Source organism: Bacillus cereus group sp. MYBK101-2 (genome assembly GCF_051918845.1).
GTDB lineage: Bacteria > Bacillota > Bacilli > Bacillales > Bacillaceae_G > Bacillus_A > Bacillus_A paranthracis.
Window position 1 is genome coordinate 1 of record NZ_JBQAIE010000020.1, and the last position, 57671, is coordinate 57671.

The window sequence follows — 57671 nt, forward strand, 5'->3', positions numbered from 1 at the left end:
TCAGTGGACATTAAAAAAGATGGCTCCGATCGAATATCGGAACCATCTTTTAAGTGCTTGATTTTTCAGGGCTTTTTTATTAAACTGTCCATTTTATAGGGTACAGTTCAAGGATCCAGGTTTTTTTTTACATAAATGTAATCGTTACTAAAGAATATCCTTCTTTCGCATTGTACGGCTCCGCTTTATAAGAAACACGGTTTGCCCCTTGCGGATAACCGATTTCTCCAATTACTTTTTTCACATCTTGCAATGCATCATCCATTGATTGTTTATAAAGGATTTCAATCTTTGGTAGCTTTTCGTTATAACGCTGCTGCATTTTATTTTTGAATTCATTATAGTTATTTGCGATGTATTCATTTCCTAAATAGTTTAACTTTGTATCTTTTAATATTTGCTGATAGGCAGGAGTTTTCGTACCACCTGCCGCAATTTTATTTGTTAATGTACTATAATAATTTGTTGTAGCTTGCGGATATTCCCCTCGGTTCCACTCATGATTTCTTGCGATTTGCTCATCTGATAAGTTGAAATAGGAATATGTTACGCGGCCTTGTTCATCTGGAACCGGATCATCAAATGTTGTATCAAGATGATACCATTTGTTTTCGATTTTCACTAAGTTCCAAGCATGAGGCTGACCGTCTCCAGTTCCTACTACAAAATGATTCTCAATTCCCGCTTCTTTTAATAATTGATAAGTTAATAGTGCGTAACCTTGGCAAACCGCAGAACGATTTACGAGTGCTTCATATGCTGTGTAAGCTTTATAAGACGTATCATAAGAAACATGTTTTACGACATAATCATGAATCGCTTTCACTTTTTCGTGATCATCCATCCCAACTTGTGTAATAGAAGAAACAATTGCCTTCGCTTGCTTCATTACATATTCTGTTTGTTCTTTCGTTTCACGATATGTAATTTTTAGTGTAAACGTATAATTTCCAGGTGACCCATTAAGACCATATGAAACATTCGATCTATTATAATTCGTATACTCATTTTTACTTGCCACTTCTTTATAGGCGTTAAAAAGTGTATTCATCACTTCTTTTGTATTACTATTTGTCGTTTTATACGGCAGTGTAATATTCGTTTCATACGCATTAATACGCTTCTGTACTTCCTCTTTAAATGCTGCTAATAATGCCGCATCTCCTGTATCTTGCACCGCAACCGCAGGCTTTTTATATTGCAAAGCATTATATAAAAACTGTGCATACTGTTCACGCGTTACCGTTTTAGCAGGTTCAAATTTCCCGTCGCCGGTCCCAGATGCAATCCCGTTTGACTGCACCGCACTAATCGCACCTTCTGCCCAAAAACCATTCGGAACATCATTAAATGTATGCTTTTGCTTAGCTGAAACTTGAAAAGCGTTTTTAATAATTTGCGCCATTTCTGCACGGCTAACAGAATCTTTCGGTCTAAAACCTCCATTTCCATCCCCGTTAAAAATCCCTAATTTCGTTAACGTTAAAACCTCTTCTGGAAACAATGTGGATCCTGAGCGAATATCTCGATACGGATTGTTTAAAGTAGATCCATCTTTTAATACATAACGAGCACCGTCATTACTGAACGTACCACCTTGCTTATTCGGTAACAGCGCACGATAAATTAAAGCAGCAACTTGCTCTCTCGTCGCAACATCACCGAAACCAAACTTTCCATTTCCATAACCTGAAATAATATTTTTACTCGCTAAATCTTTAATCGCCGGATACGACCAATGCGACGTAGGCACATCAGAAAAAATACCCACCTCAGCTGCTCTCACATCACTGCCGTTTGTATACAGTAAAGCACCACCAATAAGTGTTAATGATGTAATTGATTTTAATAGTTTTGTGTACATAATTCCTTCTCCCAATTCGTTCTCTATTTATGTTATTTTTTGTCGAAAAATCTAAAAGAATATGACAAAACATATTATACAATTAAAATTTTTTGAAGGGTACACTAATTTTGGAAATATGCAAAAACTCATATTTTTATATTTTTTCGTATTAATATTATGTTGTTTTATTTATGAATATCTATAGGTAGTAACTCGTTATAACTCCCTCATGGTAATCTCTAATTTAGTATTGAAATTCTCTAAATCTCGATGTATTATATTTTTGTATTTTCTCAGTTTCCTAAGCCGAGAAAACATCATCACTTCTACAAGGACCCGAACTCCAGCGGGTCCTTTCTTATATTCCTTATTTTTATAAACGTATTTATCGTTTTATCCAGTACGATAATAAGAGACTCTCGCGTTTGCTTACTTTCCATATCATCACTTATTTCATTATACAAGCTATAGCCTTTTCTAATTTCTGTAGAGCAATGTATTTCCTTACTAATCCTAAACCAATAGTATGATTTTTTAAATCGTCTATAATAGCTGTTTGTTCTTGGTTTCCACTTGGAGATGAGCAGTTAGTTTTTGCTAACTGCTCCTTTATTTATAACAATGATCAAATTATTTAAAATAATTCTTCTTTATTTCTCAATATAAGAAACCTTGGATTTTCATTAACACTCCTGTAGTATATAAACAAAGAGTAAGGTAAGAGTTACTCTTTGCCATTTTAGAAAAGGTTCTGCTGGAGACAGCAGAATCTTTTTTCATATAGAGATAGTTTTACTAAATTTTTCACTACTAACCACAAAAATATCCTATAATCTTCATATAACAAATAAACATATTAGGAGCGGATCAAATGCCAGTTACACTAGAACTTATTCTTTTCATTCTTATAGCAATTAGTGCTATTGGCTATTTAATAAAAGAATTTCAAAAAACTAGGAAAAGAACACTTGGAATTTCAATAGAATTCTTGGTTCTTTTCTGGTCAATATGGAGAATATCGACTATCGTAATCTAATTTATAAAATATGAATTCCTTCGAATAAAACTCAATATTATGTCCATAATGTTGATAGGCTGTATGCCAAAACTCATTTAGTTTTCTCTGTATCTCCTTGTATTGAGCAGTTAGCACTTGCTAGCTGCTCTTTTATTTGTAACCTTGTTAGACAAGCTTTCATATAATGTAGTCATTCCTTTCTTATAAATTAAGCTCGTCACTTGAATTATAAAAATGGAATTATATCCTATAACATTTTCAGGAATTATCCATATTTTATTTCTGAAAAAGTGCTTTATTTTGCTGAAAGGTGGTTGCGGAAACAACCGCCTTTTTATTTATGAAAAATGAGATTTCTATTAAGATTCATTACAAAGTATGTTATTACTGGTACAATCCGGTATAATAAATACAGATCAAACATTGAAAGGAAATATGACAATGAAAAGATATTTTAACTTCATTTCACTTTTCTTAACTGTACTTGTAATAATTAATCTTGCAAATATACATACGAAGTACCAATTCTTTATAGGTGCATCTATATCACTATGTTTAACTATTATTTCTACACATGAAATTATAAAATTCCTTGCTACTAGTAGCTTATTAGTTTACGGATTTACCGTTTTTACTTTTTTAAGTATTGCTTGCTAACTTTCAATTCTAATATAGAGGCACATACGACTTTTTTCTTTGTTTATAGAGTTCTTACATAATAGTAAGGACCTTTTTTATTTCAAACACAATTTGTTCATTTTTTTGATACATTTATGAAACATTCATGTGTTATCTTCAGTACGTTCTATTCTTTTTATAATGTCGTGTGAGATATACCAAAACGTGAAACCCTAGACTCCTTAAACCTAGGGCGATTTTATTTAATTACTAGTTTTCATCAACCCGAGAGCTTAGTAATTACCTCTTCAGGCTCAACTCTCTCCCTTTTGAGAATTGAGCCCTTTATTTATAATATTATCCCCATACTTCCTACTTATTTGTACAAAATTCTACTTCAACCTCTCCCAAAACCTTTAATATCACATAAAACTTACGTAAAGATTGCTATAATTCAATTAATCCCTCAATAAACGTTATATAATAAAATTGAAAATATCCAGTTTGCATACAATTGTCTTTCTGTATGACATATAACTCTTTTGCTAAGAGAAATCCTAGCTTTTTTATAGAGAATCAGTTTAAAAATCAAAAATAAAAGAACCTCAATACATGAGGTTCAAAAAATCTACTATTTTAAATTGCCTTCATAAAAAGCAACTCCATTTTGAACATGTTTTAAATACCATGTAATCGTCCCGCCACAAACATTTTCAGTAAAACTATTAGCATATACTCCATTTGAGTAATAAAGAGTTCTTTTGAATTTACCATTAGAATACTCATAAGGAATTGAGCATGTTGCTTGCTTCGGAGAGCTCACAGCTTTTTGCGTATCAGCTGAAGCTGCCCCAATTCCTCCTGTTAATGCAATACCAGTTGCCAATACTCCTACTACTAATTTCTTAAACATAATAAATCCCCCTTTAATAGTTTTTATAGCTTACAACTTAAATGTATCACTTTTGTAATTTATGTAAATATCTTGAATTTTTATAAATATTTATTTAAATTTTATCCATATTGGAATTTTATTTTATCAAATGGAAAATAGAGGGAGATAAAAGTATGCAACAATGCATAATAAATCAATCAGATATTATGATATACTCACAAAGAGCTGATACAAAATTTCTTTAGATTGGAAAACTAAAGTCTTATCTACCTAAAAGGAAGGCGCCTAATGGCGTCTTTTCTTTATTTTCAAAAGGACCTGCTCAATTCATTCTTTCATACATAAGGTAAAGTGAACCCATTAAAATCCATGGAATGAACCCTAGTTTTACCCTTTTATCTAAAGGAGGCACTATTGTTATGGGATATGGTGGTAGTTGCGGCGAAGGCTGCGGTTTCGCTGGAGGATTTGCTTTATTAGTTGTATTATTTATTCTCTTAATCATTATCGGATGCAGTTGTTTCTGCTAAAAAACTATTAGAAAGAGGTTGTCCCAAAAGCAGCTGAATAGCTACTTTTGGGACAACCTCTTTTTTATTGTTTCTTATAAGTGAGTTATTTGTATTCCTGTCTATATAATTTAAACGAATAAATAGCCCCAATGAAAAATACAAAGGCTTCAAATATTATAAAGATTTGACGGAAATTCTCGATATCTTTACCAACTAAAGAAATAAATATAGCATTCATTAGAATTTGAGTAGTAAACATACGAGAAGTAATTTTTAAATAAATAGCATTTGTTCTTTCATCTGGTTTACCAATTTTTTTGTAAATAATAATAAGTACAATTACTGAACCTAAAAATAGAAGTGCTGTAAGTCCTACAACGATATTGAAATTGCCTGTACTTTCTAACATCCATTTATTTAATAGATCAATCATTATTATCTTCCTTTCCTACATAAGAGAATATTTCGTTCTTCTTTTTCACTATAATAAAAAAAGAAAAAGGAAAACATCGAACTTTCTTACAAACATTCGTGTATTCTTACAGTTTTGTCATTTTGTAAATGTATTCATCGCCTTTCCTTTCATTATTTTCTTTGGAAAACATAGTGAATTACGAGAAAGAGCGCTACAAGATCAACTTCCAAGAAGTAGTGCACGAAACCTCTTAATTCATGCAATTAGTATGTAGAATACTAATGAGTTATTGATTAAGAAGATAAAGGAATAAGAAATACGATAAAGAATTAGAATAGATAATGTAAAAAATGGAAAGAGGGGAAAAGATGAATCTAAAATTAATAGATGTAACAGAAGAAAATTTCTTTGAAATTATTAATTTAAAATCAGATAAACTTCAAGAAAAACACATTCAAATATATGAAAGATGGGTTGGTTCAAATGCTTTCTTTCTTGCAGCTTGCCAAACGTTTGGGTTTACTCCGAAAGCTATATATGATAATGATGTTTTAATAGGTTTTGCTTCGTATGGGTTTAGAAATGAAACGAAGCAATATGAGTTAATTAGTATGATGCTTGGCCATCAATATCAAGGGTTAGGGTATGGGATTCCTGTTTTAAAAGCAGTAATAGATAGTATGGTTCAGACGTACAAATGTGAAGAAATATTCTTATCGGTTATTCACGATAATGAACGCGCAAAGCGGATTTATGAAAAAGTGGGTTTTAGGCCAACAGGAGAGATTGAAGAAGGACACCATCCAGAATTAGTTTACTGTTTAAAATTAAAAAACTATGTAAATGTATAAAATTATATATACCTCTAGTTCTGTATGAATCATTTCATTTTCTGGTTTTTACTCCATATTCTTTAACATATGAAGCAAAAAAATTAATTTTGTGTAGTTTATTTTTGTTAGCATGATAGCGATGTGGTGCTCCCCCTATTAGTAGTAATTTTAATATCACTATGGATAAATTACTTTTAGAACTTTACTTCCAAGAATGAATTTTATGTGAACAATTAGTTGAAAATTCCCTTTATTAATTAACTAAGTAATATTTTGAAAGAACATATAGATATAATAGAAAGAATACTCGGTGCATCATCTCAACGCGCTGAATAGGTACATTATTGCATGTTAAAAATTTAACTTAAGGTGGAATTGTATATGACTGAAGATAAAAGACTGAAAAAGCCGGTGGTAAGTTTTATATTACTAACCAACATTATTTTTTGGCCACTTTTTCTGCTTGTAGGAATTACAAAGTTATTACATTTTCCAACTTGGATTTTTGATGTAATGCTCTGCATATCAGCTTGGTCTTCCACTTTTGCTTTTATGTTTCTATTTAAAAGAATTTATCCTGGACAAAGTTTTATTCAATTCGTAAAAGATAGATTTAAAAATAAACTTAACTACTCTATCGTTCTTACTGTCAGTATGATTCAAATAATTATATTTTTGACGATGTTGTTTCTCATTTCGACTAATAGTGAAGCAGACTCTATTTTTAATAGAACTACATGGGGCGTGTTAATTTATTATGTTGTTAAAACTATTGTATCTGGACCACTAGGAGAAGAATTAGGGTGGAGGGGTTTTGCATTAATGGAGCTCCTGAAAAAATACTCGCCATTAAAATCTTCAATCATTATTGGTTTTTGGTGGGGAATGTGGCATCTGCCTATATGGTTTACTACAGGTTTTACAGGCAGTAATTTAATCAAATATATTTTATTTTTTATGATTGCAATTATATCTACTACAATTATCATGGCAACATTTTATAATTTAAATCAAAATTTAATTGTTCCCATTATCATCCACTTTTTCTTTAATTTATTTATTGGCATAATAAATGGACCATTAATTGAATTAATTATGTATACTGCAATTTTTTATTTAATAGTTGCCATTTTACTTATAGTTATAAATCCAAAGAAAGTTTTATATGGAAATAAAATTAAAAACTTTGTTAATAAAGAACATGATTCAATTTAGTAATAGTTTTTACAGATTTTTCATGTTTGTTCTATACAAAATTAGTAGACATAGCGTCTCATTGCCAATAGTCAACGATGCATAAAATTTTCGTTATGAGGGAGTTGTATTTTTTTAGCTTGATGGTGATGTGACGCAACCTCAACTTAGTAAAATATCATTAAAACTATTAATCCAATAGATTCTTGAAAAAAACTAGTTATCTATACACTACTTTTGTTAAATATGGATATTTTTTTAAGAGGTAAAGTTAATATAGATCAACTAAATAACGCAAAGAAAATGTTTTATTTCATAAAAAAAGGCTCCATTGCTGGAGCGCTCAAAAATAAAATAAGTAAATGAATTAAAACAAATAACAGACAATTTAACTATATAGATTAAACATATATAAATCTATATATATGCAATATTGCATATTAAAACCAGTTTATTGATGCTATAATAGGTTTACTCGATGATTGTTATATTTTTTTATGGTTTTTAAGCAATATGATACCTTCTTAACACCAAGTGTACAAGTAAGAGAAGACATCTTAATCGATGTCTTCTTTTCTTATATAATAACAACACCATAAAATTATGATGATTCAAGCTGCAGGATGGCACCTTGATATGATAATAAAGAATACATCATCACGTTGTCAGCAAGCAAAAGTGTATTCTGCATTTCTAAAAACAGTAGATGGCAGATTGTGACCTACTGAATCTGCTAAGAAAGAGTATACAAGAACATCCTTAACATCAGCTTTATTTCCACTAATAATAACATCAAGAAAATCTTCTATTTGGAATTCTGGAGTAAACAACACAATCTTAGTTGTTCTGTTCGGTTCTAAAGAAACAAAAGTACGAGAGATTTCAACTAATTCATTTTGAGTTGGGAAAGAAGTGTTTGGACTTCTCTTAACAGTTACCGTTACATTACTAGTATGGCAGCGTGAATCATTGTTTAACATAATGTTGAGAGCATTTGGAATAATCCCATTTTCGGAAACTGGAACTCGAAACACTCCAGTAGATTTATGAGCCATATCATCACATCCTTTCAAAATAAAATATATTTACAATATATTAGATGCAAAAAATGTTCATTTTGATAGGGACAAATTATGTAATTAATATATTTATAATCCTCCCCCCCGGTATTACTAAGCCAATGATGAGAAAGATTAATAAGTACCGTAAAAAATAAGGACTCATATTACTTCTTTTAAAATTTTCATCTCAGTATTTATAAAATACATATCTTTGTGGAGAGAACATCTAATGAAATTATACATTTCAACTAAAAAGATCCCCTCCACCATAAGGCAGAGAGGATCTTTTAATTTCTACTTCAAACTACCCGCAATCTCCGTAAAGATAACTCCAAGCGCATGCGCACCTGCATCAGGATAGCCTAAGCTTCTTTCGCCAACTGTACCAGCGCGGCCCATGCGAGCTACGATTTCTTTCGTATACTCTGCGCCTTTAACTGCTGCTTCTGCACCTTTTTCAAAGGCAATTTTCATATCTTCTTCGTTTGAAGCGCTAGCTAACCAAGAGTCTACACATGGAGCAAGTGCGTCAACAAGTGTTTTATCACCAACTACCGCTCCTCTGCCGAATGATCTTTCACCGATCGATTGTATGCCTTGTAGTGCTGCTTGCAACATTTCAGCGAATTCTTTCACTGTTAGCTCACGTTTTTCGCCTGCTGCTTTACTAGCTGCGCGGAATGCACCGCCCCAAATTGGGCCAGACGCGCCGCCGCAATGTTCCATAATAATCATGGAGCAACTATCAAGGAATGATCCGATCGTTACGTTTTCTTGTTCTACAATCAAATGCCATTCACGTTTTAATTGCTTAAATCCTTTTGCCACACTCATTCCGAAGTCGCCGTCACCAGCGTGCGTGTCTAACTCACAGAACGGTACTTCATTTTTAATAATAATATCGCTCATTTTATCAACGAGATAAATCATGTTGTTTAATGTAATAACATTATTTTTAATAACAGCGTGCTCTTCCGCCGTTTCTAGTTCAAAGGAAACTTCCTTCTCTTCTGCCTCTTCAAGTACATTTACATACTCAACACTTTCAACTGGCCCGTCTACTTTAAACGCTGGTGTACTACATTCTTTCGATAGTAATGTTTTTAGCTCATCATCTAACTTCATTACCGTTAAAGACATACCTGCCATATCAATACTCGTCATATAGTTACCGACGAATACTCTATTGATTTTAATGTTTCTAGCAGCTAGTTCTCTCGTCACTGCGTTGTTAAATAAGTAAAGTTCTTGCAGTGGTGTTCCGCCAAAACCGTTAACTAGAAGCGCAATTTCTTCGCCGTCTTTTACTCCTAAATCTTTTATTAAATCATTTGTCATACGGTTCGCTAATCCATCTGCTGACAACATTTTTTCACGTTTAATTCCTGGTTCGCCGTGAATACCTACACCGTATTCCATTTCATCTTCCGCAAGTGTGAAAGTAGGTGATCCACTTGCTGGAACTGTACAAGACGTTAACGCTAAACCGATTGTGCGCACGTTAGCAGCTGCTTTTTCCGCTACAGCTTTCACCGCTCCTAAATCCATACCTGCTTCCGCTGCTGCGCCGGCAATTTTATGAACGAGAATAACACCCGCAACGCCGCGGCGTCCTACTGTGTACAGGCTATCTTCTACCGCAATATCATCGTCCACTTTTACGTAGTCGACTTCAATTCCATCTTCAGTCGCTAAATGCGCACCGTTTTTGAAATTCATAATATCGCCGCTATAATTTTTAATAATTAATAACGTACCTTTTTTACTAGCTGTTTCTTTAATTGCTTGATATACCTGAATTTGTGAAGGTGACGCAAACACATCTCCGCACACTGCCGCATCTAACATTCCTTTTCCGACTAATCCCGCATGTGCCGGCTCATGTCCACTACCGCCGCCACTAATTAACGTTACTTTGTTTTCGTTCATTTCTTTCTTCTTGATGACTTTATATTTTTTCAAAAGCTCAAGCTCTGGATGAGCCATAACCATTCCGTTGCACATTTCCATTACTAATGTTTCTGGTTTGTTTATAATCTTTTTCATTGTGATTCTCCCTCAATTCCTTTAATATATTGTGATATATTTGAAATCTTCTTCTTACTATCCATGTTAAAATGAAAGCGTTTTATAGTAAACGGACAAAATGGACAATCTGTCTAAAGACACCGCTCTCATTTGTAGGTAGGATTTTCATATTACTAACATTCTAGGGATGATTGAGATGACCTCTTCTATAATTTCTAAAAAGATAATCGCGAACTCATTGAAGTATTTAATGGAAACAGAGTCGTTTCATAAAATATCAGTAAGCGATATTATGTTACACTGTCAAATGCGTAGGCAAACTTTTTATTACCATTTTAAAGATAAATTTGAACTATTAAGCTGGATTTATAGAGAAGAAACGAAAGAGAACATTATCGACTTTCTCGACTATGAAACATGGGAAAACATTTTTGATTTATTATTTGATTACTTTTATGAAAATCAAAAATTTTACCGAAATGCTTTTAAAGTCATTGAACAAAACTCGTTTAATCACTATTTATTTGAGCATACAAAAAACTTATATATGAAGATTATTGATGAACTATCTGTGAGCTGTGGATTCAGCCTTTCTGATGAGACAAAAAATACGATTGCCTCCTTTTATAGTCACGGCTTCGTTGGAACGATAAAAGATTGGATTGAAAGTAAGTGCGAAGTAGATCCTTCCATTATGTCTTCTCTCATGAAAAATATGATAAACAATCAATTACTACTATTACTGGAGCAATCAGCAAAGTAATTAAAGGGTGGCAAAAGCAATGAAAAAGATTATGAATGATGTACAACATATCGTTCAAGATATGATGCATGGCTTTTATTTTGAACATAACGACAAAGTAAATTACGACGAAACTAATAACATCATTTATGTAAAAGATATTGAAAAACTAAAGCAAAACGTCGCTATTATAAGCGGTGGTGGTAGCGGACATGAACCTGCTGATATTGGTTATGTAGGGAAAGGTATGCTTACAGCGGCAGTAAACGGCAGTATTTTCACTCCGCCTACAGTGGAACAAATTATTACTGCAACTCGCCTCATACCAAAAGATAAAAGTATTCTATTCATCATTAAAAACTTTAAAGATGATGTAGCGAACTTTTTAGCGGCGAAGCAAATTGCCAAAGAAGAAGGAAGAAAAATTGACCATATCATCGTAAATGACGACGTTTCAATTGAAGATGATGCTTCTTTTAATAAAAGAAGACGCGGCGTCGCTGGCACTGTTTTCGTTCAAAAAATACTTGGTGCGGCTGCCCTTGAAGGACATTCTTTAGAAGAACTAACAGCACTCGGCCATTCTATCACTGAAAACTTACACACATTAGGAGTCGCTCTTTCACCTGCCAATGATCCAGTGAAAGGAAAAGCTTCTTTCACATTAAACGACGATGAAGTCTTTTATGGCGTCGGTATCCACGGCGAAAAAGGTTACCGTAAAGAAGCGCTATCCTCTTCTGAAATATTAGCGATTGAACTGATGAACAAATTAAAAAGCATTTACCGCTGGAGAAAAGGTGACAACTTCGCTATCCTTATTAACGGACTCGGTGCGACACCATTAATGGAACAATACATTTTCGCAAATGACATTCGCCGTTTATGTGAGCTGGAAGGATTACAGATTACATTCGTAAAAGTTGGTACACTACTAACTTCTTTAGATATGAAGGGTGTTTCTTTAAGTTTACTTAAGGTAGAGGACTTGAACTGGGTGAAGTGGTTGAAAGAAAATACGGAAACTGCTAGTTGGTAATACAAATAGGATGGCTTCAATTGGCCATCCTATTTTTGTACGTAATTCAGCTATGAGAAAAATTCAATTACTGAAGAATTCTGCACTCAATATTACAGCAAATTTACATCAAAAATGTAAATCCTCATTTCCTTCGTATTTTCCTTTATTAAGCCTTTTTCTTATGAATAATTCTGCGACAATTAAATTGGGTACCCATGCTAACCAAGCAATAATAGCGTAACTAAGTTCAAAATGTTCTATCCCAAATAGAACGATAAACAAAGGTAGCCAAATTCTTAATGTAACTGCCGCAAAGGTTAAAGCATAATTTCTAATCATCCAATTCCGATGCTCTTTAATTTTTTTATTCTTAACTCTATGTAATGCTTCATATGCTGATGTTAGCCAAAGTACGGATAACAAACCGAAACCTAGCTTCGCTACCAATCCTCCCGTAGCATAAAAGGATAGGTATAGTCCAGAAAGGCCTCCTAATAATATACCAACCATATAGATTCTCCCCATTATTCGATGACGATTGATATTCCTTTCTCTAAATTTAGTCGATAATGTAAACGGACCTATTACTAATGCTACTATACTCGTTGTAATATGTGTAAATAACATACTATACCAGAACTCACTTAATTTAGATCCAAACATAAGCTTCGCTTTTACAAGCCCTGTTTGAAATCCATCCATAATAAAATATTGGACAACAATATAACTAGATACTAAAAGAGCAAAACAAGTAAATACAAACCAAATTTTCCTGTTCAAATTTTACTGCCTCCCCATTACATTCATGGAATTTAGATTATATATTACTGTTCATTCTCGAGAAAAATAGAAAAGCCTTCTTTACTGATTTATTCAACACATTGTTTTTATAAACCGAATGACTTACATGCAGCGACGAATAAAATATATGATACAAGGCCCTTCTTCATACATAAAACCCCTCAAGTATGTCGTTCTATACTTGAGGGGTTTTTCATTTATTCTCTCTCGTCTCTCATTTTCTTAAATCAATAATTAGCTCATCTGTAATCTGCTCAAGATGGAAAAATCTCTTTATATAATCGATATGTGACCATTTTTCTTCTCCACCAATAATAAATAATTCTTGCGCATCATACATAAATGAAAAGCTTGGATAGAAACTGTCAACCTTTATTTCAATCTCACCAATACGATTACTGATAATCTTACAGTCTGCCGAATAGCTTAATAACGTATAGAGAGAATCTTATGCTGATTGGAAGAAATACTAGAATCATTTTATAAACGAGATCGCACATCTCATTGGAGAATTACAGGTCTTCCAAATAAAATTGGATAATAAATTAACATCGCACCTACAAATGAACACACTAAACAAAAAATAGCCTCGTATTTTATGACTAGCGAAGAGTTCGTATCAATCTTTTTTTCCTCTCTTTTCAATATCATTTTAAATAATGCTGTATATAATACTTTATATAATACATACCCAATAATTGACCCAAGGGTGTTCGTAAATAAATCATCAATATCTGTAATTCTATTATTTAGTAATTGATTTAACTCAATTGCCAATGAAAAAAAGAATCCTGCGCATACGGTGTTTTTCATTTTTCTAAACTGCGGCCAAATAGTCGGCAATAAAAAACCGAATGGCATAAACAGTACAATATTTAAAAGATACGTAGTACTACCTGCCGTATCAAATAGAGTCAAATTGATTTGATTTACACGAATCCACGTTTCATATCTACTTATATCCCATATAGTCGCGATCTGCGTCACCTTATACACTAACGAAAGGTAGAATAGAAAAACATATACCCATAAAAAATGCCGAATAGATATATTGTTTTTCGCTTTAAAATAAAATCCAATTTGAAATACAATACAAAACATAATTGTAAAAAAATAAGTATACAAATAACTCATTAAAACTCCTGTATGCATGTGGAATCCCCTAACTTTACATTTTCATCTATTATTTAGAACATAGTTTAAGAATCGGTACTTTGTTCATATATTTAATCTTCTACTTTGTCTTCGAATATAGGGAATATATGAAAAATAAAAAATCCCCACTTCTTCATTTTCAGTCTCCTCCTTGATGTAACTTGTTTATAGGATAGGAAAAACTTTTAAAATAAAAAGTGGGGTAAATATAAAATTTTTCTTAAATTTTCACCTTGTACCTAGGTAAAAGAGCCTAGCAATCACATAATACAATTCCACACAAAATAAAATTCTGATTATCTATTTTAAAGGGGATAAAGAAAATTGGAGCTGATTTTTATTCATGAATAGAAAAAATTCTTCTCATAACAAAGGCGATTCCTCAAATAAAATTGCTGCTTTTATTGCAACGCTAGGAGCTCTATTAGTAAGTGTAGAAGTTTTATCTAATTTTTTTATAATTTTTTGGTTAATGATAATAGCAATAACAAATTTAATAGTCATATTTTATCTTCAAATTAGTGTTTTTAGTTTAGTAACAACAATCCTTTTTGTAATCTTTTACTTTATATACAAAAAATTATTTGCACATTCTAAATTTGTAGAAATCTTTTCAAAATATAATATGATTATTACAATAATTTCTTTATTAATTTTAAATATGTTATACATATCAAAAAAAATGTTTAACGGTGCATTAATTACTCCTGTGGTAATAATTATTACATGGTTAATTTACAAATTTATGTTTAAAAAAATAAAAAATAAGAAGAGCTAGTTTTATAGTGCAGACTCAAAATGGAGTACTTGCTTTCACTGTTTTGTTTTCGGGGAATTGTATTGATTTTATTGTAAGTGTTAATAATCCGCCTCAAATATATCTTTCCATGCTTGAGGCGGATATTAATTTCTAATTAAAGTGTACTAATCTATTCCTTCTCATCCCTCATACTGTAATACCCCAAATTAATAATAACCAAGAAGTACCCACCCATAATTCCAGCTGCAAATGTCCACATGTACTCACGGTGTTCAATTTCATACATAATAATCGCACCGAGTATGGCGGCTGCAAATCGATTCATCATGCCAAGCATCGGTGCTTTTTCTTTTTTTACGATGCTATTTCCGAACTTTTCGATACGCCTTCCTAAAATCCAGGCGCAGTACATACTAACTAAAAGGCCGATGCTTATCCCTACAAACTGGGCTGAAAAAGGTGTCAGCAACCATCCTAATAACATCACGCCTAGCAAACAATATATTTGTATGTTGAATGATCTTAATGCCATACGAATCATGTTATGCTCCTTATCTTTCCTATTAATCCCATCTTTCGGACTTCAAGCTTTCCGATATCTCTTTTTTAAAATGGGGAAATTTGATTTTGCTCACCATTAAATAAGCGAGTACGCATGTGCCAAACGCTACGGAAACTGGATTATTTAGGAGGCATAAAATGAGGAGACACATTGACGCAAATGGAATGGGCATGCCGATAAAGGTTGGGAGTTTGCTTTGCTGCGTGTTAAATCTCGCAAGTCGAAGCATTCCGCAAATACTGTAAGCGAGCGCACATATCATCCCAATAGATTGCAAATCTTTTAAAGCGACACTATAGGCAAGAATAGATGGCGCTACGCCAAAAGTAACTAAATCTGCAAATGAGTCTAACTCTCCGCCAATTTCCGAAACAGCATCCATTTTCCGAGCAACCATGCCATCAAACAGATCAAATACCATACCTGTAATAATGAACATGACTGCACCATACATATCGTGAACGAAAACAGCGTGAATAGCCAAAAGTCCACACACAAAGTTTGCTATCGTCATCATATTTGGTATGTAACTCATCACACGCTTCGCCTCCTTTCTACTAATTGCTTCTTCCCGGGTTTTACTCATTAGACTCAAGATCCTTCTGCTTTTCTTCCAATATCACTTTATTTATTTTTGTTAACGTATCAGTCATTTGTTGCAAAGCTTCGATATCAATTTTTGAGAAATATTTCTCGATTAATACATCATCTAACTTCGACAATTGCTCCATATACTTACTACCGTTTGGACCAAGTGTAAGGAAATACTCCCTTTTATTATTCGGATTAACTTGCTTTGAAATCATCTTCTGCTTTTCCAATTTCGATAAAACTTGGCTCACAGCACTTTTCGATATATTAAAAGTAGTCGCAATGTGATTTGCTGTCGTGTTTTCATTTAAATGAATATGAAATAACATGCTCTCTTGCTGTCCTGTAAGACCGTACTCATCTTTCAACTCCTGAAATAGTAAAATGTAGAATTCATTATAGGCTCGATTCATTTCATTAATTATTTCTTTATAAGTTCTAGTCATAGCACTCTTCCTCCATGCTGTTATTTTGTTTCGTTTAATAGTTAAGTTCACTTAACTTAACTATATTATACCGTTATGTTTGTGTAAAGGGAAATCAATCTCTATCCATTCCTATAACACGGAATAAAGTATGCCATTTGCCTTTTCCACTGTTTTTCATTGATCAAATTCCGATCTCTCTGGCATGATACATCTATCATTTTGAATAAATAAACATAATCATTACAAAAATTCCATATAGACCCATTACTGGTTAAAATGTTATAATAAAATCACCCTACATAGTTACTCATATTCCGATTGAGGAACTAGCGTCTTATTAAGCAATGCGCATAACTCAAATAAAAAAGACACTTTTTACAGTGTCTTTTTTATTTATATTCTAAGGATTTATCTCTTTTAGACACAAAATCTATTACATGATAAAGGAGACTATCAAATGGAACATCCTGTTGCAAGAGAATTACGTAACATACGTATATGCCTTATCATCTTAATTATCGTCATCGCATTTTGGGACCGTGAGAAACCTGTAGAAATCACTGACCATAGTAGCGATCCTATGTTAAACACTAGTAATATGACCCAAATTGGCGATCATACATTTGCCTATAAAGACGAATCTAATCAAATTAAAATATTTAAGTTTGATCCGGATACAAACGAAATAAAGCTAATAAAAGAGTTTTATGCTAGCGAATATTGATTATATACAATAAATAATTCAAATTGATAAAAGGCACTTTAGGGTGTCTTTTCTTTATGGAGTAGGATTATGAAAAGACAGATTTACAATTCTAAGCGACTCGTTGGTACTACCCCATTGCTATCAAGCTAATATTTTCATATCCCCCTAAATTAAAACTTTCTTTCTCTACAGATAGTTATTCTGAGAAGCCGGGCATTATTTTCTTAAGTTGATGGACATGCATGGTGACCCCTATTGGACGATAGTAAATGAACAATTTCGGGGTTCAGTTCAACTTTATTCAAAATAAGATTTTTTTGCAGTAAAATCAATGTTGGTGGAAGTTTTTTAATCAAAATTTTTTTAAAATTAACATAAATACTTGCAATATTTAAATTAGTACTATATAGTTCTAATTATGACAAAGGTAAAATTAATGAATCAAAAACGTGTGATTGAAGTAGCTGCAACATTATTTTTAGAAAAAGGGTTTGCTTATACAAGTATGGATGAATTAGTACGTGTAAGCAAAGTTTCAAAGTCGAATGTGTATTATCACTTTTCTAATAAGGAACAATTATTAGAAGGAGTCGTTGATTATTGGATTGAAATGTATCAATCTGCAATTGATGACGTACTTTCTCAGAACCAATTTTTAGTTGAAGATCGTATTCAACTGTTTTTAAAGCAATTATCACAAGGAGTTCAGTCGAGAGAGTATAAAGGGAGCTGTCCATTTATTACTCTTTATATTCAAAGTCCTACACAGGCCACGCAAATAAAAGAAAAAATAGGTCTTTTTTTTACAGGATTACAAGAGAAAGTTTCTCTATTACTTAAACAAGGGGTAGAGAATGGAGAATTCAGAAATACGATTCATATTGATGAGGTTGCATCACTTTTTATTACAAATCTTGAAGGAGCGTTATTTATTTCAGAAACATTGAAGGATGCAACTGTAATCACGAAAACAGCAGATCATTTTTTAAAATTGCTTCGATAAAAGAAGCATTTTTTTTACATCAAATTAGTACTAAGTAGTACTAAAAGGGGGATTTTATATGAGAACAGTATTTTTAACTGGTGGAACAGGCTTTATTGGAAAGCAATTAGTGAAAGAATTAGCTAGAGAGGATGTTAAAATTCTTCTTTTAGTGAGGTCGAAAAGTAAAGCAACAAGCATTTTTCAAGAAAGAGGCATCTTAAAAAAGGAAGTTATGCACTTTATTGAAGGTGATTTGACGAAAATAGATTTAGGTCTAAGTGCTGAAGATAAGGAGAGGGTATTGAAAACGGATGTGATTATTCACGCAGGAGGCCCCATGGATATTCAAGCGACAAGTAATGAGGCAGCTTCCGTATTTTTAAATGGCGCGAAACATATTAGTGAATTAGCTAAAAGTATTCATCAATTGAAGGGCTTGCAACAATTTATTCATGTTGTAGGTTATATGAGCCCCTTTGATGATAAAAATAGCAACATTGCAATTGATGTGTTTCAAGAAGGAAACAGTTATTTGAAAATAAAAAATCCATATGAGAGAACAAAATTTTTAGCAGATCTTTATATCCGTCAGCAGGCATCAGCAATAGGTTATCCGCTTTCTATAATTAATCCGCCAACTGTAGTCGGTAGTAGTAAAACAGGGAGTACAGAGCAGATAGCAGGATTAGGTTTGCTTGTGATGAGTATGCGAAGAGGGCTCATGCCAGTGATTCCTGGAGGTAAGGGATATAGGTTACCACTTATTTCAAACGATGAGTTTGCGAAGTTTATTGTGCAGGTTTTCAGGTTGGAGCAACCGACTATCCAAACATATACACTTGTTGAAGACAAACAGCACGATCAGAACATTGCTGAATTATTAAGTATTATGTCGGAAAGTATGAATATGAGGGCACCAAAAGTCTCGGTTCCAATGCCGCTTATGAAAACAATTATGAATAGTGGAGTAAGTAAAATAACAAAAATTCCTTCTGATGGACTGAATTTTATTACAAAACGAAAATTTTCAAATGTTTCAGCGAAAAAAATTATGGGAGAGGATTGGTTTAAGAAGACGAGTGTAATGAAATTTCTCCCTGCTGTAGTAGCAGATCTGGACTATCGAATGATATATCAAAATGGCCAGCATAATCATTTATTTAAACGAACATTATGCGATAACACTACCCTTTACCAATTACAAGGAGAGGGTAAACCGTTTATTTTATTACATGGTTTATTGAGTGATGGAGAGGATTTATTTCCTTTAGCACAAGAGCTTCATGAAAAAACTGGTCAACCTGTATGGATCTTGGATCTTCCAGGTTTGGGGCGTTCTCCTTTTAAACGAGATAAAAATCTTCTAGATATCTATTTGAATGTTGTGAAAAAGTTATTGGAGAAAGCTACTAATGGTGCACATCTAATTGGTCATTCATTCGGTGCATTTATTCTTCTGGAAGCATTGGTACAACAGTACATAGATAAGAAGTATTCAATCACTTTACTTCAGCCACCTGTTGTTAAAAAAAATGCTAAATCGCTAAATGTTCCTCAATTTATGAACAAATGGACATTAAAACTGGCAACTACTAATTTCATAGAGCGATATTTATTAAGTAATGGTTTGTTTGAAAGTATAGAGAGCATCCCTGAACATTATATTGAAAAGATAAGTAAAAGTTTTACTTCTCCTAGAATTTTAAATACTACGGTTCAGCTTAACAGTTTACTACTGAAAAACGATCAAGGTGATTTCAATGAAGTAACAAAGTATAATCTTCACATTATCTGGGGGGGTTATGACAGAGCATATTCTGCTCCATCGCATGTTGGTAAGATTGATTTTGTTCCATATGGCCATCATTTTCCTCTTAGCCATCCGAGTGAAACGGCAACATTAGTAATAAAAAATAGTAATACTAGCAGATGAGAGTGTGGGATAAATAAAAGTTTGTAGTAAGATCATTGTGTCTTTGAAATAAAATTGTACTGTTTTGGGTCCACCCTATGCCCATCAACTTCAAGATTTTATAACACCCCAAAACGAAAAAATGAGATTTTTATTACAAGTAAGCACAATTTTTCGTTCTGGGGGTAAAATAATCTTCGGATGGGAGTCCATATTATTGAAATTAAGATGGTTCAAGTCGGAGGAAAGCGCCTTAAGGTGTCTTTTCTCTTTAAATTAAAAAGGAGCTGACTGTATGGAACATAATAAAAACGGAATCCTTGCTTTAATTGTTTTGTTTGTGGGACTCGCATTTTTTGTTATCGGTATGGTTTATCATTTATGGGGCACCTTTTAAATTGAAGAAATTTTATTTACTGGATACGAAAATGAAGAAGAACTTTCCTTACGAAAAGAACTCATATGAATTTTTAAAGAGGATGCAAAGATGCATCCTCTTTAATTTATCTTCCGTCCGAAAAATGTAAAAACAAAAACATCTTTTGTCCATTTTCCTTTCCCATACATATAAAATACGAATCCACTAATACTAGTTAGTATAATAAGTACAGCGAAATATATCCAATTTTTTTCATTACCATTCTTTAAGCTATCTATAATTTGCTCCTTCGTATGTCCAATATGAACAAATTTCCCGTACCTACTAGGTAATTCTTTTATTACTTTTCCATCTGCTAACTTGGTAGTATTCGCCTGAATATCATTTATTCTTGTTGAAATTACCTTCTGATCATTTAATTCCATAAAGGGAGTTTCCAAAGACACATTTTCTTTATTTATTAATTTTAATTCTTTATTTCCGATATGTATTGGTTCATTATAAAAAGCTGTTACTTGACCGTTACTCCATAACGAACGATTTGGTGCAGAAGTCTGTGTATAGTATGTTGTTTTTTTCTTTTGAATTCGATTCACTACCGCATACCCATCAGCAAGTAGCGTTTCATCTCCTGTTACACGTTCAGAATATATCTCTCCCCTTACAAAATATATACCATTTGCAACCTCTTTTTCACTTGAAATCATCTGTATATCACCGAGTTCATTCCAGACTAAAAAACTATTTAAACTCCTATATCCATAAAACAAACATGCCATTAATAAAATGGTAAACATTGCCCCTATTTTAAATGTTGCCTTTTTATTCATTACTTGTTATTCCCCCATATATTATGAATGCTTTCATCTTAATTATAATTAGCAATATTATTGATGTACATATATTGATCTTTTTCCCTAAGCTAGCTTTATTACCGACTGAAAAAATTATTATCTAAACGGAAGAGCACACTACAAATACGCGAGTCAATTTGACGTTTACTTAAATAGGGGATACATACTGTTTCGACAACAGACAACTAAAATATATATGACTAAATATTATATAATCCGTATATATGCAACATTACATAAAATTATTTATTATTACATGCTATACTAAAAAAGGAGTCGACAATCGTTATTTTCTTCTTAGTTTTAAAGCAATATGGATATATACCTTCTTATCGCATTTGGATTGTACAAGCAAAAGAAGACATCTTAATTGATGTCTTCTTTTCTTATATTTTTATGAATTCCTTTGAGCAGATGCTCTCCAAGCACGAAAAGATGTTGGGTGTCCAGAATGAGCTCTTTGCTTTGCAGCAGCAACAGCTGGTTTTTCTTCAATAGTCGTTGGTTTCTCTTCCACAATCGCTGATTTTTCTTCAAGAGTATTCACGGCTGTCTGTATCTTTTCCAACTGCTCTTTTAAAGCTTGCTGTTCAATCTTTAAATCCGTAAGTAATCGTAAAATCATTTCAGAATTGGCCATAAAGATCCTCCTTCCCCCAATGCACAGAATAAAATAGAATATGTCATCAGCGGAATAGCGGTGACAAAAATAAGGTCGTCAACTCTTATAAAATCTAAGCATCTTTATTTTTCAAAAGGACCTGCTCAAGTCTATCCGTAAAAACATAAAGTGAATTAAATCCATTAATTAATGGTCTTTATGGAAGGAGGAGTTAATATGGGCTATGGCGGTACTTGTGGCGGTGGCTGCGGTTTCGGCGGCGGATTCGCTTTACTAGTTGTACTCTTTATTTTATTAATCATCGTTGGAGCTAGCTGTTGGGGCGGCGGATTCGGCTGCTAAGGGGAGGCACTCTTGAGAGTGTCTTTTTTTTACTTATAATAATTAATTTCCCCTCTAGCTGCACTCAATTTACATATATAATCCGTTAATGCCCTATGAACTGATTACTACGTCTCCCTTATATAAACTCCTCTTAAACAACGGGTTTTTAAAGTCATGAATATAATACATTACGTTTAACCTCTGTTGGTATTATTTTCCTAACTTGTAATAGGCAGCACCTTGTATTCAAACAAAAAGAAATAGTATGCTTAAACTGTAAGAGTACACTTATTATAAAGAAACATTAATTACAGCGTCTCTTTTTTGATCTAATAGCTCAATCAATTCCACAAAGTATAGATTTAAATATTAGATACCATTAATGGAGGGAATTGAATTGAAAAAAATCTTTTCCAGTTTGAGTATTATTTTTATATTAATCATTTTAGGAGGGTGTAACATGAATGATGATAAGAAAGAAGAAGAACAAAAAATAGTAAAAAAGGCCGAAGAAGTAACTATTAAATATTTCAAAGAAAAAGAGAATTTAGAAGTAATCATTACAGGACATAAATTTGCCCCAAGTAATTTTCAAACCGTCTTTATAAACGGGCATATAAAAGATGATGAGAGTAAAACCTTTTCTGCAGATGTAGAATACGGTGGAGAAAAATATCATGTAAGTTCCATGTCTCATTCTAAAAATTTAGAACTTAAAAACTAACACTGTAGGCACTCATAAGAGCATAGCCATCAACTTAAGAAAATGAATAAAATAATGAATTAGGGCACCCTTTCATGCAGTACTGTATGAAAGGGTGTTTTAATTGATGTCTATAAACAATGACGCACCAATCGAGGAACTTATGTATTAAACAGGTATGATTCAACCAAAACGAAAATTTCAGGCACAGAATCTTCTATTACTCTGTGTATTTTTAGGACAAACAATCAGTTCTAAGTCTTTAGTTACTCTTTGCACAAAATTAAATGAAGCCACTGTTACTTGTATTCCAACCGAGGCACTCAATAAACATTTGAACGAGAAAGCCGCATGCTTAAATTTTGTCACTCAACAAAATCAGAAAACAATTACAATTAAACTGATTATTTTTCTTCTGAAGAATTACATATTTTAAAATTGACATAACACATCATGCACCATATACTGTTAACAACAGTATACTGTCATTAACAGTATAAATCAAAATTCATTCTAGGAGGTATATCCATGAAACATACAGGAAGACATACAGGTGCATTTCTTTTGTTATTTTTAGCTGAGGGCGATAACTACGGCGGGCAATTACTGCAAAAGTGCGAGGAAGAACTTCCCGTCAATCCAATCGATAGCGCCATTTTATATCGTACGCTAAAAAAGTTAGAAAACGAAGGTGCAATCGAATCTTACGTAAGTACAGATTATCAAGACAAACCGAGAAAGATGTACAAAATTACGCCTGCTGGAAAGGAACAATTGGCAGAATTTCAAATGGACATTGAAGAAAAAATGAAGAACTTATCCTTTTTCATAGACAAATATAAAGACTTAAAGGAATCCAATCATGATTAACGGCGTGATCCTTTACACTTTAGCCATTATTCTTACGGGGATTTCTTTTATGAAAGACCGCAATAAAACGAAAGATGCTCTAATGAAGTCGTGGAAAATGTTTCGCAACCTTCTCCCTGCGATGCTCTCCATCATGCTTTTCGTTGGCTTATCGCTTTCTATATTAACGCCGTCCTTTATCTCTTCAATTATTGGAGGGCAATCAGGTTTTATCGGCATTGTGTATTCAGCAATACTCGGATCCATTGCACTTATTCCAAGCTTTGTTGTATTTCCTCTCGGTCATACGTTAGTTCAACACGGTGCAGGGCTACCTCAAGTTGCGGCACTTATGTCTACACTTATGTCAGTAGGAATTACAACCTTGCCGATGGAACAAAAAATATTCGGACGAAGCTTTGCTTACGCACGTAATGCATCTGCTTTGCTCATGTCACTTCTATTTTCCTATATCATTTGGATGGTGATGGTATGAAAGAATTAAAAAGATATCGCTTCTTTTTCATCTTACTACTCGGTCTCTTCATATTAACGTTTATAAATCAATCTTTAGGATGGCGTGCATTACAACTAACAGGGAATAGCATTTTAGATATGTTGTTTCTCCTCCCCCCTGTCTTACTATTTGTAGGGTTACTTGATCAGTGGGTAAAAAAAGAAACACTCATGAAATATATGGGCAAAAAATCAGGTATATACGGAATCTTATTTTCTCTATTATTAGGAGGCATTGCAGCGGGTCCCCTCTACGTCGCCTTCCCAATTGCAGCACTACTATTAAAAAAAGGCGCAAGCATTCGGTACATCGTATTTTTCTTAGGCGTTTGGACAACTGCGAAATTGCCAATTCTCGTGTATGAATTTTCTTCATTTGGAGCTACTTTTACACTCATTCATATTGGTTTCGGTTTAGTATTCTTTTATATTATGGGGCTTATTTTTGAGAGGTTTTATGATCAGGAAGAGTTGCTTCGGTATGATGTTACGGAGGAAATGTAAGATTCTTAAAAAAATCTTACATTTCTTAATTTTCCCTATTTTATTTTCGAATATTTGAATGTGAAATTTTTCAATGACTTTCTTTGTTTCTTCTGGGTAATGAACTCTTGTCTTCAAACGAAAAACACCTCCATTGAATTTGCATACTTAGTATGCGAATTCAGGAGGTATTTTTTTCATGTGCCACTATTCGGGTTCACTTCAAATATGAAATGGTTTTTTGTAACACTTATTCGCATTAATTACTTATTATAAAACTAATAAAAGAAAATATAATTGCACTTCAATTTCTTAATAATTAGTTTTAAGATTGCTATTATCCTCTCCACGTAATTTTCGTACAGCAGTAAACATCTGTTTGTTTTTTCTTGTATGAAAATGGGTTTCATTACCGTTTTGTGCAGCAATGTAGAAAACAGGGGCTTTTTTCTCACTTGTATTATTAATACTCATATTTGTATCCCCAATTTTTGACGAAGTAGTTATATAATTTCCAGTACCAAGTCCTTTATAACCATAATCAGAATAATTACTGTGAGGAATATTTATTATATCACCTTTTTTGGGAACGAAAATTAGCGCCTCTTTAGTTAACGTAAGAAATCCCCACCCAAAATCAGAATGATGATATACTTCTACTGTCAATATACTGTTTTGATTATACTTATTACGTACAATCTCTTTACAGCTGTTTTTCCCTTTCTTATCCTGGATCACAAAATAAATAGGAATCCCAAACAAAGCAAGCAGATAAGAAAATGCTATGGCTTCGCTATTAATCATAGCTCCTATCAAAAATAACCCTACAGCTGACCCAACTGTAATAAAAAATCGTTTCGCAAAACGTGAAGTAAATGGATCCACTAACAAACACTCTCCTTTTTTTTACCAATGAAATGCTAATTTTTTTATAAATTATTAAAACTAAATAAACAAATAAATGCACGATTTATATTTTTTGTTTGTTCAAGGCCTATATATCGATGTTAAAAAAAATATCTTGATAAAAAATGGTTTTAACTATATAAGATTTGTCAGGAAAATAGGCTTAGCGTTGTAAATCCGTATTTTCGGGACGCTCCCCCATATTGAATAAAGTTTATAAAGAAAAGAAACCCAAAGGTGCCTTCCTTCGACTTGAACCACTCTAATTTTAATTACTATTTAACAGGGCTTATTTGAAACAAATGTCTAATAATTTTGACGTTCAGCATCTCGCAGTCCTTTTTCATATCCATCTTGTTCCCCTTCGTATCTCCCATCATCATATCCTTGGTCATATGCTGTATATTTTTCCAGTGGTGGCGGTGGAAGAAAGACGTGTGCCTTTGGTTGGTGGCAATAAGTTGTTGCAATCGAACTGCATATCGCATAACACGCCGTGAAGATAAAACCGCCCACTAGTGTGTGTAATAAAGCATCCATGGAGAATGGCTGCTTTGCCCAAATGCTGTAAAATATATAAGTGGCAACGCCGCTTACGAAAAACGATATGATACCGGCTGGGATGGTAAAGCGGTGACGATACCCACATATAAAATGGAACAAATAAAGTATAAATATAGCAAGGCCGCTATAAGATGTTTCGTACGGGAGAATCTTCATACCTGTCAGCACGTAACTCAAAATATAAGATAAATAAAAGCTACAAATCAAACTGACACTGGCATTAAATAGATACATAGGCAAGGTGTATACCTTTCTCGTGAAACAGGAAAAGAGTAAAAATCCGCCCGCAAGTAAAACCGAAAAACGGAAAAATTCCAAATCAATAGGAAAAATCATTTTTAAAATGGAAGCATAACTGTATCCAAGTATGAGGCATAATATAGGATGAACGATATATTGATGCCACCTAGCAGACCCAAGATGGCAAAAAGCATAGAATATAACGACGCATATTGGAATCAATACACTGAAATCTGTTTTGTCATACGACATATAGCCAAGAGCAGGTATAACGTAATCTGCTAAAGAAAAGAGTACACCAGTAAATAGAATACCAATCAATACTTTTAACCGATTGCTGTATTGCAAACTAGTAAAAATGGATGTATACATCCAGCAGTCAATAGTGTGAAATTTTTCCTCGTCCGACCGGATTCTTGGATCTTTCGGTTGTGTAGGTTGTAATCTCATGATCGTCCCCTTTCCTTTCTCTTTTTATCTCGTCGACTTCCTTACTAATTTTGGACAGAAATTAGCCGATTCCCTGTATGTTAAGGAATCAGTTTTTATTTTTGAAGATATATCAGGACCTAATTTGTTTTTTAGTTAGCGATCATTGTGATTGGTCCAAATTTCTATACTGATTTCATCATCGTTGCCTGATACATAGGCATCAAAACTAACACCATTACTCATTTTAATACCATCGCTATGTCTTTGCCTTGCGAGTACGAGGTTTTCCATCTCTTTTGTCCATTTGATATTAGTAGCTTCTGTCATTGCTTGGATGGTATTCATATCTGTTACATTTCCCTTATAAGAGATACGTACAACTTCACGAGCATCGTTTAAATATACTTCTACTTCGGTATATCCTTTTGATTGATATTCTGTTTTTGACTTTGTGGAATACACCGTATAGCCAACTAAGTGGTCTTGTTTCTCATATTCGAAGGGAAAGGTTTCTTTGCCCTCTTTTTTCATTTTTTCTTTGATTTTGTTATAGTTTTTGATATATTGATCCATCGAAACTTTTTTGAATGTAGATTTTGTTTCTTGTTTATCTTTTGAGTTGTCTGTCCAGTCCTCTGATGCTCCATTTCTAGTTGTCGCTTGTTTTACTTCTTCTTTTTTTGGTTCAGAATCACAAGCTGCTAACCCCATAAATAAAACAGAACAAGAGAGTGTTAGTAGTAGCTTATTGTTCATAATAAATATCCCCCAGTATATTAGTTTTTCATAAACTTGAATAATTTCAATATATACGAATAATATATTGAAACCCTTCAAGTTTAAGGAAAATAATGTATAATTACAGCGTTTATTATACTATAGGGGGCAAGGTATGTATATATTAAAAAATCGACAAACATACTTATTTTTTATAAAGAAATGACAACTAAAATTCTGATGATTCCCAATCGTACAATTCGTTAAGTTTACATTTTTTACAGGATAATTATACCAAAAAAATATTTAGATAAACATTCTTATATCTAAATTCTATTAAACTTAAATATGGTTTTTCAATAAAAAAGTAATTAGGGGGAGACATTATGAAGAAAAAAAAATCTTAGCATTAACTGCACCATTACTTTTAACAACTACTTTAGCAACTGAAGCATCAGCATCTACGGATTCTTTTAATGTAAATACTACACCTCCTGTTTTGTTTGAAAATGATTTAACTCAAAACAACGTTACGTATGGATTCTTCGATAAATTTTGCATTTCTTTTTTTGCGAATAATTTTTTGTTCATTTTGAATATTCTCTGATTCTCATTTTCTTTTTATTATACAAGAAATACCCTATCGAATAGACTTTTTTCTAAGTGTCTATTCAATAGGGTACAGTATATCGTAAAAGATGTCTTTTTATATAAACCTTAATTTTCGTTCTGTAAAACCCCTGCTACCTTTACTCCCTTTTTCTCTTCTTTTAAGAATAGCGATACGATAAATGCAACAACGATAAAGACTAATCCAAGTGCAAATGCACCTTGGAATCCTGACGTTAAACCATTTAACTTCTCTACTGGATCCATTGGATTTGCGGAGCTTTCCATATACTGAGTTGTTCCTGAAGACATTTTTGAAATAAAGATAGCCGTACCAATTGCGCCAGCTACTTGCTGCAACATATTAAACAGTGCTGTTCCGTGCGGATATAGATCTGGTGTTAATTGATTTAAACCGTATGTTTGTGCTGTCATGACAAACATGAGTCCAACCATTAATACGCTGTGCATAATAATAATTTGTAACATTGATGTGTCAGGTGTAATGCCTTTAAATAAGAACATTGCAATCCCTACTAACACAATGCCGGGAACGATAATAACTTTCGGACTAAATTTATCAAATAGTTTACCTGCAATTGGTCCCATTATGGCGCTAATCATACTTCCCGGAAGCATGATAATTCCTGATTTAAAAGCTGTAACGAGTAAAACTGTTTGCAGGAACATCGGTAATAAAGTCATCGTTGAAAATAACGACATCATCACAATGACGATTAATCCAACTGATAATGTAAACATTGGAACTTTAAATGCGCGTAATTCTAAAATTGGATTCTCAATTTTTAATTGTCGAACGACAAAAATACATAATGATATAAGCCCAACAATTAAAGCACCATATACTTTCGCATCGGACCATCCTAAGTCACCTGATGCACTAAAGCTATACACAAGCCCGCCAAATCCTAATGTCGATAAAAGGATAGATGGATAATCTACTTTTGGTCTTGTTAACTCTGAAACATTTTGAATGTACTTCATCCCAATCATAATGGAAATGATCACGATTGGAATAACAATATAGAATAACCAGCGCCAATTTAGTGAGTCTACGATTACTCCAGATAATGTAGGGCCAATTGCTGGAGCTGCCATCATCACAAGTGCAATTAATCCCATTGTGGCACCACGTTTTTCAGGCGGACAAATGATTAAAATCGTATTCATTAATAACGGTGAAATTAACCCCGTCGCTACAGCTTGGACGATACGGCCGACTAATAAAACGGAAAATGTCGGCGCAAATCCCGCAATTAATGTACCGGCTAAAAACGTTACCATAGCGATCAAAAACATTTGTCTCGTTGTGAGCCATTGCTGAAGTAACGCTGTAATTGGGACTAAAACCCCAACTACTAACATGTAAGCTGTAGAAAGCCATTGAATCGTTGAAGCTGTTACGCCAAATTCTTTCATTAATACCGTTAACGCATTACCAAGTAACGTTTCGTTTAATAATGCGACCATTGCCCCTAAAAGTAACGCAATTAAAATCGGGGTATGTTTCATATTAGAAGTATCAACTTTGCCACTTACAGGGCTCTTAGTTGTCATATTCATTTGCAGATTCTCCTCCTGTTTCTTACTTAAAAAACTTTAAATACACCGGAACACATGTAATATAATATACATATGTAGATTAAAAAGGGAGAATCAATTGTCAGCCACTGTATACTTAATCTACAAAAAAGGAGAATTGTAGATGAATGGTAATGAAAAACAACTCGATTTACGTATTAGACGTACACATAAATTACTATGGGATTCCTTATTTGAATTAATGACGCAATCAAAACAGAAATATAGTACGATCACGGTTAACCAAATATGTGACCGCGCGATGGTACACCGAACAACCTTTTATAAACACTTTGAAGATAAAGACGCTTTATTAGCATTTGGATTTAAACGATACAGCAAGATGATTGATGAAATACCGGTTTCAGATCGATTAAGTAAACCATTTCAAGTAATGGAACAATTTCTACATCATGAAGAAATCGGTAAAATATTAGAGACGCAAATGTCTGATGAACAATTTATTAACCGGACACAGTATTTAAGTCACGAAACGAGAAAACAAGAAATAGAGGCATTAAATCAGCTTTGTAAAAACCATACGATGCCAAATGATCTAATCATTGAATTTTATTCAGGGGCAATCACCTCATTAAGCGCATGGTGGTTTAAAAACGAAAGAAAAGTTTCTGCTGCTGAAATGGATAGGTATCTCCACCAACTTATTAACCGGGATATTTTTCAGTTTGAAAAGGAATAAGACTGCACCTTTTCAATCATGCAATCAAATTGACCCCAAAATAGGAATATGATATATTTTCCGTAGAATACTATATAAGTGTAACAGCGAATAAATTGGCATATAATAAAAAGAAGAGATGCGCTAACATCTCTTCCTTAACTGCTACCGTATAGGGTGGTGGTTATTATACGTTATTATTTTTTACGAAACCCACCCTTTTGCTTCCTACGGCGCGGAGTGGTTTTTTTGTTGTCGTTACCCAGAAGTTGCTTCCGCAAAAAATACGCTGAAACTTCACGTACAGTCGCTTTTACAAATTCTTTACAAGGTCAAACAAAAACTCCATATTATGCCCCCCTTTCCTTCCAAATGGAAAGAAGAGATAACCACCCACCCTCACAATATGCAGTTGACTTTATTTTATCAAATGATTGTAAAGATATTATGTAAACAAATAAAATCTCACAGAAAAAAGCCCTTCTAAACTGGGCCTTTTTTTTATACATACCAATACTTCCCCAGTATTCGGAAAAGAAAAATACGTCGATAAATTTACATTTCAAATATTCAGAATTAATATTAAAATAAAAAATGGGGATAGGGGTATGGGCTTATAAAATTTATACATAACGAGGGAATAGAAATGAAACTACAATTAAAAGCGGATTTAATGTTACTATTAGTTACATTTTTTTGGGGTGCATCCATCTTACTTACAAAGGTCGGACTTGAAGGCATAGAAGAATACAATTTAATCGCATTACGATTTATTATTGCCTTTCTTTTATCAGGTTTAATATTTTACAAACATTTATTCAAAATCGATTTTGAAACGGTAAAATATGCATTTATACTCGCTTCTATCTTATTTATCGTTTACATTTTCGCGACTTTCGGCACAAAGTATACGAGTGTTTCTAATGCTGGTTTCTTACTCTGTCTCACAGTCATTTTCATTCCAATATTATCAGCTATATTTTTAAAACACATTCCAGAAAAGAAAGTTATAGTAGGAATCATTTTAACGATAATAGGAATCGGCTTATTAACATTAACGAGCGAATTCAGGATCGGTAACGGTGATATATTTTGCATACTGTCTGCCTTATTTTATGCGATTCACGTCATCATTACCGGAAGCGTAACAAAACATGTGAATTCCATTGCACTTGGATTAGTGCAACTTGGTTTCGTCGGTCTATTTAGTCTTATATTTTCATTCATTATAGAAACGCCAAAACTGCCTAGCACAATCAACTCATGGCTCATCATCTTAGCCTTAAGCATATTTTGCACCGCAGTCGCATTCATCGTGCAAGTGATTGCCCAGCAATACACAACGCCTACACATACCGGACTTATCTTTTCATTAGAACCTGTCTTTTCCGCAGGCTTTGCTTTCGTTTTCACAGGTGAAACACTTACAGGAAAAGGATACTTAGGGGCGACACTTATATTAGTCAGTGTGTTGATTGCTGAGGTGGATTTTAAGAGTTTATTACGAGTTAATTATAAAAAGAATGTAGAATAGATAAAACATCCCCCGGGAAAATATTCGTTACTATTATTTTCATTCCCTTTTAAATGAGACTGTTTTAGATGCTATCTTCGAATAAGATAGCATCTAAAACATGTTAAAAGGAATTATTATATTTATGTAGCCTGCATAGTTCACTGTTTCTACATTACTTACTGCACATAGTCATACAGATTTTTCGCTAACAACAAACAAGTTACGGTAATGAAAAGGGCGCGAACATACCCGCTTCCTTTTTTTATAGCAAATCTGGAGCCGGCGATTCCTCCAGCAATTTGAGCAACTCCCATTATAAAACCATACACATAGTTTACTTGCCCTACATACATAAACATCAACAATGCACCAACGTTACTTCCTAAATTAAGAAACTTCGCCGTACCTGCTGCTTTTAAAAAATCATACCCAATAAATAAAAGAGCAAACATTAAAAATGAACCTGTACCAGGACCTAGAAATCCATCATAAAAACCAATAATAAAAATAAAAAAGGTAAAAATAATGACGTGTCGACCAGACAATTTTTTATGAGTGGAAATACTTCCCCAATCCTTTTTGAATATCGTATAAATAGCGACCACACCGAGCATGATCAGCATTAATGGCTTTAATACTTCTGGATTCATTAAATGAACGGTCCATGCCCCTATTATGGAACCTATGAAAGTGATTGGAAATAATTTAAACGCCGATTTCAAATCAAGATTACCAGAACGATAAAACACAATATTACTAGTTGCACTCCCCATTGTTGATGCTAATTTATTCGTGGCTACTGCACTTGCTGGATTCAGTCCTGTAAATAATAAAGCTGGTAAGGCGATGAGTCCGCCACCACCTACAACTGAATCAATAAATGCAGCTACAAATCCAAAAACAATCAAAATCATTAATACAGATGGGTCTAAATAAAAATCCATATTAGTAGCCTCCCCTTTAGTCACTATTGTAATAGTAACTATCAATTTGCTAAATGTAAAGAGTTATTGTAACGTTGAAATATAACAGCAAACATCGGAGGACGAAAAAGTGGACTACATAGTGCAACAGCTTAAAAAAATTGGTTTTAATGAATATGAAGCTAAATCTTATGTATCTCTTGTGAAACAGGGGCCTGCTACAGCCTACCAAGTAAGTAAGGATTCAGGTGTCCCAAGAGCGCGAATTTACGAGATTTTGGGTAACCTTGTAGAAAAAGGAATTGTCATGAAGGAAGAAATAAATGACACCACTCGCTATTCACCTCTACCTGTTGAAATCTTTTTACAGAAAGCTCAATCAGAATGGCAGTCTACTTATGAAGGAATTAGTGATTCATTAAAAAAACTCGAAACTTCCGAGGAAAAAACGGATAATCGAGTAATTACTTTAAAAGACAACAAAACAATCATTAGCTATTGTCAGGCATTAATAAAAAAAGCAGAACAACGTATTGTCATTTCAATGTGGGATGAGATGTATGAAGCGTTAAAAGAGGAACTATCTGAGGTAGCTGATAAAGTCACAGTACAAGGCATTACCCTGCATGTTGAAAATCCTATTAAAAATCTAGAAGCCCATCGTATAACAACTTATACAGAAACCCTCTCTACAGAACATTGGTTTATTTTATCGATAGATTCTAAAGAGATGATTTATGGCCCATCACTTGAAGAGCGTAATATTGCTTTTTATACAGATGACCCCGTTCATATATACTTATTAGAGGATTATGTATGGCATGATGTTTTAGTAAATCGACTTGTCCGACGTAGCCAAGATGACTTGGAACAATGGATTACTGCAGAGAGAAGAGCTTTCTTTATGGGGAAATAAGAAACATATTCAAAAAAATAAAGCATAAGTGAATACACTGGAAAACTTATGCTTTATTTTATATGCAAAGTAATACGCAAGTCTTTTCACTATTTCCCCTCCACAAACCGCCCAAACTCCTTCATAAATCTCAAATGAAAACTCCCCACAGGTCCATTCCGATGCTTCGCCACATGAATCTCCGTCATCTCTTTCTGCTTCGTTTCCTTATCGTAATAATCTTCGCGATACATAAGCATAATGACATCCGCATCTTGCTCAATTTGTCCTGTCTCTCTTAAATCAGATAAAAGAGGGCGCTTATCTTGACGCGACTCTACTGAACGAGACAATTGCGATAATGCTACTACACAAACATTTAACTCACGTGCTAATAACTTAAGTTTACGAGAAATCTCACTAATCTCTTGAAAACGATTGCCCTTATGCTTCGGATCGCCCGTAATAAGTTGCAAGTAATCTACAATAATTAAAATCTTTTTATCACCGTGCTTCCTCTTTAACTTACGAGTTTGCATCCAAATATCTTGCACCGTAACCCCTGCATTGTCGTAAATCTCAAGAGGTAACTCACCAATCTCCGCAAACGCCTTACTCACCCTTTCCCAGTCTTCCATCGCAAAACGATGCTTCGGATTTTTCAGCCTACCTCCTGACACTTCACCTACGCAAGAAGCCACCCTTTTCAATAATTGCTTACTACTCATCTCTAACGAAAACAACCCAACCGCCGCACCAGACTTCGCCGCATGCAGTCCAACATTTAGCGCAAACGCTGTCTTCCCCATCGAAGGACGAGCACCGAGAACGACAAAATCTCCTTCCTGCAATCCGCACGTCATTTTATTTAGCGATGTATAACCCGTCTCAATACCAGTAATCTCTTTCGCATCTTGATGAAGCTCTTCATATAAATCAACTAGCGCATCCTTCAAATCAAACTCACATACACAGTCCTTCTCCTCTAACTCACAAAGTGCCGTAATCGTCTCACCAATAATTTTCTCACTCTTCTCTGCAATAAGACGCTCTCCCATCTTGTGCCCAAGAACACCCGCCTGATACATTTTCCAGGCACCTCGAACAAGCCCCTCATAATAAGAGAAGTTGGCAATTGTAGGCACACCATCCATTAACCCTATAAAATACTCCATTCCCCCGATCCCCTTCAAAAACTTCGGATCCACTCTAGAAGTGAACGTCACAAGATCAATCGGTTGCCCCTCTCCTTCCATTTTTCGCATTAACTGAAATATAGACTTATGCACTGGCATAGAAAAATACTGCTCCGTCAAACGGCACTCCTTAATAAGCTCTCCATCAAGTAGTAGAGAACCTAACACCGTCTTTTCCGCCTCCACATTTTGAATACTCATGGACGCCACCCGCGCTCCGCTAAAAAGCGCTGCAACTCTTCCTCAGACGGCGCATTCTTCTCCCACTCCTCACACCTCGCCAAAAACTCCTCCGTCTCCCCCGTACTAACAGACGACCCCTTCTTCCGAAAATTCGCAGCATCCGCCTCAACCTCACACACTTTCGTAAACCCTTTCCCGTGCCAACCCCGCAAAATCCCCTTCACATAAGCCATCTTCCGATTTTTATTCTCATACGAAATTTGAAGAGCCTTCAGCACCAGCTCCTCTGACAAATCATTCATCCATGCATTCAATTCCTCCACCGTAAAAGGAGACAAACTACCAAAATGTTGCTCATAAAACGTGAACACCTTACTTCCCGTCTCTTCCTGAACAACCTCTTCTTCCTCTTCTTCCTCTGCCTCCTCACAAGCCGGCTCTACATCATCCATAGCCAAATCACCAGGCATACCGAAATGCGCTAACAGCATCGGAACATTCATCTCCTCCTCCGCACACTTCTGAAGAAACATATGTACAAACTCCTTATTCTTCACACCCTTAAGCTCACGAAGCACACACTTCTCCACATTCGTATTTGTTACCGGATTATAACGAAGCCAATTCAAAACGAATAACTCCCGCGTATCCGCATCATAAAGAATCTTCCCATAATCAATGAAGCGCTGCACAAGCTTATCAACAGTCTCCCGATTATAACCAGTCTCCATCTCAGCTAACCGCTTCGGAAAAGGAAAAATCCCACACTGCGTCGTCTTCGAACAAGTTAACAAATAAACATAAAAATACCGCTCCTCCGGCGTCAAATCCAAAACAAAATCATCCTGCCAAAAATTCACCTGCACATTACGATACACCGCCATCCCAATTCCTCCCGTCCTAATTCAAAAATGAAAATTTCCTCTTTGTACTATATATAGGAAGGAGGGCTGGGTTTTTGGCGTGTTATTTTAAATTTTTTTCGACTCCTACTACGGTGTTTGTTGGTGTTTTTGTTTTTGTTATGTTTTTTCTTAGTGATTTATTACTTGGTAGGGGCTTGTAAGGGGCTTAGGAGGGGCTAGTTATCGGTTACTTCGATTAGGAAGACTCTATCTGAGAAGCCGCCTCGTTCTTTTGCTTTCTTTTTACGGATGTTATTGATTTCTTCTAGTGTTGTGCCTTCGTGTTCAGCTAGGGCGTTTATTAGTTCTAGGAGGTCGGATAGTTCTTCGAGTTTATGTTCTTTTGTTGTTGCTTCTAGATATTCGGTTAGTTCTTCTTGTGTTTTTTTGCAGATTTCTTTTATATATTCATCTTGGGGTAGGATTCTTGTTGTGGGTGTTTTTCCGTTGGATTTTATTATTTGTGGGATTTTATTTCGGATTAGTTTGTTGTAGATTGGCATGTGGGTTTTCCTCCGTTTGATTTTTCTTCTATTATAATGGAAAAGCAGTTTAACTAGGCGTTAAGCTGCTGGATTGCTTCTTTTATATAGTTTTCTTCTTCGGTTGTGAAGAGGGTTGGGAATTCAGATAGTGGGAGGTTTGATTTTTGGGTTATACTCTCTATATCACTTTGAGATGTATCAAGATAGTTTGTTACCTCTTCTATTAAATTGAAAAATCCCTTCAAAGTAACTTGAACGTCATGATGACTCGGATCCTTCTCTTCTTCCTTATACTTTTTCAACTTCCCTATCACATCCATAAATCGCCGATCAAACTTTTCTTTTAGTTCCTTATTATTATAAAACGCTCGAACACTATCTGTTGAAAAGTGTTCCTCTAACCATTCTTTATTTTCTTTCTCCCAAATAAAAGTTTGCAGAAACGAAGAAAACAAAGCAACATCCACTCGTTCTTCCTTTTGAAACTTCTTCGTCATCTCATCCATATGCGAAAGCACCTTCGCAATCCTTTCTTGCTCTGCCAACAGCAATTCCCTTTGAAAATGCATTTGTCTTAAAAAATCTTCAGTCTCTACATTCCGCTGTAATATAATATTTTGAATTTCCCCAAGCGAAAAACCGAGATGCTTAAACGATTGAATTTGCTGTAACACATACAAATCATCTTTTGTATATAACCGATGCCCTCCCTCAGTATAATCGCTTGGCTTTAATAAATTAATCTTGTCATAATAACGAAGCGTCCGCACCGTAACATCCCCAACACTTGCAAACTCACTAATCATCCACGCCATATCATCACCTACTCCGCTAACTTCTCTTTCACATACTGAAGCATATGAGAAAAACTCATCTCATTCTGCCGACAATATTGAAACAAACCTACAAAGAATAATAAAAAAGGAACATTCCCTTTATAACGATTTTCATACTCACTAATACCATCATAAAAGTACTCATACTTTCTTTTTCGTAAAACAATATAAATCGCAATAAACAACACTGCAATCATAACCAAAAGTCGCTTTCCCCTTATCTCCACTTCTTGTTTCATCACCTATTCTCCTTCCACCGCATACTTATCTTCTTTAAATAACGGTATTCGAATGAAATAGCGATATGGTTCGTCGCGTATTACTTTCCACGCAACAAAAATCACTTGAACGACCTCAAAGGCAAACACAAGCCAAAACAAAACATCACTAACACGCGAACTAATATTAAATAGAAGAAAAATTAACAAATGAAAGTTGAAAGCCTTTCGGCAATGGTATTTGTACACTTCATTTTTACGTGCCAGCGTGATGTACATGAATAGTGGTGAAAAAATTCCTATTGCGGCTGAGAGTAGTAGCATGATGATGGTGTTTCTTTTTTCTTTTGTGGTAGTTTTCATGAGTAGTTTGGTCCCCCTTTTTGATTTGTCTTCTTTAGGTTAGGGGGTGACGTTGGGGGAGATGCAAGAAATAAACTGTAATTAATTCTGAAAAATAGACACAATGAAATATCTTACATACTTCGTTGTGTCTATTTACCTCATAAAAAACTAATTATCTATCAAAAAACATTTGAAATAAATACTGCAGCCAAAATAACATACATGTAATAAATATCCCAAACACTACATTTTCATTAAGCTTCTTAAAAATAGCACTCCATTTAACTACAATATATTGATTCACAACACACCAATAGCAGAGAAACAAGATTGAGATACCAGTCAAAGGAATCATAAAATTCACCGCTCTTCCCCCTTTCATTTTTATGATTCACCTATTATATCTCTACTAAATTAAAAGATCAACTGTATATATCCTCTTTAAATACTAAGGATTTATCTAGTCACGAATTCCCCCCACATTAATCTCTATAAAAATCACTTGAAAATTAAAAGAACTTGACAAGGGAGGCCTCCTACTTTTTCAAAGATTCAACACGATTAGTAATACAAAAATCAAATGAACCCGAAGAGTGGTACATGAAAAAACACCTCCGTATATTCGTATTTAATTTAAATACGAATATACGGAGGTGTTTCTTTTATGGGAACAAGAAAATCTTATTCAGAAGAAATTAAATGGAAAACAATCGAACTGAAAAAACAAGGATACACAAACAAAGAAATTATGGAACAATTAGGAATTAAAAATAAAGCACAGATTAAACTTGGATGAAGTGGCATCGTGAAGGTGAAACGTATCGTTTTAGTCGCCCTGTAGGAAAACAAAGTACGCTACAAAAGGTTAGTGAAGAAGGCATAACTGAAATCGAGAAACTTCAAATAAAGAATCGGAAATTAAAAATGCAACTAGATATTAAAAAAAAGTACCACGAAATCGAGAGGAGTTGGTTAAAGAAGTAGTTGTAGAAGTAGTGGAGTTGATCAAAGATGAGTACTCCATTAAAGAGATATGTATATTAATTGGTATACCTCATTCTACTTATTATCGATGGAAAAATAAAGCAAAAGATGTAAAGGAAGCAAAATTAGAACAGGCTATTTTGACAATTTGTATGACAAATCACTTTCGATATGGCCATCGAAAAGTTACTGCTTTATTGAAACGAAAATATAATTATCACCTAAATCGAAAAACTGTACAAAAAATAATGCAAAAGAAAAGTTTACAATGTAGGGTCAAAAGAAAGAGAAGAACCTAGATCAATAGAGAAAGTAGAATTGTTGTAGAGAATCTCTTAAATAGAAACTTTCAAGCTAACAAGCCAAATGAAAAATAGGTTACAGACATTACATATTTGCCATTTGGTACAGAGATGTTGTATTTATCAATTATGATGGATTTATATAACAATGAAATCATTGCGTATGAAATAAGTAACAGACAAGACGTAACACTTGTCTTAAACACAGTTGAGAAGGCAATCAAACTAAAACAAAAGACTCAAATTATACTACATAGTGATTAAGGGGCCGTGTATACCTCCTACGCTTTCCAAACGTTATCTAAAGAGAATGGCATTACCACAAGTATGTCCCGTAAAGGAAATTGCCATGATAATCCCGTAATAGAATCTTTTCATTCCTCATTGAAATCTGAATTGTTTTACTCCAAAGAAAAACAAATACATTCAACTTCTACTCTCAAACAACTCATTCACGATTACATTGAGTATTATAATACGGAACGTATTCAAGAAAAGTTAAACTACCTGTCTCCTATAGAATATAAGAAACAGGTAGCATAGGTGTTTTTTCATGTACCAAATTCGTGGGTCAGTTCACTATCTTTTCAATTTTTAGTTTGATGAACCTTTTTCTCTTTCTTTAATATACAAATCTAGTAGATTAGAAAGATAATAAACTGTCTGTACCTTTTTTCTAAATATTTTTTCGTCAATTTTGAAAGCAATAGAGACACAAATAAATATAAGTGCAACTATTAAAATCCACCAAATAGTACTTACAGGAAAAATCGCTTTCAACATTAATGTTAAAAATGTTAATCCAAATGCCAACTTTGCAGTATATATTTGAGTAGCTTTTACTTCTTCTGCTTTCGACTTAATAAAAGCATTCAATAGCTTTAAATCTTCTACTTCCATATTTTCAATACCTAGATTTGTAATTTCTAATTTACACTCAATTATTAAATTTTCAATTTTTTGTTTTAGTTCTCGTTTTAAAACTCCCATATAAAAATAATCAACTGCTTTCATAAATATTCCTCATTTATACTTTCTAAAAACTTATTATTAATCTAAATGAACATTCAGGTATTTTAATATAATAACACACTAACTAACTATTTTTCCACATCATACATATATTCTAATAGTACTAATTCTCTCCAATACTTTAATTGTAGCATAATATCAGAACTTCTTGTCGATGGATACTTATTTAATAAATAAGCTATCTTAGTTATAATATGTTTCATATTTCCTTCAGCTAAACTAACCAGCAATCTCTACTTTCCTCCTTCTATCTTTTTTATTTTTTCTTCTGCATTTACCTCTGCTATAGTTACATCTTCTCTTTTAAGCTCATCATCCACTTGTTCTAGTAATTCATTTATTTCAACTTCTGGTACTTCAATAGCTACTCCGTCCTTTGTATCACTCATCTTATAATTCTCAACGTCTCTAAAAACCACATTTTAAATAACTACAATACAAAAATAATACAAAAAAACTATCCTTTCACTGGTATACAACTAATATGCCATTTCTACTTATCTAAACAAATGCAGAGTTAAAAATCTTTCTATCCTCCAATAATAATACTTCTTCCCAATGATTACTTAAAATACAAATTTTTCACTTCACCTAATTAAATTTCTTAGAAATACATACGAAATTATATTGTTAAGATAAAACGAAATATATTACAATAAAACAAAATGTTAGAAAGAGAGTGAACTTATGGGGATTCCTGGGTGGTTATACGTTATTCTTATTTTCTTTTCTGGACTGGTAGGAGTAATTATAACCTTATTTACACAAGGTCTAAGACAAAAAAAACGAGATAAGTATGAATTATTAATTTCTTTTGTAGAAAATAGGTTTAATGTGCAGAGTACCGAATTTTCTCGGGCTTTAAACAAAATTTATATAATATTTGGTAAGAATAAAGAAGTTATAACTGCATTAAGACGATTTCATGATGGCATTACATATGAAAAGCCTGGAAAAGAAGAAATAGATAGAAGATTACTGGCACTATATAAATCTATGTGCCAGGATTTAAAAATTGACCCTATGGATGATACTCTATTTCAAGTACCATTTAATCCAAAAAATTGATAGCGAGTTTAATTAAATGGCTTTATAATTTAGTTATGGAAGGGGTGTATATTATGATAGAAACTGGAATGATATACATTCTCCCTCATCACCACTTCAGCCAACTTTGCTGAAGTGGTGATGAGGGATACTTCTTCCTTTCGAGCCTTATTGAAAAAAATTCATTATCAATCTTCTAGCTATAATCTATATGCCTTTCCATTTTGAATAGTTTTGTTTAATTATTTGATATTGTAGAACGCTTTTATATTCACTTACCAATTACTTACACCTTCCCTAAACCAATAGCCCACAGAGGTTTATATTTTTACTATGTAATAAAAACTTCACTAAAATAATACTCCATTTCTTAGTTTCAACTGATAATTAATATAAAAAATATGTACTTTACAAAAATTTTTCTTTATTATCCTCCTTCTGTAAAACTCGTAACAACATCATACAAATTCCCAGCTATAAATAATTCTCTACAGAAAATTTTATAAACTAATCATAAATAAAATACTAACCTCCACCACTATAGAGACAGTTAAAGGCAAATTTTATGATCACATAAATTACAGTAAACATCACTTTTTTATAGAGTTTCGTTTATACAAGGCCGTAAAAGTGCCTTTAAACCACCATTTCTTCGTAGCTCAGCAGGAATATTATCACCTTGACAAGGGGTGGCGGTCGCTGGTTTGAGACCAGTGGAGGCCATATTTACTTGCTATTACTAAGTTCCTTAGTAAAATTACGACGGTAATCATTCAAACTACATTAGGAACAATATAGACACCCATCTCGTAATATACTGATAATTATCGATTTTTTAGAACGCACTGAATAATCACACGTTCTTTTTTAAAGGTAGCATTCGCTAATTATATATCAAAAAATTATAAAGATATTGACTTTAAAAATTCCAAACCATTACTGCACAATATTATTGAGATTATAACTACTTATTCTCTATCCTGATTTTATTGTTTGTAATCGAAAGAAAAAAGAGCTTAGAACCCTTTAAAATAAAGAATTCTAAGCTTCTTTTAATTATTCCCACTCAATAAAAGTTTAAGTCTATTATAATAAGAATTGCTTTTAAATAAGGTCTTTATATGTAATTACTTTATTAAACAAAACTAAAATTCAATAAGCTTGGTATCATTTTTACATCTCAGAGGTGTTTTACGTTATCCTATGAAATTATATTAGCCCAACCCTTATTTCAATTGGGGATGTTTTTGTTTTGTCCAACCCGAATAGATTAGTTCATCACCCTATCTATTAAACGTCGTTTATTCACCATGCTTTATACAATAGGGTGATTTTTAATTATTGCATTTGTGGCACTCGTATCTTTTCTGTATCTAAAAGATTCGTACAAATAATTTCTTTTACTTCCTCGCGTGTTAGCATGTCTAATATTCTAACACCACCAATTTGATTTAAGATTTTATTTGCATTTGAGTAAGAATAGCGATTCACAATCATCTTATCTTGCTCAGCTAGCTCTTTAATGGCCTCTAAAATCCCTAATGAAATAGCTTTGTTAGAAATAATATTACTCGAGAACCAAGCAACTGCGTTACCACGGAATGCACCTTCTACAAAAAAGTCTGTTAAGTGGAATGGGTTACTTGGATGTTCCACATCTACAGTGTAATAAGCTATCCACCATAGTAACGATAAATTATTAATCATCAGCGAGCGCTTATGGCCTTGGTTAAAAATTGTCCTACTTTCAATACTACGGTCCTTATCTTGAGATGAAATTAAATTCAACTGATTTAAATGATAATCTACGTAGTACGTGTTGGCTAAAGCTACCCACATTTTCTCACTTTCAGCTTCTGAAATTGAAATATGCTTCAAACTACTCCATAGCGTTCGAATATTTTCTTTTGCAGCTTCACCATCAACTATTTCTAACTTCAATGGTACATAATCAAACACTGTCGAGCTTTCATGAACATTTCCAGGATTCGAAAAGAGTTTCGTAATTTCTACTGTATTATTTGTTTTATACAACGGTAAATAATCCGTTTTAAAATTAACTTTAAAATTTTCTAGAAATTCATCTGTTACATATGTAATAACATTAGTCATGCGTAAGCTCCGCTCCTTTATAGAAGTTATATAATGCATCTTCTACAGGTGCATCTAATAGCTGCTGTGCAACTTTCATGGCATCAGCAGTTAAAATCGTTTGTTCGTCATAGCCCGCTTTGTTTAGTAACTCAAATAACGCCGGTACCCATAAACTATCTCTGTTGAAATCACCATTTTTCACGCGCTCAATTACATATGTTAATGCGGGCACAACAATCGTTACTAACAACATGCTTTGTTTAACTTGATCCGAACGACTCATAACTTGATAAGCTTCGTGCGCATTTTTTGGTAAGTTGACTAAAATAATATCGCCATCAATATTAACATCCATAAACACATCATTAATCGCTGCAACACGAATCATCGACTTAGCATTTGGATTTTCTTTATTAGCAAATTTAATATTTAGCTCCGCCATTGTATCAAATGCTAAAATATCCCCTTTGATTAGCTTAAGTACATTAAAGTTATCACCGTAGTATTCATTATTGAAATTGGGATTACTATAATTTTCAATCACTTCATTAGCTAAAATCATCGTATTCACTTCAATTTTGCCACTGATCTCGTTAGCATTTAACGAAACCGTAAGCTCATTTTGTAACTTGGACGCTGTAAATAACTTACGATAACTTGAAGAAACCCCTTCTAAATGAACGGCATACACAGCCTTTCCTTCAGCAATGAATCGCTCTAACATCGCATCGTTTAATTTAAATTTCACCATAACATTCATTTTAGATGGTGATACTTTTTCAAAATGAATGTCGCTACTAAATTCGCTATTTTCATAGTCATTCATTTCACTACTTAAAACCGGATACGGAAATAAATCAGCTTTTAATTTCATATACCGTGCCCTCCATTTTTAACCGTAATTTACTATCAATTGAAATATCTGCACTGAATACCATGTTTTTCGATAGACTCTCTAATCGAACTGCGTTTCGTTTAATCGAAATTTCATTCGATTGACTTGCAACATCCACCACTTTCAATGGGTATGTCACACCATTTGCACCTATTGACTTCAATTCAACTTCAATTGCTTTTGATTTTTTCAATACTTTCCCGACAATTCGGTACTTCCCTTCAGCTGCATTAAGCTCAATAATTTTCAGCTTAATAGAAGTAGACGGACCTACTCGTTTTTCCTTATTCGCGATAACTTCCTCATCTTCACTATTTGAACCTTTATCGCCAGGTTCTTCATTTGACCCATAGTTTGTGTGAGGTGAGTCTCCACCGCCATTACCCTCACGTTTACCGCCGCTACCAGAAGTATCACCATCTCCGATTCCAACAGCTTCTAGTACATTCTTTAACAAATCTTCTTCTTTATTGCCATCTAATGTTTGATTCGTATTATTTTTTCGCGATAACTTAAAATCCTCGAAATTATTTTTTATACCCGAATCTTTCTGTTTTTTCTCCCCTTCCGTTTGTTGCTCATTTAAAGGTAATAAATCATTCACTCCGAATGCATCAATAACATCCGTACTGATATCTGCAAATGCCTCTTGTACTTTAGCCTTATACCATTGTAATAAATCCTTTAAAAAATCTGCTGCTTCTTGATGTGCTACTCCCTGCTTACGATCAATACTCCATGTATCATGATTAGCATTCTCTAAATCTTTTAAATAAGCATTCAATTCTTTTCCTAACGCTTGAAATACGCCTGAGAAATTGATATTGCCACTAACACGATTACGCTCATAAATTTTCATACCAGCTGCACGGGTTTGCAATACTGTACGATTAGCTGGCTCATGCTGCAACAAATATAGTTTAGCATCCGCTACATCTTTAACAAATGGATATTTTATAAAACGTTCATCCAAGTCAAAATCTAGCGTTTGCTCGCTTGTTAGTACTTCATAAAAACGATACGTTTTTAAAAACTGCGCTTTTGTATCCCCACTAAGTGTATTTTCTTCATATATACGCTTCATTAAAGAATGTACAGTTACATCGTTAATAGTTTCTCTTTTACCAACTTTTACAACAAGCTTTCCTTGAATAATCGCAAGTAAAAAATTATTTAACGTTGAAAGAACAATATTTTGCGTCCACTCATCATAATTTTTCAGACCGATTATAAAAATATCTGTCCCAAATTCGTCATTTTTTCTTTTAGGGTAACCAAATGTTTGCTGTTCAGCAATATAGTCTGCTTCAGCGTCCACACACGTCGCACGCTCTTGTGTAATGAAGTTTTCTTCTTTGATTTTGAATGAAACAAAATTCATTACACCTACTGACTTTTCAGTTCCTTCATTTGCTAGTGTATTATAAAACACCATCCGTAGATCTGAGGCTGCAAACGGCGCTGCTTTACCAATTCCTTTACTTCCCGCTGAATCAGTATCATCCTTTTCTGAATAACCGTCTCCCAAAACTAATGACTCATATTTCTTTTTATTTAACCCTGTTGTATTGTAGTCACTAATTTTTAAGACAGGTACTTTAGGTGCATGAAGCACATCACTAAAACGCTTTAAAAAATCGAGAGTGTCTTTGTTATTTTTTTCCGTCCATAATTCAAGTGCTTTCGGCAATGCCTCATCTTTAATAGATTTAACATTGGAGATGTTTTCTGTTGGCATTTCAAAAAAGTCAAACCTAATTTCAACTGCTTCTTCCTTGCTTTTATCTTTTGCATCCAATGAGTTTTGCAGTACCTCACGCGTCAAAGACTCCGCAACATTATCTAAGAATATTTCAATTGATGGATTATTTACCCCCTTTGGAGTTAACCCTTGTCCATTAGGAAATTTCCACTTAGGCATATCTTCCCCTCCTGTAGCTTTAAATAGTTATTTGTCTATTTGAATTTAAACTCCGTAGAACGTTGTTTACTTTCTTCTATAAATTTATTTTTCAAACTTTTAATCTCTGAATCTAGCGTTTCAATAATCTGCTTCACTTGTTCATCTGTATACTCATAGTTATTTTTATTCGCTAAATTACCAATCAACTGTAACTTTTTAAGCGTATCTGAAACACGTTTCTCTGCTAATTCTTTAAATTTCTCAGACTTTTTACCATTATATCCCACGAATATATCAATCTCCTTTTCAATTCACATATAATATAAAAATCTAATGTTATTAATTATAGAATATACTAACATAAAAACTTGATTTTACAAATAAATTCCAAATATATTGATTACATTTTATTTATTTAGTAATTTATAAACGATATATTTAACAAAAATATAATTAATATTGCACCATTCAATCAATAAATTCATGATAAACTGAACCTCATTTCGCATCAAATCAATAAAATCAAATAAAGGTGCTAATAATTCTAACTGTCAATTTGTAAAATCATCCCTTAAAATAACTGTTATTATGCCCTCGTTCCCCCTTAAATACCTCCATATAAAAAGCCATCCGAAAAAGAAGTAAACTCAAATAATGGTACATGCAAAAACACCTCCGTACATTCGTATTTAATTTAAATACGAATGTACGGAGGTGTTTCTTTTACGGGAACGCGAAAATCTTGTTAAGAAGAAATTAAACGGAAAACAATCGAGCTGAAAAAACAAGAGTACACAAACAAAGAAATTATGGATTAATGAGGAATTAAAAATAAAGCACAGATTAAAAATTGGATGAAGTGGCATCATGAAGGTGAATCGTATCGTTTTAGTTGCTCTGTAGGAAAACAAAGTACACTCCAAAAACTAGTGAAGAAGGTATAACTGGAATAGAGAATAGAGAATAGAAAATTAAAAATGCAAATAGATATTGAAAAAAATACCACTAAATTGAGAGGAGTTGGTTAAAGAAGTAGTTGTAGAATTAGTGAAATTAATGAAAATAATGAGCACTCCATTAAAAAGATATGTATATTAATTGGTATACCTCGTTCTACTTATTATCGATGGAAAAATAAAGCGAAAGATATAAAGGAAACAAAATTAGAACAAGATATTTTGACAATTTGTATGACAAATCACTTTTGATATGGACATCGAAAAATTACTGCTTTATTGAAACGAAAGAATAATGCAAAAGAAAAATTGACAATGTATAGTTATAAGCAAGAGAAGATAGGATTGTTGTAGAGAATCTCTTAAATCTAAACTTTCAAGCTACCAAACAAAATGAAAAAAAGGTTACAGATATTACATATTTGCCATTTGGTACAGAGATGTTGTATTTATCAAGTATTATGGATTTATATAACCATGAAATCATTGTGTATGAAATAAGTAATAGACAAGAACATAACACTCATCTTAAAAACAGTTGAGAAAGCACTAAAATCACAACAAAAGGCTAAAATTATACTACATAGTGCTCAAGGGGCCGTGTATACCTCCTACGCTTTCCAAATATCCCGTAAAGGAAATTGTCTTGATAATGCCGCAATAGAATCTTTTTATTCCTCATTGAAATCTGAATTATTTTATTCACAAGAAAAACAACTCCTTCACGATTACATTGAGTATTATAATATGGAACGTATTCATGAAAAGTTACACTACCTGTCTCCTATAGAATACAAGAAACAGGTAGCATAGTTTTTTTCATGTACCACTATTCGAGTTCACTTCACTTGTTTTTTATCTTTTACCTTAATAATGTATTTAAGTTCAATGCCATTATATTCTTAAACTCCTCAATCATATCGAGTGTTTCATCATTCATAATATTTAGTTCAGCTGTTGCCAAAGAGTAAATCATAAAATCAATTGAAGTAGATAATGTTTTGTCATCCTTTGTACCAATTACAAAGCGCTCATAGAAAGGGTGATCAATATTCCAGACAATCACCGTTGTTTTCCCTTCCATTCTAGCTTCATAAATATGACCAGCCTTACCATCATGCTGCGCCTCAAATCTCACACGAACATTTTCACGAGGCTTACGCGAAACCTTATCTTTCCCTCTTACACCATCTTCTTTCCTTTTATTATTGATCTGCTTTCCAGTATCATCCGATGGCTTTGGTGTTTTTAATAAAGGCGCTTTCTTATTAATATGACGTTCTGATTCCTTATGATCTATGTCCTGTGCTTCTTTTGCCGCTTTTCCCCTCTGTAACATCCGCCTAATAGCAATTATTTGATGCTTCACATCAGCCTGAATTTTATCAAAAATCGATTGTTCTAAATTCACACCATTCTTCTGAAAGTTAACCCCCATATTTTCATCAAGTGCAGCAGAGAAATAAATTTCTCCACGAAACCTATTAAGTTGTGGATGTCGAGTGTAAAGATCTAGCACTGAGCCCTTTTCAATTTCACGATTGTTACGCATCACATAAAAACCTTGAGTTGATGCATTAATTTTTCGAGATAAATTACCCGCTACCCCAAAATCAGGAAGAATTCCTAAACGTACACGAATTGTTTCCTTCTTCTCAATCCCTTCTTCATCTTTAATAGTAAATTCATATTCCTCATCAGAATAAATTTCTCCACCTTCAGATAACATGTAAATATCATCTGCTTCTACTTTTTTTCCATTAACATAAAATTCTCGCCCTGCGTTAATGTACTCACGAAACGTGCGTCCTATATCCTTCATAAGTTGAGAAGCAAAATTATTCAACTTTTTATTCGTAATTTTGTCACAATCAATCAATCTAATAACAGTGCCTTGATCCTTCTCGTCTAAATGTACATTAAAGAAGTCTATATCTTCCTTTTCTGGTTCTCCAATATATTTAACGAAAGCATTTTCATTAATAATTTCATCTATATCCTGAGCTGCCTTTAAAATTGCTTGAGATTTTAATTGTTTCGTTATCACCTCTACACGGCGAGCGATTGAAATAGATGCTGTAGAAAGACCCATTCCAAATTTCCCTAATTCTGTTGTGATATCACGTTCAACAGCGGATCCTAAACGAAGAGATTGATCTAACACATCAAAATTCATACCATATCCATTGTCTATAATAGATATTACAATAAGACCATCAATACTTTCGATTTTCACAATAATTTTATCTGCTTCCGCATCAAGTGCGTTATCAATAAGATCATTGATAGCGGATATATTGTTATACCCTAAATTGCGTAATGCCACAATAAATAAACCTGCGTTTGGACTATTCTCACGATTATGTTTAACCATGAACCAACACTTCCTTATCTTATTAAATTTGTCTTGAAAATAAAAAGGTCTGCTCCTAAAAGGACAGACCTCACCTACGTACATGAAAAGTTATGAAACACCTTTAATAAAACTAGGAACTCTTAATTTTTTGCACGTAGACTCGGTACTATACCAAATCTAATTACATTTTAATATAAGACCCCATGAATAAAAATATAATCCGACAAAAAACCAAAAATTACCACATATAAATAACCTTCTATTTATCTACTTCGTACATTTATTCTTTACAAGAAAAAAAGTATAGTGAACTAATTCACTATACTCCTTTCCTCATTTATTAAAATAAACTCAACTGCACAATACTATCCATCTTCTCTTCTTCTTTGTTAATCTCTAAAATCCTTTGCCCCATTCGCTCTACCAAATTAACGACTAAAGCATTTCCCATACAAAAGTATCTGTTTCTTTGTGGCATCCCTGTATTTGTCCAATCCATCGGGAAACCATTTAATAACTCACATTCAACTGGTGTTAAATATCTTAGTCTTTTTGTATAAGGATCTTCAATTACATGAGAACTTCTATTACATGTTCCTTCACTTGTTAACATTGTACGTCCAGGCTTATCTAAATCATCAGGGAAAGCCATTCCTCCCTCAGAGTAGAAATATTTATGACCTGTCGCCTTTGACACTCTTTCTTCTTTTTTAGGACCTTTAAGATACTTAAGTTCCTCAAATTCTGTTCTGCCCTTTTTGTTAACCTTATCCATTTTTAAATAATACGATTCATCTACAGGGCCAAATTTATCATATACCTTTTGAACAACTTCACCTAAAGTCTCTGGACTTTCAGTTACTGGAACTAATTCTTCCGTATATACTTGTCCATCCATCATTACGCCAGAATTATAGTATTCAGCTTTAAATGTATCAGAAACTTCAATAATATCGACTGGCAACTCAAATTGCCCTCTTTTTTTGTTTTCTTCAGGTGCTTCATGCACATTAAAAATTGGAGCGAAGAATCCATTTTCACACAATATCTCTAAAGGCTTCATTTTACTTTGAACAGACTTGAAATGAGATTCTTTTAAATACGCAAAAATAAATACTCTTCGTCTTCTTTGAGAATTTCCATAATCCGCAGCGTTAATAACTCTCCATTCGACTACATACCCTGCATCGCTAAAGCTCGCCAGCATAATAGAAAAATCACGACCTCTTTGTTTTGCTGGTGATTTCAATAATCTATCTACATTCTCTAACAAAACAAATCTTGGCTTGCGAGAATTAACTATGTTCATTATCTCCCAAAAAAGAACACCTTTTTTTCCTTGTATTCCTTTTTCATTTGATAAAGTACGTGCTACAGAATAGTCTTGACAAGGGAATCCACCTACTAATAAATCATGCTCAGGTATTTCCGGCCAAGCTTCTGCTATATCTCTATTTACATGTATTCCTTTATTTTCAAAGCGAGTTGCATAGCAATTAAATGCATGTTGTGCTTTAGTTGAGGGCTCCCACTGGTTTCCCCAAAGAACTTCAAAGTTTTCATTTGCTTCTAGTCCTAATCTAAAACCTCCTACTCCCGCGAAAAGTTCTACTACTTTCACCATAAATACACGAACATCCTTTCGGTATTTTATTTATCTATGCTTCATTATAATAAAAAGTGAGGAAAAGATCAACTATAACATTTCAAGAACCATACTTTTTTACAATTCCTTATTTTGGATTGTAACAATCAAGGAAACAGTTCGCTACTATATCAATATTATAAAGGAAGAAACTTCCCTTGAACAGATCCAATATAGCCGTTATCTAATAAAACAAATCGTCTTTCCCTTCTTATAAATTTTACTTATATAAAATTGAAACAGCTTTTTATTATAGCATAACTTTAATATGTATTGTTTAAAATCATACAACGCAGTACTGGATACAGAAAGGAGTTTATTATGGACTATACTACAATAGAAGAACTAATGAAAAAAGCACATGAAGCTGAAGGAAAAACGTTTGGTGAAATCGATACAACTGACCGACTTGCAAACGCTAAATCAAAAGGTGGACTAGGGCAAGTAATCGAGGAAAGCTTTTTTGGATATGAAGTCAATTCAAACGCAGAAGCTGACTTTCAACACCTTGGTGTTGAACTTAAAGTAACTGCATTTAAACAAAATAAAAACGGTTCACTATCTGCCAAAGAGCGGCTAGTCTTAAATATTATCAACTATATGGAAGAAGTTCATACACACTTTGAAACGTCAAGCTTTTGGAAGAAAAACGAAAAACTATTATTAATGTTCTATGAATGGGTACCTGGTGTAGACCGTAAAGATTTTCACATTACAAAAAGCCTTTTATTCACCTATCCCGAAGCTGATTTAGAAATAATTAGACAAGACTGGGAAACCATCGTAAATAAAATTCGTGCCGGCAAAGCACATGAATTATCTGAAGGTGATACAAACTATTTAGGAGCTTGCACTAAGGGTTCCAATAAAAATTCACTTCGCTCACAACCGTATTCTGAAATTCCAGCAATGCAAAGAGCTTTTTCGTTAAAGCCTTCTTATATGACAGCACTAGTTCGCAGGTATCACCTAAACGAAGAACTAGTAAGTTTTACAACAACAAATGAACTAAAAGGAAAATCTTTAGAAAAAATCCTTTATTCAAAATTTGAAAATTACATAGGCTTAACTGATCAAGAAATCGCTCAAAAATTATCTATTGATTACAAACCTACAACCAAAAGCTTTGTTCCACTATTAGTAAGCTCTTTACTTGGCATCAAAGGAACTCGACTCGATAAAATTGAAGAATTTGCGAAAGCTAATATAGAATTTAAAACAGTTCGTTTAGAGCCCAACGATAAACCCGAACAAAGCATGTCATTTGAAACAATCGATTTTCATCAATGGACAAACGAATCATGGGAAGAAAGCGAAATTAGAGAACGCTTCTATCAAACCAAGTTTTTATTCGTAATTTTTGAATTTAACCAAACAAAAAAAGAAAATCCAAATCGTAAACTCTACTTTAAAGGTATTAAACTTTGGAACATGCCTACTCCTACAATAGAAAAAGAAATACGTGAACTATGGGAAGAGGTTAATAAAGTAATACATGAAGGTATTCAAATCGAATATAAAAAACGCGGTGATAAAGTCGTCGAAGCAAATAACCTACCAAAAATAAACTTCAACGGTGTCGCGCACATTAGACCAAAAGCCCGCAACGGTGCCGATAAAGTAACTTTACCTGATGGCCAGCAAATTACAAAGCAGTGTTATTGGTTAAATAATTCATACATAGCTGATATTATTACTGATAAAAAATCATAAGGATTTAATTTATAAAGAAATTACCATTCATGATAAAAAGCAGATATCAATTTTATCCCTAAAGATATCTGCTTTTATCAATTTGTTACGATTTTACAAATAGTATTTCTAATGACCGATTATCTAGTTATTCCAACATTAATTGAAGTTGAAATCCCTAATAATATAATTAATAATTGATGAATATTCAAAAAACAATCCCAATAAAAATAAGTACTTTCCCTAACCTTTTATACTTTTAAATCATTTATGTATCCTTTCACTATCTCACAATGCTGAGGATATGTATCTTTTAGTGCTCCTTTCAAAACTTTTAAATCTTCTGTAATATCTTTTACATTCCAGGCTGTAGAGCCATCATCAAAAAGTCCAATAACTAGTGTTGGAACAGTAACAGAGAGTTTTGCAGCTGGTATTTCCCTTATTGTTTTTTCATAATTTGAAACACCACTATCAATTCTCTTACAAAGTTCATAAGAAGGAACAATTAAAATACATATATCTGTTAAATCATAAGAAAAGCTAAGTTGAAACTTGAAGTAGTTACGATAACTGGAAGCAACGTTACCAAACTCAACTTCAATTTGAAGTTTAAGAATAACTTCTCCTGTATCAGGATCAATATAGTATTTTCGAAAATCAGAGCGTAATGCATCATCAGATGTATTCGGTGTAGCTCGAGGCTCTTTTTCCCAGCCAAGCTCTTCGAATCTCAAAAGAAAATAAGTATTCATTATCTGCTGTATAACTTCCAGCTGTGACTGACTGCCCGATTTCCCCTTGTATATTGGAACAGGGCAATCACGACAAACCATTATCAATTCGTTATATGCAGCTTCAAAACGGGGATGTTGCAAAATCTCTTCTGCATACCTATAAGAATATGTTTCTACTTTCATTTTTCTATCTCCCTAAATATCTTAGTTACAATACTTTCTCTAGCATTCAATTAATTTGCTACTCCCAAAGTATACCTTAAAATTCAGCATTATTAACGTTGAATATACTAATTTTTACAAACAAACCAATAGAAAGGTGTTAATTACTAAATCTAACCATCCCCCCATACCAACCACTACACTCCTCCAAAAACCCTCTCGTCTCCCCACTCCCCTTATAAAAACTCTCCCAACCCCGCTCCCTCAAAACCCCCTTCCAACTATCACTCTCAACCATCTTCTTAATAACACCATCCCAATAAGCAACCTCTTCCTCCGTCATATCTTTTGGGCCCATAATGCCTTTCCAGTGCTGGAATATGACGTTGATTCCTTGTTCTTTCCAGGTTGGGATTTCTGGTAGTCGGTCTAGCCGTTTTGGTGCGGATACGGCTAGTATTTTTATTTTGCCGGCTTTGTATTGTTTTTCGGCTTCGGATAGGGTCATGGTTGCGGCGCTGATTTGTTTGTTCGTTAGGGCGTTTATGATTTTTTCTTTGTTTTCGTAGACGAAGAATTGTAGTTCGGCTGGGTTTATGCCGAACGCTTTGCTTACTTGTACGAAGGATAGGTGATCATCGTTTCCTAGGCCGGGGGCAACGCCGATTTTGAAGTTTTTCTTGTCTTGTTTTAGTTGTTCCATTAGTTCGTTTGCGTTATCTATGGTGCTGTCTTTTGATACGACAACGACTTCCCAGTCCGATGCTAATGTTGCGAGCGGTGTGAAGTCTTTATATGTTAGTTTACTGTGGCCTAGTAGATTGTTCGTTATGAGTAAGCTTGAGTTAATCGCCAGTACGTGACCACCTTTTTGTTTCGTATATTTCCAGCCGACGTCACCGCTGCCACCTACTTTGTTGGTGACTGTGATTGGTTTTGTAAAGATTTTTTCTTCCTTCAGTGTTTTTTGCATCGCTCGTGCTGTTAAGTCCCATCCTGCTCCTTGAACGTTTGGCGCAACGATTTCTACTTTGTCGATGTTCACTTTATTCGTATGGGATTTTTCCGAGGCACAACCAGCTATTACTCCTGTCATGATCCATATACATAGTAATAATCGTTTTTTCATAGTCCTCGTCCTATTCGGTACTTTCGTTCTGGTCGTCCGATAATGCCGTATGTGTATTCTACTGTGCATTCGTTTGTCGCTACTAAATATTCCAAGTATCTTCTTGCGGTTGTTCTGGAGGCCCCCATTTGTTCTCCCATTTCTTCTATTGTAATGCCCTCTTCAAATCCTTTTATAATTCCTTTCACTTTTTGCAGTGTTAGCGGATCCACACCTGTCGGTAAGTTTTTTATGTCTTGTGTTTGCGAAAGGCCAAAGAAGTTATCGATAAGTGCTTGATTCACTTCATTGTTACTATGTAATAATTGCTTCTTTCTTTTATAGTCTTCAATTGTGCGAACGAATTTTTCTAACGTGACCGGTTTTATAAGGTAGTTGCTTACGCCATTTCGAATTGCTTTTTCTAGCATATGGTTTTCATTCGCCGCAGTAACCATAATGACGTCAACGTCTGGAAAGTCAGCATGAATTTTCGGTAATAAGTCGGTTCCGATTCCATCTGGCAAGTAATTATCTAATAAAAGTAAATCGATTTCTTCCCTTTGTAGTAGTTCCATCGTTTCTTTCGCGTTCAATGCTTTTCCGATCACTTTTACGTCCTTTATTTTTAATAAAAACTCTTCCTGAATTTGTGCGACGCGGAAATCATCTTCTGCAATTGCAACCTTCAACATATGCCAATCCCCCTGTTTGTCATGTACTTTCTCTCAATGTTTTCGGAAGGTAAATTGTAAAAATAGCTCCCCCATTTTTCTCATTTTGAATTTCAATTGTTCCCTCTAGTAGATCTACCATTTCTTTCATGTTTGCTAGTCCGTAACCACGATTATTTCCTTTCGTTGAAAATCCCTTTTGAAAAATGGTCGTGATTTTTTCTTCCGGTATCCCAGCTCCACTATCTATCACTTCAAACACAATATCGTGCCCAATATCCGTAACGAAGAAGGAAACTCTCTTCTCCTCTTGCCCACTCACCGCATCAAACGCGTTATCGATTATGTTTCCAAGAATCGTAATAAGATGCGAAACTTTTATATGGTCTGGTAACGGATGAAGCGCACTATCTCCTTCAATATGAAAATCGATTTTCTTCTCAGACGCTGTTCCGATTTTTCCTAATAAAATAGCTTGTACTTTCGCATCATGAATTTGATGGAATAAAATATGGTTTTGGCTTTGATGAATATTAGATTCTTGTTGGATAAATTCAATCGCTTCTCTGTAGTGCCCTAACTGAAGTAATCCTGATAAGACAAAAAGCTTATTTGTAAATTCATGTGTTTGAGCGCGTAAGTCCTCGGAATACTTTCTTACTTCAGATATTGTGTTCACAAGGTTTTGCAGTTCTGTTTTATCTCTAAAACTACATACAATGCCTACCGTATTATCATTTTCGAGTATTGGTGTCATGTTTAAAATAAACACTTTATCTTGAAATGCGATTTCTTGATCGTTTTCTAGTACTCGCTCCATATGAAATTCAGGCAAAACTTTTGAAATGTGCTGCTGCATATAATCACCATTTACATGAAGCATTTCTTCTGCCGACGTATTCATCATCGTAATAAAACCGTTTTGATCAATGGCGATAATCCCTTCTTTTATAGATAGTAGTATCGCGCTTCGTTCCCGGTATAGCGCTGCGATTTCATTCGGCTCTAAACCGAGTGTATCTTTACGAATGCTACGTGCTAAAAGAATGCCGCCAACAATGCCTGCTACTAATACAGCTAAGGAAAAGAGTATAATTTCTTTCGTTCTGCTCAGTATGTTAGATTCGATACCTTTTATTGAAAACTCTACTGTCACAACACCTACGACTTGATCGTAGTCTCCGTTATGAACAATAATGGGCGCCTTCGCCATTAAAGCGGAACCACTTTCACCATTTCCTTCAAGCGTATAATAGCCACCAAAAGTGAGTGCTTCATAGTTATACGGATTGTTACTCATCGTGCCAATTAAATCCGAATTAGAATGGGAATACATAACCCCAAAGCGATCTTCTATAATGACATAATCTGCACCAGCTTGCTCACGAACTTGTTCCGCAATGGATTGAATGGTACTTTTATGCCCGTTATTCTGAAAAGCTTCTTTTATAGCAGGCATAAAAGAAAGCGACTTCGCTGTTTGCAGTGCTAACTGCTCCACTTGACGCTTCGTATCAACGGACTGAATGTAAACAAATATTCCCGCTAATAGGAGAACGACAAATAAAATTAACGTAATAATTAAGCTTACTATTTTCGTTTGCAATGACACTTTGCGTGATTTCTTCATACTTCATACCCTTTGATAAAATATTCAAAACTATCAATCTCCTTTTTCTATTATTATGACAAAACTAATAATGAAGCAACTATTAAAATTATCCGTGTACATAAAGTACAAAAAGAATAAAATTGTCATAATATTGAGATTTCATCCTACAGACAGTACAATTCAACTATAATGAACACGCTTTCATAATTATCATTTTATTTATAAGTAAGAGGAGGAATGATTATGGCCCAAGCAAAATCTAATCGAGTCGCCGGCAATATTTTCAAAGGTTCTGTCGGCAATTTAATTGAATGGTACGATTGGTACGTTTACTCTGCTTTCGCTGTTTACTTCTCAGCAGAGTTCTTTCCTAAAGGCGATCCAACGAGTCAGTTACTGAACACTGCG

58 protein-coding genes and 3 pseudogenes (1 of these 61 running past the window's edge) are annotated in these 57671 nt (G+C 33.8%); 24 read left to right on the forward strand and 37 right to left on the reverse strand.

Annotated features, from left to right (window positions below):
• Window positions 1-127: 127 nt before the first annotated feature.
• Window positions 128-1864, reverse strand: coding sequence for an S-layer homology domain-containing protein (locus ACTFSI_RS25060; protein ID WP_440045702.1), 1737 nt, complete (start codon window positions 1862-1864; stop codon window positions 128-130).
• 1441 nt (window positions 1865-3305) lie between these two features.
• Here ACTFSI_RS25060 and ACTFSI_RS25065 point away from each other — a divergent pair.
• Window positions 3306-3521, forward strand: a complete 216-nt coding sequence (locus ACTFSI_RS25065) for a hypothetical protein (protein WP_241747717.1) — start codon at window positions 3306-3308, stop codon at window positions 3519-3521.
• Between the two features lie 592 nt (window positions 3522-4113).
• On the opposite strand, the gene ACTFSI_RS25070 is transcribed toward ACTFSI_RS25065, so the two are convergent.
• On the reverse strand, window positions 4114-4395 hold the full coding sequence (locus ACTFSI_RS25070; RefSeq protein ID WP_000473859.1) for an LCI fold-containing protein: 282 nt from the start codon (window positions 4393-4395) through the stop codon (window positions 4114-4116).
• A 401-nt stretch (window positions 4396-4796) separates the two neighbouring features.
• Between ACTFSI_RS25070 and ACTFSI_RS25075 the strand changes: the two genes are divergently transcribed.
• Complete coding sequence (locus ACTFSI_RS25075; protein ID WP_000540371.1) at window positions 4797-4907, forward strand: YjcZ family sporulation protein; 111 nt, start codon at window positions 4797-4799, stop codon at window positions 4905-4907.
• An 85-nt stretch (window positions 4908-4992) separates the two neighbouring features.
• On the opposite strand, the gene ACTFSI_RS25080 is transcribed toward ACTFSI_RS25075, so the two are convergent.
• Window positions 4993-5322, reverse strand: a complete 330-nt coding sequence (locus tag ACTFSI_RS25080; protein ID WP_000566294.1) for a hypothetical protein — start codon at window positions 5320-5322, stop codon at window positions 4993-4995.
• A 154-nt stretch (window positions 5323-5476) separates the two neighbouring features.
• Here ACTFSI_RS25080 and ACTFSI_RS25085 point away from each other — a divergent pair.
• The 3 genes and pseudogenes from ACTFSI_RS25085 to ACTFSI_RS25095 all read left to right on the forward strand — a co-directional run.
• Window positions 5477-5575, forward strand: a pseudogene (locus ACTFSI_RS25085) (transposase); the annotation flags it as partial.
• A 97-nt stretch (window positions 5576-5672) separates the two neighbouring features.
• On the forward strand, window positions 5673-6155 hold the full coding sequence (locus tag ACTFSI_RS25090) for a GNAT family N-acetyltransferase (RefSeq protein ID WP_001049724.1): 483 nt from the start codon (window positions 5673-5675) through the stop codon (window positions 6153-6155).
• A 363-nt stretch (window positions 6156-6518) separates the two neighbouring features.
• A complete protein-coding gene (locus tag ACTFSI_RS25095; protein WP_440045703.1) occupies window positions 6519-7352 on the forward strand; it encodes a lysostaphin resistance A-like protein in 834 nt (277 codons plus the stop codon).
• Between the two features lie 644 nt (window positions 7353-7996).
• Here the strand turns inward: ACTFSI_RS25095 and ACTFSI_RS25100 are convergent.
• Window positions 7997-8386: a hypothetical protein gene (locus ACTFSI_RS25100; RefSeq protein ID WP_000940648.1), complete on the reverse strand. Its 390-nt coding sequence runs from the start codon at window positions 8384-8386 to the stop codon at window positions 7997-7999.
• A gap of 300 nt (window positions 8387-8686) precedes the next feature.
• A complete protein-coding gene (gene dhaK, locus ACTFSI_RS25105; RefSeq protein WP_440045704.1) occupies window positions 8687-10438 on the reverse strand; it encodes a dihydroxyacetone kinase subunit DhaK in 1752 nt (583 codons plus the stop codon).
• A 178-nt stretch (window positions 10439-10616) separates the two neighbouring features.
• On the opposite strand from dhaK, the gene dhaS reads away from it, so the two are divergent.
• Both dhaS and dhaQ read left to right on the forward strand, forming a co-directional pair.
• The gene (dhaS, locus tag ACTFSI_RS25110; RefSeq protein ID WP_000204220.1) at window positions 10617-11183 is read left to right on the forward strand and encodes a dihydroxyacetone kinase transcriptional activator DhaS; all 567 of its coding nucleotides are present in this window, start codon (window positions 10617-10619) and stop codon (window positions 11181-11183) included.
• Between the two features lie 19 nt (window positions 11184-11202).
• Window positions 11203-12201 (forward strand): DhaKLM operon coactivator DhaQ, encoded by a 999-nt coding sequence (gene dhaQ, locus ACTFSI_RS25115; RefSeq protein WP_440045705.1) that lies wholly within the window; start codon window positions 11203-11205, stop codon window positions 12199-12201.
• Between the two features lie 108 nt (window positions 12202-12309).
• Here dhaQ and ACTFSI_RS25120 read toward each other — a convergent pair whose 3' ends face one another.
• From ACTFSI_RS25120 to ACTFSI_RS25130, 3 genes and pseudogenes are all read right to left on the reverse strand, one after another.
• Window positions 12310-12963: a DUF2306 domain-containing protein gene (locus ACTFSI_RS25120; RefSeq protein ID WP_097851234.1), complete on the reverse strand. Its 654-nt coding sequence runs from the start codon at window positions 12961-12963 to the stop codon at window positions 12310-12312.
• A 235-nt stretch (window positions 12964-13198) separates the two neighbouring features.
• Window positions 13199-13453: pseudogene (locus ACTFSI_RS25125) on the reverse strand (hypothetical protein); the annotation flags it as partial.
• A gap of 32 nt (window positions 13454-13485) precedes the next feature.
• The gene (locus ACTFSI_RS25130) at window positions 13486-14136 is read right to left on the reverse strand and encodes a VanZ family protein (protein ID WP_270364574.1); all 651 of its coding nucleotides are present in this window, start codon (window positions 14134-14136) and stop codon (window positions 13486-13488) included.
• Window positions 14137-14482: 346 nt separating this feature from the next.
• On the opposite strand from ACTFSI_RS25130, the gene ACTFSI_RS25135 reads away from it, so the two are divergent.
• Window positions 14483-14917: a hypothetical protein gene (locus ACTFSI_RS25135; RefSeq protein ID WP_001080454.1), complete on the forward strand. Its 435-nt coding sequence runs from the start codon at window positions 14483-14485 to the stop codon at window positions 14915-14917.
• A gap of 151 nt (window positions 14918-15068) precedes the next feature.
• On the opposite strand, the gene ACTFSI_RS25140 is transcribed toward ACTFSI_RS25135, so the two are convergent.
• The 3 genes from ACTFSI_RS25140 to ACTFSI_RS25150 are packed head-to-tail and all read right to left on the reverse strand — an operon-like array spanning window position 15069 to window position 16498.
• The gene (locus ACTFSI_RS25140) at window positions 15069-15440 is read right to left on the reverse strand and encodes an ATP synthase subunit I (RefSeq protein ID WP_097851237.1); all 372 of its coding nucleotides are present in this window, start codon (window positions 15438-15440) and stop codon (window positions 15069-15071) included.
• A 22-nt stretch (window positions 15441-15462) separates the two neighbouring features.
• A complete protein-coding gene (pssA, locus tag ACTFSI_RS25145) occupies window positions 15463-16047 on the reverse strand; it encodes a CDP-diacylglycerol--serine O-phosphatidyltransferase (protein WP_270364571.1) in 585 nt (194 codons plus the stop codon).
• The gene (locus ACTFSI_RS25150; protein ID WP_270364569.1) at window positions 16040-16498 is read right to left on the reverse strand and encodes a MarR family winged helix-turn-helix transcriptional regulator; all 459 of its coding nucleotides are present in this window, start codon (window positions 16496-16498) and stop codon (window positions 16040-16042) included. Before ACTFSI_RS25150 ends, pssA begins: the two co-directional genes overlap by 8 nt.
• 439 nt (window positions 16499-16937) lie before the next feature.
• Here ACTFSI_RS25150 and ACTFSI_RS25155 point away from each other — a divergent pair, with 439 nt between their 5' ends.
• From ACTFSI_RS25155 to ACTFSI_RS25165, 3 genes are all read left to right on the forward strand, one after another.
• Window positions 16938-17204 (forward strand): YmzC family protein, encoded by a 267-nt coding sequence (locus ACTFSI_RS25155; RefSeq protein WP_000400975.1) that lies wholly within the window; start codon window positions 16938-16940, stop codon window positions 17202-17204.
• Window positions 17205-17622: 418 nt separating this feature from the next.
• On the forward strand, window positions 17623-18189 hold the full coding sequence (locus ACTFSI_RS25160) for a TetR/AcrR family transcriptional regulator (protein WP_001072300.1): 567 nt from the start codon (window positions 17623-17625) through the stop codon (window positions 18187-18189).
• Window positions 18190-18247: 58 nt separating this feature from the next.
• Window positions 18248-20104, forward strand: coding sequence for an alpha/beta fold hydrolase (locus ACTFSI_RS25165; protein WP_440045706.1), 1857 nt, complete (start codon window positions 18248-18250; stop codon window positions 20102-20104).
• A 477-nt stretch (window positions 20105-20581) separates the two neighbouring features.
• On the opposite strand, the gene ACTFSI_RS25170 is transcribed toward ACTFSI_RS25165, so the two are convergent.
• Both ACTFSI_RS25170 and ACTFSI_RS25175 read right to left on the reverse strand, forming a co-directional pair.
• Window positions 20582-21292, reverse strand: a complete 711-nt coding sequence (locus ACTFSI_RS25170; protein ID WP_440045707.1) for a hypothetical protein — start codon at window positions 21290-21292, stop codon at window positions 20582-20584.
• A 418-nt stretch (window positions 21293-21710) separates the two neighbouring features.
• Window positions 21711-21956, reverse strand: coding sequence for a hypothetical protein (locus tag ACTFSI_RS25175; RefSeq protein ID WP_000013669.1), 246 nt, complete (start codon window positions 21954-21956; stop codon window positions 21711-21713).
• A 198-nt stretch (window positions 21957-22154) separates the two neighbouring features.
• Between ACTFSI_RS25175 and ACTFSI_RS25180 the strand changes: the two genes are divergently transcribed.
• The 5 genes from ACTFSI_RS25180 to ACTFSI_RS25200 all read left to right on the forward strand — a co-directional run bounded on the left by ACTFSI_RS25180 (window position 22155) and on the right by ACTFSI_RS25200 (window position 24834).
• Window positions 22155-22280 (forward strand): YjcZ family sporulation protein, encoded by a 126-nt coding sequence (locus ACTFSI_RS25180; RefSeq protein WP_000540385.1) that lies wholly within the window; start codon window positions 22155-22157, stop codon window positions 22278-22280.
• 442 nt (window positions 22281-22722) lie between these two features.
• Window positions 22723-22986, forward strand: coding sequence for a hypothetical protein (locus ACTFSI_RS25185; RefSeq protein WP_000997168.1), 264 nt, complete (start codon window positions 22723-22725; stop codon window positions 22984-22986).
• Window positions 22987-23493: 507 nt separating this feature from the next.
• On the forward strand, window positions 23494-23835 hold the full coding sequence (locus tag ACTFSI_RS25190; protein WP_138322393.1) for a PadR family transcriptional regulator: 342 nt from the start codon (window positions 23494-23496) through the stop codon (window positions 23833-23835).
• Window positions 23828-24310 carry a hypothetical protein gene (locus tag ACTFSI_RS25195; protein WP_000606991.1) on the forward strand — a complete coding sequence of 161 codons (483 nt, stop codon included), beginning with the start codon at window positions 23828-23830 and terminating at the stop codon, window positions 24308-24310. Before ACTFSI_RS25190 ends, ACTFSI_RS25195 begins: the two co-directional genes overlap by 8 nt.
• Complete coding sequence (locus ACTFSI_RS25200; protein WP_440045708.1) at window positions 24307-24834, forward strand: permease; 528 nt, start codon at window positions 24307-24309, stop codon at window positions 24832-24834. Before ACTFSI_RS25195 ends, ACTFSI_RS25200 begins: the two co-directional genes overlap by 4 nt.
• A 291-nt stretch (window positions 24835-25125) precedes the next feature.
• On the opposite strand, the gene ACTFSI_RS25205 is transcribed toward ACTFSI_RS25200, so the two are convergent.
• The 4 genes from ACTFSI_RS25205 to ACTFSI_RS25220 form a co-directional block, all read right to left on the reverse strand.
• Window positions 25126-25698 carry a hypothetical protein gene (locus ACTFSI_RS25205; protein WP_440045709.1) on the reverse strand — a complete coding sequence of 191 codons (573 nt, stop codon included), beginning with the start codon at window positions 25696-25698 and terminating at the stop codon, window positions 25126-25128.
• A 327-nt stretch (window positions 25699-26025) separates the two neighbouring features.
• Window positions 26026-26439, reverse strand: coding sequence for an RnfABCDGE type electron transport complex subunit D (locus tag ACTFSI_RS25210; protein WP_139895675.1), 414 nt, complete (start codon window positions 26437-26439; stop codon window positions 26026-26028).
• 669 nt (window positions 26440-27108) lie between these two features.
• Window positions 27109-27711, reverse strand: coding sequence for a hypothetical protein (locus tag ACTFSI_RS25215; protein WP_138322398.1), 603 nt, complete (start codon window positions 27709-27711; stop codon window positions 27109-27111).
• 678 nt (window positions 27712-28389) lie between these two features.
• Entirely contained in the window at window positions 28390-29865 is a 1476-nt protein-coding gene (locus ACTFSI_RS25220; protein ID WP_440045710.1) for an MDR family MFS transporter, read from the reverse strand.
• Window positions 29866-30007: 142 nt separating this feature from the next.
• On the opposite strand from ACTFSI_RS25220, the gene ACTFSI_RS25225 reads away from it, so the two are divergent.
• On the forward strand, window positions 30008-30583 hold the full coding sequence (locus ACTFSI_RS25225; protein ID WP_277617232.1) for a TetR/AcrR family transcriptional regulator: 576 nt from the start codon (window positions 30008-30010) through the stop codon (window positions 30581-30583).
• 625 nt (window positions 30584-31208) lie between these two features.
• Window positions 31209-32096: a DMT family transporter gene (locus ACTFSI_RS25230; protein ID WP_440045711.1), complete on the forward strand. Its 888-nt coding sequence runs from the start codon at window positions 31209-31211 to the stop codon at window positions 32094-32096.
• A 158-nt stretch (window positions 32097-32254) separates the two neighbouring features.
• Here the strand turns inward: ACTFSI_RS25230 and ACTFSI_RS25235 are convergent, their stop codons facing one another.
• A complete protein-coding gene (locus ACTFSI_RS25235) occupies window positions 32255-33022 on the reverse strand; it encodes a TSUP family transporter (protein ID WP_000348441.1) in 768 nt (255 codons plus the stop codon).
• Between the two features lie 109 nt (window positions 33023-33131).
• Here ACTFSI_RS25235 and ACTFSI_RS25240 point away from each other — a divergent pair, with 109 nt between their 5' ends.
• Complete coding sequence (locus ACTFSI_RS25240; protein ID WP_440045712.1) at window positions 33132-33917, forward strand: TrmB family transcriptional regulator; 786 nt, start codon at window positions 33132-33134, stop codon at window positions 33915-33917.
• Between the two features lie 89 nt (window positions 33918-34006).
• On the opposite strand, the gene dnaB is transcribed toward ACTFSI_RS25240, so the two are convergent.
• The 6 genes from dnaB to ACTFSI_RS25270 all read right to left on the reverse strand — a co-directional run bounded on the left by dnaB (window position 34007) and on the right by ACTFSI_RS25270 (window position 38082).
• Window positions 34007-35293: a replicative DNA helicase gene (dnaB, locus tag ACTFSI_RS25245; RefSeq protein ID WP_440045713.1), complete on the reverse strand. Its 1287-nt coding sequence runs from the start codon at window positions 35291-35293 to the stop codon at window positions 34007-34009.
• Entirely contained in the window at window positions 35290-36159 is an 870-nt protein-coding gene (locus ACTFSI_RS25250; protein ID WP_440045714.1) for a DnaD domain-containing protein, read from the reverse strand. Before ACTFSI_RS25250 ends, dnaB begins: the two co-directional genes overlap by 4 nt.
• Window positions 36160-36356: 197 nt before the next feature.
• Window positions 36357-36683, reverse strand: a complete 327-nt coding sequence (locus ACTFSI_RS25255; protein WP_440045715.1) for a nucleoside triphosphate pyrophosphohydrolase — start codon at window positions 36681-36683, stop codon at window positions 36357-36359.
• 53 nt (window positions 36684-36736) lie between these two features.
• The gene (locus ACTFSI_RS25260) at window positions 36737-37480 is read right to left on the reverse strand and encodes a MerR family transcriptional regulator (protein ID WP_440045716.1); all 744 of its coding nucleotides are present in this window, start codon (window positions 37478-37480) and stop codon (window positions 36737-36739) included.
• Between the two features lie 8 nt (window positions 37481-37488).
• Window positions 37489-37740 (reverse strand): hypothetical protein, encoded by a 252-nt coding sequence (locus ACTFSI_RS25265; protein ID WP_000808326.1) that lies wholly within the window; start codon window positions 37738-37740, stop codon window positions 37489-37491.
• Between the two features lie 3 nt (window positions 37741-37743).
• A complete protein-coding gene (locus ACTFSI_RS25270; RefSeq protein ID WP_075396556.1) occupies window positions 37744-38082 on the reverse strand; it encodes a DUF4870 domain-containing protein in 339 nt (112 codons plus the stop codon).
• 646 nt (window positions 38083-38728) lie between these two features.
• Here ACTFSI_RS25270 and ACTFSI_RS25275 point away from each other — a divergent pair.
• Window positions 38729-39893 (forward strand): annotated as a pseudogene (locus ACTFSI_RS25275) (IS3 family transposase).
• A gap of 51 nt (window positions 39894-39944) precedes the next feature.
• On the opposite strand, the gene ACTFSI_RS25280 reads toward ACTFSI_RS25275, so the two are convergent.
• The 3 genes from ACTFSI_RS25280 to ACTFSI_RS25290 all read right to left on the reverse strand — a co-directional run bounded on the left by ACTFSI_RS25280 (window position 39945) and on the right by ACTFSI_RS25290 (window position 40771).
• The gene (locus ACTFSI_RS25280; protein ID WP_410561024.1) at window positions 39945-40364 is read right to left on the reverse strand and encodes a hypothetical protein; all 420 of its coding nucleotides are present in this window, start codon (window positions 40362-40364) and stop codon (window positions 39945-39947) included.
• Between the two features lie 86 nt (window positions 40365-40450).
• Window positions 40451-40612 carry a hypothetical protein gene (locus ACTFSI_RS25285; protein WP_255291127.1) on the reverse strand — a complete coding sequence of 54 codons (162 nt, stop codon included), beginning with the start codon at window positions 40610-40612 and terminating at the stop codon, window positions 40451-40453.
• A gap of 3 nt (window positions 40613-40615) precedes the next feature.
• Entirely contained in the window at window positions 40616-40771 is a 156-nt protein-coding gene (locus ACTFSI_RS25290) for a hypothetical protein (RefSeq protein ID WP_410561025.1), read from the reverse strand.
• A gap of 298 nt (window positions 40772-41069) precedes the next feature.
• Here ACTFSI_RS25290 and ACTFSI_RS25295 point away from each other — a divergent pair, with 298 nt between their 5' ends.
• Complete coding sequence (locus ACTFSI_RS25295) at window positions 41070-41450, forward strand: DUF6680 family protein (RefSeq protein WP_098705666.1); 381 nt, start codon at window positions 41070-41072, stop codon at window positions 41448-41450.
• A 1317-nt stretch (window positions 41451-42767) separates the two neighbouring features.
• Here ACTFSI_RS25295 and ACTFSI_RS25300 read toward each other — a convergent pair.
• The 4 genes from ACTFSI_RS25300 to ACTFSI_RS25315 are packed head-to-tail and all read right to left on the reverse strand — an operon-like array spanning window position 42768 to window position 46608.
• Window positions 42768-43541: a DUF6339 family protein gene (locus tag ACTFSI_RS25300; protein WP_265153449.1), complete on the reverse strand. Its 774-nt coding sequence runs from the start codon at window positions 43539-43541 to the stop codon at window positions 42768-42770.
• On the reverse strand, window positions 43534-44397 hold the full coding sequence (locus ACTFSI_RS25305) for a hypothetical protein (RefSeq protein ID WP_000767884.1): 864 nt from the start codon (window positions 44395-44397) through the stop codon (window positions 43534-43536). The genes ACTFSI_RS25300 and ACTFSI_RS25305 overlap by 8 nt, the downstream gene beginning before the upstream one ends.
• Window positions 44381-46339 carry a hypothetical protein gene (locus ACTFSI_RS25310; protein ID WP_440045718.1) on the reverse strand — a complete coding sequence of 653 codons (1959 nt, stop codon included), beginning with the start codon at window positions 46337-46339 and terminating at the stop codon, window positions 44381-44383. Before ACTFSI_RS25310 ends, ACTFSI_RS25305 begins: the two co-directional genes overlap by 17 nt.
• A gap of 35 nt (window positions 46340-46374) precedes the next feature.
• Window positions 46375-46608, reverse strand: a complete 234-nt coding sequence (locus tag ACTFSI_RS25315) for a hypothetical protein (protein ID WP_097843729.1) — start codon at window positions 46606-46608, stop codon at window positions 46375-46377.
• Between the two features lie 1269 nt (window positions 46609-47877).
• On the opposite strand from ACTFSI_RS25315, the gene ACTFSI_RS25320 reads away from it, so the two are divergent.
• Window positions 47878-48090 carry an IS3 family transposase gene (locus ACTFSI_RS25320; RefSeq protein ID WP_440045719.1) on the forward strand — a complete coding sequence of 71 codons (213 nt, stop codon included), beginning with the start codon at window positions 47878-47880 and terminating at the stop codon, window positions 48088-48090.
• Between the two features lie 49 nt (window positions 48091-48139).
• Here ACTFSI_RS25320 and ACTFSI_RS25325 read toward each other — a convergent pair whose 3' ends face one another.
• Window positions 48140-49651, reverse strand: coding sequence for an ATP-binding protein (locus ACTFSI_RS25325; protein ID WP_070805355.1), 1512 nt, complete (start codon window positions 49649-49651; stop codon window positions 48140-48142).
• Window positions 49652-49973: 322 nt separating this feature from the next.
• On the reverse strand, window positions 49974-51257 hold the full coding sequence (gene dcm, locus ACTFSI_RS25330; RefSeq protein ID WP_440045720.1) for a DNA (cytosine-5-)-methyltransferase: 1284 nt from the start codon (window positions 51255-51257) through the stop codon (window positions 49974-49976).
• Window positions 51258-51599: 342 nt separating this feature from the next.
• Between dcm and ACTFSI_RS25335 the strand changes: the two genes are divergently transcribed.
• Window positions 51600-52991 (forward strand): Sau3AI family type II restriction endonuclease, encoded by a 1392-nt coding sequence (locus ACTFSI_RS25335; RefSeq protein ID WP_440045721.1) that lies wholly within the window; start codon window positions 51600-51602, stop codon window positions 52989-52991.
• A gap of 230 nt (window positions 52992-53221) precedes the next feature.
• Here the strand turns inward: ACTFSI_RS25335 and ACTFSI_RS25340 are convergent, their stop codons facing one another.
• The 4 genes from ACTFSI_RS25340 to ACTFSI_RS25355 all read right to left on the reverse strand — a co-directional run bounded on the left by ACTFSI_RS25340 (window position 53222) and on the right by ACTFSI_RS25355 (window position 57281).
• A complete protein-coding gene (locus tag ACTFSI_RS25340) occupies window positions 53222-53890 on the reverse strand; it encodes a BglII/BstYI family type II restriction endonuclease (RefSeq protein WP_061660999.1) in 669 nt (222 codons plus the stop codon).
• A 139-nt stretch (window positions 53891-54029) separates the two neighbouring features.
• A complete protein-coding gene (locus ACTFSI_RS25345) occupies window positions 54030-54998 on the reverse strand; it encodes a tripartite tricarboxylate transporter substrate binding protein (RefSeq protein WP_440045722.1) in 969 nt (322 codons plus the stop codon).
• The gene (locus ACTFSI_RS25350; protein WP_440045723.1) at window positions 54995-55672 is read right to left on the reverse strand and encodes a response regulator; all 678 of its coding nucleotides are present in this window, start codon (window positions 55670-55672) and stop codon (window positions 54995-54997) included. The genes ACTFSI_RS25345 and ACTFSI_RS25350 overlap by 4 nt, the downstream gene beginning before the upstream one ends.
• A gap of 19 nt (window positions 55673-55691) precedes the next feature.
• On the reverse strand, window positions 55692-57281 hold the full coding sequence (locus tag ACTFSI_RS25355; protein WP_440045724.1) for an ATP-binding protein: 1590 nt from the start codon (window positions 57279-57281) through the stop codon (window positions 55692-55694).
• A 225-nt stretch (window positions 57282-57506) separates the two neighbouring features.
• On the opposite strand from ACTFSI_RS25355, the gene ACTFSI_RS25360 reads away from it, so the two are divergent.
• Window positions 57507-57671, forward strand: the beginning of a protein-coding gene (locus tag ACTFSI_RS25360) for an MFS transporter (RefSeq protein ID WP_440045725.1). Its footprint extends 1158 nt past the window's final position; the window shows 165 of its 1323 coding nt (coding positions 1-165); its start codon is at window positions 57507-57509; its stop codon lies off the right edge, out of view.

Excerpts from the sequence above, each read along its gene's own strand:
- ACTFSI_RS25060 (WP_440045702.1), bottom strand. The coding sequence starts at position 1,864 with ATGTACACAAAACTATTAAAATCAATTACATCATTAACACTTATTGGT.
- ACTFSI_RS25065 (WP_241747717.1), top strand. The coding sequence starts at position 3,306 with ATGAAAAGATATTTTAACTTCATTTCACTTTTCTTAACTGTACTTGTA.
- ACTFSI_RS25070 (WP_000473859.1), bottom strand. The coding sequence starts at position 4,395 with ATGTTTAAGAAATTAGTAGTAGGAGTATTGGCAACTGGTATTGCATTA.
- ACTFSI_RS25075 (WP_000540371.1), top strand. The coding sequence starts at position 4,797 with ATGGGATATGGTGGTAGTTGCGGCGAAGGCTGCGGTTTCGCTGGAGGA.
- ACTFSI_RS25080 (WP_000566294.1), bottom strand. The coding sequence starts at position 5,322 with ATGATTGATCTATTAAATAAATGGATGTTAGAAAGTACAGGCAATTTC.
- ACTFSI_RS25090 (WP_001049724.1), top strand. The coding sequence starts at position 5,673 with ATGAATCTAAAATTAATAGATGTAACAGAAGAAAATTTCTTTGAAATT.
- ACTFSI_RS25095 (WP_440045703.1), top strand. The coding sequence starts at position 6,519 with ATGACTGAAGATAAAAGACTGAAAAAGCCGGTGGTAAGTTTTATATTA.
- ACTFSI_RS25100 (WP_000940648.1), bottom strand. The coding sequence starts at position 8,386 with ATGGCTCATAAATCTACTGGAGTGTTTCGAGTTCCAGTTTCCGAAAAT.
- dhaK (WP_440045704.1), bottom strand. The coding sequence starts at position 10,438 with ATGAAAAAGATTATAAACAAACCAGAAACATTAGTAATGGAAATGTGC.
- dhaS (WP_000204220.1), top strand. The coding sequence starts at position 10,617 with ATGACCTCTTCTATAATTTCTAAAAAGATAATCGCGAACTCATTGAAG.
- dhaQ (WP_440045705.1), top strand. The coding sequence starts at position 11,203 with ATGAAAAAGATTATGAATGATGTACAACATATCGTTCAAGATATGATG.
- ACTFSI_RS25130 (WP_270364574.1), bottom strand. The coding sequence starts at position 14,136 with ATGCATACAGGAGTTTTAATGAGTTATTTGTATACTTATTTTTTTACA.
- ACTFSI_RS25135 (WP_001080454.1), top strand. The coding sequence starts at position 14,483 with ATGAATAGAAAAAATTCTTCTCATAACAAAGGCGATTCCTCAAATAAA.
- ACTFSI_RS25140 (WP_097851237.1), bottom strand. The coding sequence starts at position 15,440 with ATGATTCGTATGGCATTAAGATCATTCAACATACAAATATATTGTTTG.
- pssA (WP_270364571.1), bottom strand. The coding sequence starts at position 16,047 with ATGAGTAAAACCCGGGAAGAAGCAATTAGTAGAAAGGAGGCGAAGCGT.
- ACTFSI_RS25150 (WP_270364569.1), bottom strand. The coding sequence starts at position 16,498 with ATGACTAGAACTTATAAAGAAATAATTAATGAAATGAATCGAGCCTAT.
- ACTFSI_RS25155 (WP_000400975.1), top strand. The coding sequence starts at position 16,938 with ATGGAACATCCTGTTGCAAGAGAATTACGTAACATACGTATATGCCTT.
- ACTFSI_RS25160 (WP_001072300.1), top strand. The coding sequence starts at position 17,623 with ATGAATCAAAAACGTGTGATTGAAGTAGCTGCAACATTATTTTTAGAA.
- ACTFSI_RS25165 (WP_440045706.1), top strand. The coding sequence starts at position 18,248 with ATGAGAACAGTATTTTTAACTGGTGGAACAGGCTTTATTGGAAAGCAA.
- ACTFSI_RS25170 (WP_440045707.1), bottom strand. The coding sequence starts at position 21,292 with ATGAATAAAAAGGCAACATTTAAAATAGGGGCAATGTTTACCATTTTA.
- ACTFSI_RS25175 (WP_000013669.1), bottom strand. The coding sequence starts at position 21,956 with ATGGCCAATTCTGAAATGATTTTACGATTACTTACGGATTTAAAGATT.
- ACTFSI_RS25180 (WP_000540385.1), top strand. The coding sequence starts at position 22,155 with ATGGGCTATGGCGGTACTTGTGGCGGTGGCTGCGGTTTCGGCGGCGGA.
- ACTFSI_RS25185 (WP_000997168.1), top strand. The coding sequence starts at position 22,723 with ATGAATGATGATAAGAAAGAAGAAGAACAAAAAATAGTAAAAAAGGCC.
- ACTFSI_RS25190 (WP_138322393.1), top strand. The coding sequence starts at position 23,494 with ATGAAACATACAGGAAGACATACAGGTGCATTTCTTTTGTTATTTTTA.
- ACTFSI_RS25195 (WP_000606991.1), top strand. The coding sequence starts at position 23,828 with ATGATTAACGGCGTGATCCTTTACACTTTAGCCATTATTCTTACGGGG.
- ACTFSI_RS25200 (WP_440045708.1), top strand. The coding sequence starts at position 24,307 with ATGAAAGAATTAAAAAGATATCGCTTCTTTTTCATCTTACTACTCGGT.
- ACTFSI_RS25210 (WP_139895675.1), bottom strand. The coding sequence starts at position 26,439 with ATGAAGATTCTCCCGTACGAAACATCTTATAGCGGCCTTGCTATATTT.
- ACTFSI_RS25215 (WP_138322398.1), bottom strand. The coding sequence starts at position 27,711 with ATGAACAATAAGCTACTACTAACACTCTCTTGTTCTGTTTTATTTATG.
- ACTFSI_RS25220 (WP_440045710.1), bottom strand. The coding sequence starts at position 29,865 with ATGAATATGACAACTAAGAGCCCTGTAAGTGGCAAAGTTGATACTTCT.
- ACTFSI_RS25225 (WP_277617232.1), top strand. The coding sequence starts at position 30,008 with ATGAATGGTAATGAAAAACAACTCGATTTACGTATTAGACGTACACAT.
- ACTFSI_RS25230 (WP_440045711.1), top strand. The coding sequence starts at position 31,209 with ATGAAACTACAATTAAAAGCGGATTTAATGTTACTATTAGTTACATTT.
- ACTFSI_RS25235 (WP_000348441.1), bottom strand. The coding sequence starts at position 33,022 with ATGGATTTTTATTTAGACCCATCTGTATTAATGATTTTGATTGTTTTT.
- dnaB (WP_440045713.1), bottom strand. The coding sequence starts at position 35,293 with ATGAGTATTCAAAATGTGGAGGCGGAAAAGACGGTGTTAGGTTCTCTA.
- ACTFSI_RS25250 (WP_440045714.1), bottom strand. The coding sequence starts at position 36,159 with ATGGCGGTGTATCGTAATGTGCAGGTGAATTTTTGGCAGGATGATTTT.
- ACTFSI_RS25255 (WP_440045715.1), bottom strand. The coding sequence starts at position 36,683 with ATGCCAATCTACAACAAACTAATCCGAAATAAAATCCCACAAATAATA.
- ACTFSI_RS25260 (WP_440045716.1), bottom strand. The coding sequence starts at position 37,480 with ATGGCGTGGATGATTAGTGAGTTTGCAAGTGTTGGGGATGTTACGGTG.
- ACTFSI_RS25265 (WP_000808326.1), bottom strand. The coding sequence starts at position 37,740 with ATGAAACAAGAAGTGGAGATAAGGGGAAAGCGACTTTTGGTTATGATT.
- ACTFSI_RS25270 (WP_075396556.1), bottom strand. The coding sequence starts at position 38,082 with ATGAAAACTACCACAAAAGAAAAAAGAAACACCATCATCATGCTACTA.
- ACTFSI_RS25280 (WP_410561024.1), bottom strand. The coding sequence starts at position 40,364 with ATGAAAGCAGTTGATTATTTTTATATGGGAGTTTTAAAACGAGAACTA.
- ACTFSI_RS25290 (WP_410561025.1), bottom strand. The coding sequence starts at position 40,771 with ATGAGTGATACAAAGGACGGAGTAGCTATTGAAGTACCAGAAGTTGAA.
- ACTFSI_RS25295 (WP_098705666.1), top strand. The coding sequence starts at position 41,070 with ATGGGGATTCCTGGGTGGTTATACGTTATTCTTATTTTCTTTTCTGGA.
- ACTFSI_RS25300 (WP_265153449.1), bottom strand. The coding sequence starts at position 43,541 with ATGACTAATGTTATTACATATGTAACAGATGAATTTCTAGAAAATTTT.
- ACTFSI_RS25305 (WP_000767884.1), bottom strand. The coding sequence starts at position 44,397 with ATGAAATTAAAAGCTGATTTATTTCCGTATCCGGTTTTAAGTAGTGAA.
- ACTFSI_RS25310 (WP_440045718.1), bottom strand. The coding sequence starts at position 46,339 with ATGCCTAAGTGGAAATTTCCTAATGGACAAGGGTTAACTCCAAAGGGG.
- ACTFSI_RS25325 (WP_070805355.1), bottom strand. The coding sequence starts at position 49,651 with ATGGTTAAACATAATCGTGAGAATAGTCCAAACGCAGGTTTATTTATT.
- dcm (WP_440045720.1), bottom strand. The coding sequence starts at position 51,257 with ATGGTGAAAGTAGTAGAACTTTTCGCGGGAGTAGGAGGTTTTAGATTA.
- ACTFSI_RS25335 (WP_440045721.1), top strand. The coding sequence starts at position 51,600 with ATGGACTATACTACAATAGAAGAACTAATGAAAAAAGCACATGAAGCT.
- ACTFSI_RS25340 (WP_061660999.1), bottom strand. The coding sequence starts at position 53,890 with ATGAAAGTAGAAACATATTCTTATAGGTATGCAGAAGAGATTTTGCAA.
- ACTFSI_RS25345 (WP_440045722.1), bottom strand. The coding sequence starts at position 54,998 with ATGAAAAAACGATTATTACTATGTATATGGATCATGACAGGAGTAATA.
- ACTFSI_RS25350 (WP_440045723.1), bottom strand. The coding sequence starts at position 55,672 with ATGTTGAAGGTTGCAATTGCAGAAGATGATTTCCGCGTCGCACAAATT.
- ACTFSI_RS25355 (WP_440045724.1), bottom strand. The coding sequence starts at position 57,281 with ATGAAGAAATCACGCAAAGTGTCATTGCAAACGAAAATAGTAAGCTTA.